Source organism: Streptomyces sp. NBC_00988, assembly GCF_045162645.1.
In the GTDB taxonomy this organism is placed as follows: domain Bacteria; phylum Actinomycetota; class Actinomycetes; order Streptomycetales; family Streptomycetaceae; genus Streptomyces.
Window position 1 is genome coordinate 4,698,367 of record NZ_CP108730.1, and the last position, 57,671, is coordinate 4,756,037.

Here is a 57,671-nt window from a genome sequence, read left to right on the forward strand (position 1 = left end):
ACCGCAGGGTAGAGCGAGGACTCCACGATGTAGTCCTTGGCGGTGCTCAGGGCGGCGATGACCTGGCTGTCCGAGAAGTGCGCGGTGCGCCGCGCGGCCGGCAGCGGTACGCCCTCGGCGCCGACGCTGAACTGCGCGGCGGGGCTGTGCGCGTAGAGGTCCTCGGCGTCGGCCGCCCCCGGCACCGCGCCCTGGGGGGACAGCGGGATGACGGTCATCCGCAGCGGCTCGACGGGCTGCTGGGCCGTGGGGGTCGTGTAGGGGTGCCGTACGCCCATGTAGATCGCGGTGCCGAAGGCGACGGCGATCAGCATGACCAGGATCAGGGCCTGGCGGGAGAGACCGCGGCGCAGGGCCGGGCGGCGGCGGACGGCGGGGGCGTGGTCGGCCAGGCGCTCCTGCGCGGAGAACTCCTGGAGCCGGGCAGCGCGGACGAACGACTCGTCGAAGACGACGGATCGGTACTCGTCCTCACCACCACCGGGAGCGCCCTCGGGCGTGCCCTCAGGTGGGTCTCCTGGACCGCCCATACTTTCAGAGTAGGTCTCTGGAGCCTCAGGTAAACGCCCTGGTACACGACAAGTTCTGACAGGTTCTCACCGGGCCGCCCACAACTCGCTCAGGGCGTGCGCGGTACGGCCGACAGCGGTGGCTGGGAGTTGTCGGCGGATGCGGAGGGTGCCGCCGCCGTGCCCTGTTCCACGCCGGTGGAGGCCGGGGGCGGGACGCGGTCCCTGCCGCCCGAGGACGCGCCGCGGTAGACCGCCGAGAAAGCCAGGGCGACCATGCCGATGCCCATCACGAGGGCGAGCAGCCAGGCGACGGGGCGGTGCCAGCGGACCTGTTTGCCGTAGGTCCCCGGGGCGCCGTAGCGGCCTTCGACGACATCGGGGTCGTCCAGGTCGTCGAGTTCAGGATCATGGCCGAATTCGCGTCCGTAGGCGTCCTCGAACGGATCGTCGTCGCCTCGTCCGCGTCTGCCGTGCTGCGCGCGGCGGGCTTCGGCCTCGGAGGCCTCGGCTCTTGCCTGGGCAGCGGCAAGGAGGCGTTCGACGGCGGTCGGCTCGTGTACTACGGCCGCCCGTATGAAGGCCTCGTCGAAGACCACGGATGCGAACTCTTCGTCCGACATTCCGCGGTCGTGGTCGTCGTCGGGCTCCCAGCCGTCGGGAAACGGCCTGCCCCCCACGTCCTCCGGCACCTCTCCAGAGTAGACCTGGGGGGTCAATTTGGGCAGACGGTCGGGAAATTCATCCGTTGGGTGAGACGCCTCTCCCCCGACGAGGCGTTATGCCGACCGCATATGCCGAACGGCACGGCCTCAGCGGCGGATGTGTCCGTCGCCCGTGACGATGTACTTGGTGCTCGTCAGCTCCGGCAGGCCCATCGGGCCCCGTGCGTGCAGCTTCTGGGTGGAGATCCCGATCTCCGCGCCGAAGCCGAACTGGCTGCCGTCCGTGAAGCGCGTGGAGGCGTTCACGGCGACGGTGGTGGAGTCGACCAGCTGGGTGAAGCGGCGGGCGGCCTGCTGGGAGCTGGTGACGATGGCCTCGGTGTGGCCGGAGCTCCACAGCCGGATGTGCTGGACGGCCTTGTCGAGCGAGTCGACGACTGCGGCGGCGATGTCGTAGGAGAGGTACTCGGTGTCCCAGTCCTCCAGGGTGGCCTCGACGACCGTGGCCTCGGAGTCCTTGGCGTAGGCGAGCACGCGCTCGTCGGCGTGCACGGTGACGCCGGCCTCGGCGAGGGCGTCCAGGGCGCGCGGCAGGAACTCGGGGGCGATGTCCTGGTGGACGAGGAGGGTCTCGGCGGCGTTGCAGACGCTGGGCCGCTGGGCCTTGGAGTTGATCAGGATGTCGATCGCCATGTCGAGGTCGGCGTCGGCGTCGACGTAGACGTGGCAGTTGCCGACGCCGGTCTCGATCACGGGGACGGTCGACTCGCTGACGACGGTCTGGATCAGGGAGGCGCCGCCGCGCGGGATCAGCACGTCGACGAGACCCCGGGCGCGCATCAGTTCGCGGACGCTCTCGCGGTTCTCGCCGGGCACCAACTGCACGGCGTCGGCGGGCAGTCCGGCGCCGCCGACGGCGTCGCGGATGACGCGCACGAGGGCGGTGTTGGACTCGTAGGCGGAGGCCGAGCCGCGCAGGAGGACCGCGTTGCCGGACTTGAGGCAGAGCGCGGCCGCGTCCACGGTCACGTTCGGGCGGGCCTCGTAGATGATGCCGACGACGCCGAGGGGGACGCGGACCTGGCGCAGGTCGATGCCGTTCGGGAGGGTCGAGCCGCGGACGACCTCGCCGACGGGGTCGGGCAGCGCGACGACGTCCCGTACGTCCGAGGCGATGGCCCGTACGCGCTCGGGCGTGAGCGTCAGCCGGTCGATGACCGTCTCGCTGGTGCCGGCCGCGCGGGCCTTGGCGATGTCCTTGGCGTTGGCCTCGACGATCTCGCTCGTCCGGACCTCCAGCGCGTCCGCGATGGCGAGCAGCGCGTCGTCCTTCTCGGCGCGCGGCAGCGGCGCGAGGTCGGCGGCGGCGGACTTGGCGCGGTACGCGGCCTGCGTGACCGGGGACAGGGAGTCGTACGGCGAGAGCGTGGTCATGAGGGAAGGGTAGTGCGCCCTGCGGGGGCGTCCACCGGCTATCCCAAACCGCGAGACAAGCGCGGAAGGCCCCGAAGACGGCTCAAACCAGACGTCAGAACGGATGTACGCCGACGGGGGTCGCGGGCAGCGGGCCGTACCCCTCGGAGATGCGCTGGTGGTAGGTCTCGCGGTCGATGACCTCCAGGCCGACGATCTCCCACGGCGGCAGCTTGGCGGTCTGGCGGTGCTCGCCCCACAGGCGCAGCGCGACGGCGGCGGCGTCGTGCAGGTCGCGGGCCTCTTCCCAGTAGCGGATCTCCGCGTGGTCGTTGGCGTAGCGGCTGGTCAGCAGAAAGGGGTGGTCGTGGGCGAGCTGTTCCAGACCGCGCCGCACCTCCTTCAGCGGGGCCTCGCCGCCGGAGACGCTGAGGGTGACATGCCACAGCCGGGGTAGATCCTTGGGTTCCTCGCCCGCGTACCGGGCGCCGGCCGCGACGCTCGTCAGCGTGCGCTCCTCGCCGGGCGCGCGGGAGGTGGCACCACCGCGGGACGCCGCCGCCCCAGGGCGAACTCGTCTCACGACGGCCTCCTTACGCAAGGGGCGAGCTGCAGTGCTCGCGCGGAATTTGTCCCCGAGACAAAGTTGAGCAGGCCGAAGGCGTCCGCGTGGCGCTTTTACGGAAGGTCCACCTCACGGCTGTCGCCCGGGGCGGGCGTTCCCGCTCTTTTCGACCGCGGGCCCGGGGCGGACGCTTCGGTCGTTCTACGGGTGCAGGATCACCAGGTCGTCCCTGTGCACGACTTCCCTCTCGTACGACGGTCCCAGCTCCCGCGCCAGTTCCCTGGTGGAGCGGCCGATCAGCTGGGGGATCTCCTTGGCGTCGAAGTTGACGAGACCCCGGGCGACCGGGTGCCCTTCGGCGTCCCGGAGTTCGACGGGGTCGCCCGCGCTGAACTCGCCCTCGACGGCGGCGATCCCGGCCGGCAGCAGCGACATCCGGCGCTGGACGACCGCACGCACGGCACCGTCGTCGAGCGTCAACGAGCCCTGCGGGGTGGACGCGTGCTGGAGCCAGAGCAGCCGGTCCGCGGAACGTTTGCCGGTGGCGTGGAAGTACGTGCCCGTGTCGCCGCCGGTGAGCGCGTCGGCCGCGTGGACCGCGCTGGTCAGTACGACGGGGATACCGGCGGCGGCGGCGATCCGCGCGGCCTCGACCTTGGTGACCATGCCGCCGGTGCCGACGCCGGCCTTGCCCGCGCTGCCGATCTCGACGTGCGCGAGGTCGGCGGGTCCCCGGACTTCCGCTATCCGCGAGGTGCCGGGCCGGCTGGGGTCGCCGTCGTAGACGCCGTCGATGTCGGAGAGGAGGACCAGCAGGTCGGCGTGGACGAGGTGGGCGACGAGGGCGGCGAGCCGGTCGTTGTCGCCGAAGCGGATCTCGTCCGTGGCGACGGTGTCGTTCTCGTTGACGATAGGGAGGGCGCCCATGGCGAGGAGCTTGTCGAGGGTGCGGGAGGCGTTGCGGTGGTGGGAACGGCGGCTCATGTCGTCGGAGGTGAGCAGCACCTGTCCGACGCGGATGCCGTAACGGGCGAAGGAGGCGGTGTAGCGCGCCACGAGGAGACCCTGTCCCACGCTGGCGGCGGCCTGCTGACGGGCCAGGTCCTTGGGACGGCGGCGCAGTCCGAGCGGGGCGAGTCCGGCGGCGATGGCACCGGAGGAGACGAGGACGACTTCCTTCTCTCCCCCGCTGCGGCTCTTGGCGAGGACGTCGACGAGTGCGTCGACCCGGTCGGCGTCGAGGCCGCCGGCCGCGGTGGTCAGCGAGGATGAGCCCACCTTGACGACGATCCTGCGGGCCTCGGTCACGGCCTGCCTTGCCCCTGCCACGTGCGGACTTCCCCTCGCCTAGGTTCGGCTGCCCGCGCGGCAATCTACGCGAACCGGATCGCCCTCCGCACATCGGTCCAGGTCCCGGACAGGGACATGAGGTCGCCGATCGAGTTCAGAGTGCGGGTGCGCCGTGGCTGGTCACGCCGGCCCCCACCGGGCCGCACTGGGAACTCGGCCGGCTCACCTCAGCACTCGCCGTACCTTCCGCGTCACCCGGCGGAGGAACGCGCTCGCCGTCCCCTCCCGGTACCCCTCCACCCCGCGGGCCTCGCGGGGTTCGGCCAGGTAGAGGGAATCAGGCAACCCCGCGTCCCCGGAGCGGAAGTGCGGATACGCCAGGTACACCCGGCGCCCCCGCTTCTCCACCACCCCAGCGGGACGTTGCTTCGACCGCACGAACTCCACGACGTCCAGGAGGAGTTCGGGGCATTCCTCGGCCACCAACTGCAGGCGCAGCCGTTCGTCGACCTTGAGGCGTACGGCCACCTCGGGTGTCCAGTGGGCGGTCATCAGCGGCTTGGCGAGCTCGAACTTGTGGCGGCGTACCTGCTCGGTGTCCTTGAGGTACTTCGGGCCGAACTGCGGGAGCAGGGTGACCAGGAACGGGCGGACCATCAGCTTGTCGCGCTCCACGCCCGGCGGGACCATCTCCGCGATGAGGTTCATCAACGCGCGCGCGGAGTCGAAGCGCAGGGTGTAACTCCCGCTCTTCGTCACGTGTTTGCCGTCGTCGCGGCCCACCAGGTAGTAGCAGGTGTGGTCGGCGATGACGGAGACGCCGTCGGCCCGGAGATAGGCCTCCATCGTGAACAGCGCGTCCTCGCCGGTGAACAGCGACTCGTCGAACCGCATGCTGTGCCGCTCCAACAGCGCCCGCCTGAACAGCTTCTGGGCGCTCAGCGTGAACTTGATGTTGGAGTGGAAGACGTCGGTGCGCTCCAGCGTCTGGACCCACGCCGCCTTGGGCGGGACGCGGTTGATGCCCTCGACCTTGCCGAGCACCACGTCCGTGCCGTTGCGGTCGGCCATCGCGACCATGCGCTCCAGCGCCTCCGGGGCGAGCCGGTCGTCGGCGTCGAGGAAGAAGACGTAGCGCCCGCTCGCCTTGCCGAGGCCGACGTTGCGCGGGGAGCTGGGGCCGCCGGAGTTCTCCTGGTGGATCACCGTGACGTGGGTCGCGGCGCGGGCCGCGAACTCCTCCAGGTACTCCCCCGTGCCGTCCGTCGAACCGTCGTCCACGGCGATGACCTCGATACGGGCCGCGTCCAGCGTCTGCGCCTCGACCGAGCGCAGGCACTCGACCAGGTACGGCATCGCCTCGTACGCCCCGACGACCACGGTCACATCAGGCTGCGTCACGGTCACGCGCCCCCCTCTGTCCATTGAATCGCCATCTACAAGACGGCCGACTGAGTGGATCGGTTGTCCTCCGTCAGCAGGGGATACGCAAAAGAGCCCGGTTTTCGAGGATCACTCCTCGAAAACCGGGCCCTTCTTGACCAAATACTGACTCGCGCAGGTCAGCCGACCGTGGGGTCCGCCGACAGATGCGCCTCGGCCGAAGGCGGACTCGCCGCCTCACCGCTCGCCGCCGCCCGCTCCTGGCCGACGTTGCGCGTCTCCGACTTGAGCGCGAGGTTCTCCACCGCGGTGTTGAACTGCTCGATCGACGTGGGCTCGTCCGGGCCGAGCAGGTACTCCTTGAGTTCCTTGCGGTCCTCGGCCATCGGGTCGGCGTCCGGGGTGCGGACCGCAGCGAGCAACTCGCCCAGTTCCGCGGCCTTGTTGGACAGGATCACCGCGGCGCGCACCGCCGTGTTCTGCCGCTTGAACTCCTCCACGCCCAGCTTCGCGGAGTCCGTGACCGCGTACGGCTTGCCGCTCGCGATGAAGTCGGAGACCACGCTGGAGATGTCGGAGACCATCGCGTCGGACACGTTGAAGCAGTCGTAGAGGCGCGGCTCGGCGCCCGAGATGACGCGGTGCTCGAAGGTGCCGACGGAGGTCCAGTACGCGTCGTTCCACTCGGCGCGCAGCCGGGCGATCTCCTCGTACTTGGCCAGGTCGACCACGCCGTCACGGGTCAGCTCGGCCTCGTCGCCCTTGTCGGCGGGGCCGCCGGACAGTTCGCTGATCCGGGCCTCGATGCGGGCCAGGTCGGCCTTGGCCTTGGTCCGGGCGGTCGCGTCGGCCTGGAAGCGCGGGTCGCTCGCGCGCTCGATCGCGGCCTTCTCGACCAGGGCGGTGACCTTGCGGTGCGCGGAGCCGGCCGCGGCGCTGACGGTGCCGGTGAAGGGGTGCGGCTTGTACAGGACGCGCACCGGCGGGTCGGCCTTGAGCAGCTTCTTCACGATGTTCTCGCCGGCCAGGAGGAGGGAGGTGTTGCCGGGGTCGTTGTCCCAGCCCTCCCAGGTGGGGGCGTAGAGCACGGTCGGGATACGGCCCTCGGGCACGCCCTGCCAGGTCTGGATCGGGGCGAGCTGCGGGCGGCCGACCTCGACGATGTCGTCGTCGCGGACACCGACGTCGGCGATGGCGTAGCGGTCGCGGCCCGCGCGGCCGGCAGTCCACACCTCGTCGTAGACCTTGCTGAACGGGTTGACGCTGGCGAGCTTGTCGCTGTCGCCGTGGCCGATGAAGACGTGCTTCATGGTGGGGACGCGCAGCAGGTGGATGTTCTTGCCGACGTTGGCCGCGTAGAGCGCGACGCGCACGCTCGACAGGTCCATGTTCATCAGGTGCACACCGCCGGGCACGCAGATGACGGGGGCCTTGGTCGGGGCGAGGCTCTGCAGTATCACGCGCTCGCGGAGCAGGACCAGCGGCCGGGTGTCCAGCTGCTCCATGGTCTCCAGCCACATGTTGACCTGGTACGCCGAGTCCTTGGAACCGGAGAAGCAGAGCACCGTCTGCGGCTTGTACTCGTGCAGCCAGTCGTCGACGGCTTCGAGGATGACCTCGGCGGTCGGCGGGATCTTCGTACCCCTTATGTACGGCAGGAGCGCACCGACGTAGAGGCTGCCCAGGAACAGGGTGACGCCGATGCCGATGAAGCCCGCGACGGCCGAGTCGAGCTGGGCCGAGATCAGCAGGCCCACGACGGCGAACAGGTCGAGGTGGAGCATCTTCTCGGCGGAGCGCTCCAGCAGGCCGAACTTCGGGGCGTCCGGGATGCGGATGCGCGAGCCGAGGTCGACGTTGCGGGTGGCGACCGGCATCCGGCGGCGGTTGCGGATCAGCGTGACGACGGCGCCGTGCGGGGCCTGGAGGCCGTAGAAGGCGATGAAGCAGGCGATCGCGCCGTAGAAGATGAGGTTGTCGGAGAGGTCCATGCGGGCCAGCAGCAGGATCAGCAGCAGCTGGCGGATCAGGAAGCGGATGGAGAGGCCCGCTCTGACCTTGCTGAGGCGGTTGATCAGGTAGCTGGCCTGGCGGTGCAGATAGTGGTCCGCGACGTACGTCACGACGGCCGCGGCGGCGAAGGCGGGGACGCTCGGGATGAGGGCGGCCAGCATGAGGGCCGGGTATCCCAGGATCATGAGGACGGCGGCGGCCAGCTCAGCCGCGCTGCCCACCCGGGCCACGCGAATAGCGGTGGAAATCACTGATAAACCTGCTCTTGGGGGTTTTGAGTAATTTACCGGGATCTCAGAAGCAGGCTTAATTAAACGCCGTCCTGGACGTCCAGGACCGAGGCGAGGGCGGCCTCGAAGCCGGAGGCCTTGGCCGCGCCGGCCGTCGGGTCCTGCTGGCGGACGTCGATGACATGGCCGGTCAGCTCGGACAGCAGTACGTCGAGCGAGGTGCGGGCCACGGCCTCGGAGGACAGCAGCGTGCCCGTGGGCTCCTGGCCGAAGGCCTTGGTGCGCATCGGGGTGGCGGTGCGCTCCGGGTTGATGCAGTTCACGCGGATGCTGTCGCCGGCCCACTCGTCCGCCAGGGCCTGCGTGAGGTTGACCATCGCGGCCTTGGTCGAGGAGTACAGGCTGTACTCGGCACGGCCGCGCGTGTAGCTGCTGGAGGTGTAGAGCAGCAGCTGGCCCTTGGTCTCGGCCAGGTACTTGTACGCGGAACGGGCGATCTGCACGGGCGCCAGGTAGTTGACCTTCAGCGCTTCCTCGATCGTCGCGTTGTCCGTCTCGGCCAGCTTGCCGATGCGCAGCACGCCCGCGGTGTTGATGACGTAGTCGATGCGCCCGGTCTCGCCGTACGCCTTGGACAGCGCGTCGTCGACCTCCTCGGGGTTCTCGACGTGCGTGCCGGTGGTCGAGCGGCCCAGCGCGTACACCGTGGCGCCGTAGCCCTCGGCGACCTCGGCGATGTCCTTGCCGATGCCGTACGAACCGCCGAAGACGACCAGCGTCTTACCGGTGAGCAGCTCGCGGTAGGCGGCCTCGTCGACCTGCTCTGGGGCGGCCGTGGAGGCGAGCTGGAAGAGCTTGTCGGCGATGAAGACGTCGACGGGCTGGGTGACCTTCATGTTGTACTCGTCGCCCGCGACGACGTGGATCGGCACGTCCGGCAGGTACTTGAGCACGACCGAACAGTCGTCCGTGGCCTGGAAGTTGGGGTCCCCGGCAGCGACCTCGTAGGCGCGGCGGATCGTGGACAGCTTGAACGCCTGGGGCGTCTGGCCGCGGCGCAGCCGGGAGCGGTCGGGGATCTCGGTGATGAACTCGCCGTCGTCGCCGTGCGTGCGGGTCACGATGATGGTGTCGGCGGACGGGATGGCCACGTCCACGGCCTGGAAGCGCTCCAGGGCGATCACACAGTCGTCGATCACGCGCTGCGAGAGCAGGGGGCGCACGGCGTCGTGGAAGAGGACGTTGCGGTCCTCGCCCTCGGCCAGGCCCTCGCCGAGCGCGGCGATGGCACGCTCGGTGGTCTCGTTCCGCGTCGAGCCGCCCTCGATGATCCGGGTGACCTTCTGGAAGCCGGCCTTGGCGACGATCTTCTCGATGTCCGGGACGTAGCCCGGCGCCATCAGGACGATGATGTCGTCGATCGAGTCGGCGTTCTCGAAGGTGGTCAGAGTGTGCTCGATGACTGCCTTGCCGGCGATCTTCAGCAGCTGCTTGGGGATCGAGAGACCCACCCGCTGGCCGGTACCGCCGGCCAGGATCACTGCGGTGGTGCGGGGCTTGGCTATGTGCGACACAGGTGACCTTGACCTACCTCGGGACAACGGGGGAACTCGCAAATGGTCCCACTCACGGTTACCGCAGTGCAAGGCGAGTGACCTCCACCGCATATGTGCGCGACACCTGTCATTCATCTTGCACTGCAGGTAACCATGCGATGACAGCGCTCAGCGGCGACGCAGCTTCTTCAGACAACGGTGACCGAGAACTCGTACGAGTTCCTTCGACGACGTCTGGTGGACCGTCCGCGCCTTCGCCGGCGCACTGTGCCGCACGGGCGCCGAGGCGGCCGCCGCGAGCGCCCCGTAGAGCGCCTGCGCGGCCACTTCGGGAGCGATCCGCGGCACCCCGGACGCCTTCCCCACGGCCTCGGGTACGGCCGACAGCAGCGCCGTGTCCCCTACGACCCGTACGCCCGTGGCGGCGATCGTCCCGGCCATCTCGGCACCGATCGCGCCCGCGGCCTCGACCGCCCACTGGGGCGTGGTGATCTTCACGTCCTGCGGGGTCGGGCTGCACGCATTCTTCATATGCATGACCGCGCCGTTGCGCACGAGCTTGGAATACAGCTCGTCGGGGAGCCCATTGCCGCGGAATTCCACGTTGAGCTTCCGCAGCATTTCGGTCTCGGCAAGGGTAAGAGAACGGTTCGCCGCGTCCGGAACCGGCCGCAGGAGATCCGCGGGCAGTCCGAGCAGCGTCTCGAAGGTGCGCAGCAGCCCGTCCCGGTCGCTGTCGTCGACCACGACGACGGTGACCCGCTCCGGACCGACGACCCGGGCCCAGCGCTCGACGAGCCGGTCGTGCCGGTGCCGGCGCCAGAAGCTGGGGTTGGGCTGCTCGTAGGGCGCCTTGCGGAGCATGTGCTCCAGCCAGTCGCCGTAGCCCATGCGCAGGCCGTTCTGCACGTACTGCTGCCACTGCGAGGGCATGATCCTCGCCAGCGGGCGCAGGGTGATCAGGATGTGCACGCGCTCGCCGCCGAGCTGTTCCACGATCCTGGCCAGCGTCTCGTCGTCCTGGGCGTCGGCGAAGAACTCGCTGCTGATCACCGAGGTGCGGTCGCCGGTGGCCCGCACGGCGTCGAGGAGACGCGTCCAGTGTTTGTCGGTGGGCACGGTGTCGCCCATCATCGCGGGCCGTGCGCAGGCGGCGAGGGCCGCTTCCATCGGGTGCCTGCTGTGTGCGGGGAAGTCGACGCCGTGCGCGGGCATCGTGTCCTTCGCGGCGAAGAGCGCGCCCTGGATGGCGGTGGTCCCGGTCTTGTGCGGGCCGATGTGCAGCAGCCGGGTCCCGACGGGCAGCGCTTCCTTAATACAATCCGTCTCCATGGTTAACGGACGGTAAGAGTTGTTCCTGAGTTTGCCCTGAGAGGAGCCTGGGACACAGATGAGTCCCAGGCTCCCGCCACACAGGGTTCACAAACTTCTATACGACGCTGACGCCCGGGTCGTCCGACTCCACCCGGAGTGAGGCGTACGTGCTCGGTGTCGCCGTGGGCTTCAGCACGGTGTCCACGACTCTCACCTGCGCGTCGATGCCGTCCTTGCGGATGTCGAACAGGTGGTAGCCGCGGTGGGCGTCGATCACCTTCCAGTGCGGGTTGTCCGCCATCAGCGGGTCCCACTGGGCGTGGAAGGCGGCCTGGTCCTGGTCGCCGTTGCTGGAGATGGACGTCCCCACGAACTCGGCGCCGACGACGTCGGAGTCCGGATCGGCGAAGTCCTCTTTCAGATCGCTGATCATCGTGAGATGGCGGTCACCGCTGAGCACCACCGGGTTGCGGACGCTCTTGAAGTCCTCCAGCAGGGCGTTGCGTTCGACCTGGTAGCCGTCCCAGGCGTCGTAGAACCACTGCTTGCCCGCGCCGAGCAGGATGTCGGTCTCGGCCAACATGATCTGCGAGGCGATGACGTTCCAGCGGGCGGGCGAGTGGCGCAGCCCGTGCAGCAGCCATGCCTTCTGCTCGGCGCCCATCATCGTCATCGCCGGATCCTCGGCGCCGGCCTGCGTGGTGGCCTGGTCGCTGCGGAACTGCCGGGTGTCGAGGACGTTGAGCCGCATCAGCCGGCCGAATTCGAGCCGCCGGTACATCTGGATGTGCGGCCCGTTCGGTACGGCGCTCGCGCGCACCGGCATGTGCTCGTAGTACGCCTGGAAGGCCGCGGTCAGCCGCGCGACGAACGCGTCGTGCGACTGCTTGTCGGGGTCCTGCGGGACCTCCCCCGCCCAGTCGTTGTCGACCTCGTGGTCGTCGAAGGTCACGACCCAGGGCGTGTTGGCGTGCATGGCCAGCAGATCCGGGTCGGTCCGGTACTGCGCGTACCGATTGCGATATTGAACGAGGCTGTACGGCTCCCCGGTCCCCTCGTGCCGACGCGGCCCCGCGTTCGAGGGCGCCGACTCGTAGATGTAGTCACCGACGAAGAGCACGAAGTCGGGGTCCTGGGCCAGCATGTCGGCGTACGGCGTGAAGTAGCCGTTCTGCCAGTTCTGGCACGAGGCGAGCGCGACGCGGAGCCGCCCGCCGGAGCTGTTCGCATGGGGCGCGGTGCGGGTGCGGCCTGTGGCGGAGATCTGCCCGCTGACGCGGAAGCGGTACCAGTAGTCACGGCCGGGCCGCAGTCCCCGTACATCCACGTGAACGCTGTGCCCGTACTCGGACCGGGCTGGCGCGATGCCGCGGCGCACGTGCTTTCTGAACCGCGCGTCCTCGGCGATCTCCCATTCCACAGGGACGACCTGATCCGGCATCCCACCCCCGTTGAGCGGGTCCGGGGCGAGCCGCGTCCACAGCACGATGCCGTCGGGCAGCGGGTCCCCGGAGGCGATACCGAGGCTGAACACCCCGTCGGGCAACGGTGTTTCGGCAGCCCGGGCGGAGGTCGGCAGCCAGAGCTGAGCGGAAGCGGCGCCCCCGAGCACCGCCGCACCGGCCGCGAGAAAACGTCGTCGATCGGGTGATACGGCTCCGGTCATCGGTGAACTCCCTTGCGACGTTGGCCTCTTGGGTCACTTGGAAGCCTCACAGTGCGCGGAGTCCCGCCTGTTGAACAGTAAGTATCGCGTCCATGACAAATGAGCGCACAGCAAGAGACCCGTTACTCCGAGAGCAACGGGTCTCGGCCAGGTTGGTCACGGGGGCGGGTGATCTTGACGCCGGACGGAGGAGCGAGGGGGGGCGGGGGGCTGCCCGGGGGGCGTGGTGACCCCGGGGTGCGATGGTGACCCCGGGGGCGGGGAGCCGGTGAGCGACGTGCGGGGTGCGCAACACGGGGAGCGACGCCGGGGGGGGCGATGCGCGGGGCGCGCCGGTCGTCATGCCGAGCCGGACGACCGGCGCGCCTGACGGGCGGTCACCTCGCCGGGGCGGACGGCCGGCGCGCCGGAGAGGCAGCGGTCACGCCGGAGACGCAGCCGTCCCGCCGGGCAAGCGGCCACCGCGCCGGACGGACAACCACCAGCACCGGACGTGCAGTTCGTCCCGTCGGACGGCAAGTCACCGCACCCGGCAGACAGTCACCTCACCAAGCCAGACGACCAGCACACCGGACAGGCAGCCGCCGCACAGGGCAGGCGGCCACCACCCCGAACGGACAACCACCGGCACCGGACGCGTAGTTCATTCCGCCGGACAACAAATCACCGCACCCGGCAGACAGTCACCTCACCAAGCCAGACGACCAGCACACCGGACAGACAGCCGCCACACCGGGCAAGCGGCCACCACGCCGAACGGACAACCACCGGCACCGGACGTGCGGTTCATCCCGCCGGACAACAAATCACCGCACCCGGCAGACAGTCACCTCACCAAGCCAGACGACCAGCACACCGGACAGACAGCCGCCACACCGGGCAAGCGGCCACCACGCCGAACGGACAACCACCGCGCGGAGCAAGCGGCCGGCGCGCCAGCCGAGCAGCCGTCACACCGCGCCGGACAGCCGGCACGACTGACGAACGATCAACTCACCACACCGGACAACCACCGCACCAGAAACAGGCAGCGGCCACGCGAGCGCACAGCCACCGGACCGGGCAAGTGCCCACCCCGCCGGCCAACTGATCACCGCACCCAGCGGACAGTCACCTCGCCAAACCGGAAGGCGGTCGCGCCGGACAGGCGGTCGCCACACCAGACGGACGGCCACCCCACCGAACAAGCAGCCGCCACGGCTCACGACCGGACGCCACACCGGACGGCGGATCACCACGCCCAGCACGTGGCCACCGCACGGGACGGACGATCACCACGCACACGTAGCCATCCCACCGCACGGCCGATCACCGCACCCGGCGGACAGTCACCCCGCCGGCCGCGCAATCATCGCGCCCGGCGAACAGTCACCTCGCCAAGCCGCGCAATCATCCGGCCCGGCGGACACTCAACCCGCCGAACCGCACGATCACCCCGCCCGCCAGACAGGCACCGCACAACTCCGGTCGCCCGGAAGCCGCGCCGCGCCCCCCCCTCAGAACGGCTTGAAGTCGTTGAACTCCTGGGTCACATCGTCCCGCTCGGCCTGGTTGTCGCGGCGGCGCTGTGCCGCCGGGCGCGGGGCCTCGAAGCGGTGGTCCTCGCCGCGGCGGCCGAGCATCTCCGCGCCGGCCATCACCGTCGGCTCCCAGTCGAAGACGACCGCGTTGTCCTCGGGGCCGATCGCGACGCCGTCGCCGGAGCGGGCGCCCGCCTTCATCAGGGACTGCTCCACGCCGAGGCGGTTGAGGCGGTCGGCGAGGTAGCCGACGGCCTCGTCGTTGCTGAAGTCGGTCTGGCGGACCCAGCGTTCGGGCTTCTCGCCGCGCACGCGGAAGAGGCCGTCCTCCTCCTGTACGACGGTGAAGCCGCTGTCGTCGACCGCCTTCGGGCGGATGACGATCCGGGTCGCCTCCTCCTGCGGCTTGGCGGCACGCGACGCGGCGATCAACTCCGCGAGCGCGAAGGAGAGTTCACGCAGTCCCGTGTGCGCCACCGCCGACACCTCGAAGACGCGGTAGCCGCGGGACTCCAGGTCCGGCCGCACCATCTCGGCGAGGTCCTTGCCGTCCGGTACGTCGATCTTGTTGAGGACGACCATGCGCGGACGGCGGTCGAGACCGCCGTACTGCTTCAGCTCCTCCTCGATCGTGTCGAGGTCGGAGATCGGGTCGCGCTCGGACTCCAGCGTCGCCGTGTCCAGGATGTGCACGAGTACGCTGCAGCGCTCCACGTGACGCAGGAACTCCAGGCCGAGGCCCTTGCCCTGGCTCGCGCCGGGGATGAGGCCGGGCACGTCGGCGATCGTGTAGACCGTCTCGCCGGCCGTCACCACGCCGAGGTTCGGGACCAGGGTCGTGAACGGGTAGTCGGCGATCTTCGGCTTGGCCGCGCTCAGCACGGAGATCAGCGAGGACTTGCCGGCGCTCGGGTAACCGACCAGGGCCACGTCGGCGACCGTCTTCAGCTCCAGGACGATGTCCTGGAGGTCACCGGGGACGCCGAGGAGTGCGAAGCCCGGCGCCTTGCGGCGGGCCGAGGACAGCGCCGCGTTGCCGAGGCCGCCCCGGCCTCCCTGCGCGGCGATGTACGACGTGCCGTGGCCGACCAGGTCGGCGAGCACGTTGCCCGCGCCGTCCATCACGACCGTGCCGTCCGGCACCGGCAGGACCAGGTCCGTGCCGTCCTTGCCGGAGCGGTTGCCGCCCTCGCCGGGCTTGCCGTTGGTGGCCTTGCGGTGCGGGGAGTGGTGGTAGTCGAGCAGCGTGGTCACGGACTGGTCGACGATGAGGATGACATCCCCACCCCTTCCGCCGTTGCCGCCGTCCGGGCCGCCGAGCGGCTTGAACTTCTCACGGTGGACGGAGGCACAGCCGTGGCCTCCGTTACCCGCGGCGACATGCAGCTCGACGCGGTCCACGAAGGTGGTCATGGGATGTGCCTCCAGTTACGTACAGGAAAGTCTTGTGGCTACAGCCAGGTGCTGTCAGCCAGGTGTTGCCCTACCAGTAGAAACACGCGAAAGGCGGACCCGCTTCCCGTACGGGAAGTGAGGTCCGCCTCGCGAAAGCTTCCGTTCAGGTGCCTCAGGCGACCGGAACGATGTTCACGACCTTGCGGCCACGGTGGGTACCGAACTCCACCGCACCGGCGTTCAGCGCGAACAGCGTGTCGTCGCCGCCACGGCCGACGCCCGAACCGGGGTGGAAGTGGGTGCCGCGCTGGCGGACCAGGATCTCACCAGCGTTGACGACCTGACCGCCGAAGCGCTTCACGCCGAGCCGCTGGGCATTGGAGTCGCGACCGTTCCGGGTGGACGATGCGCCCTTCTTGTGTGCCATGTCTCCTCAGTCCCTTACTTCGCAGCCGCGGGGATCTCAGTGACCTTGATCGCCGTGTACTGCTGGCGGTGGCCCTGACGACGGCGGTAGCCGGTCTTGTTCTTGTAGCGAAGGATGTCGATCTTGACGCCCTTGTGGTGGTCCACGATCTCGGCCTGGACCTTGATGCCGGCCAGCACCCACGGGTCGCTGGTCACAGCGTCGCCGTCGACAACGAGCAGGGTCGAGAGCTCGACCGTGTCGCCAACCTTGGCAGTGGAAATCTTGTCAACCTCAACGATGTCGCCGACAGCAACCTTGTGCTGGCGACCACCGCTGCGCACGATGGCGTACACGCTGATCTCACTCTCTAGCTCAGGGACGGCACCCCCGCAGTCCAGCCGCCCTGCAGAGCAGACGGCCTCTCCCGGCGGAACACGCCCGGGAGGAAGAGGTTTACGGGGATGTGGCGTGTCACCAGTGGACACGCCGACAGTCAAGGTTACGGGGCCGCAGCCGAACGGGTCAAACCGGGCCCGGTGGGGAGTGCGACTGGTCACATGGACCAGCCGCACCCACCCGGGGTTCAGCCCTCGTCGGTGGAGGCGGTGACGGAGGACGGGTTCGTCTGCTCCGCCGCCGCGGTCTTCTTCGACGTGGTCTTGGCGGCCTTCTTGGCCGTCGTCTTCTTAGCGGCCGTCTTCTTGGCCGCGGTCTTGGTGGCCGCCGTCTTCTTGGCGACCACCTTCTTCGCCGGGGCCTTCTTGGCCGCCTTGCGAGCGGCCGTCTTCTTGGCCGGAGCGTCCGCCTCGACCTCGGCCTCGGCGACCGGCGCTTCCTCCACCACGGCCGACGGTACGACCGTCACGGCCGCCTCCTCGGACGCGGTGGGCGCGGTCGCCTTGCGCACGGCACGACGCCGGGGGCGGGCCGGAGCCGCGCTCTCGACGGGCGCCTCGGGCTGCTCGACGGGCGCGGGCGCCTCGACGACGACCGGCGCGGCGGCCTCGGTGACCATCACGACGGCGGCCTCCTCGGACCCGGCCGGCGAACCGGCGGGCGCGGTCGCCTTACGGGTCGCACGACGGCGCGTACGCCCCTTGGGCGCGGCATCGTCGACGACCGGAGCCTCGACGGCCGGCGCGGACACCGGGGCCTCCTGAACGACGGGAGCCTCGACGACCGGGTCCTCCACGGCGACGGGCTCGGCCTGCGCGACGGCGGCCGGCTCGGCCTCCTCACGCACCTCGCGCGACTGCCGCTCGCCCCTCGGCGCACCGGCCGGAGCCGACGCCCGCCGGCTCGTCCGGCGCCGCGAACGCCCACCGCGGGTGGCCGCGGCCTCCGCCTCGGCGGCGCTGCTGTACAGGTCCTCGTCGGGCCGGAACTCGGGCTCGGCGAACGGAACCGGCGTGGCGACCTCGGCGGCCACCTCGGCCTCGGTCTCGACCTCGTCGTCGGCCACGTCGTGCTCGTGGTCGTGCTCGTGGGTGTCGTGGACGTCCTGTCCGTTCCCGTCACCACCGCGCCCGCGCCGCTTGCGCTTGCCGCCGCCACCGACCGAGGTCGGCTGCTCCATGTGCACAATGACACCGCGGCCGTTGCAGTGGACGCAAGTCTCGGAGAAGGACTCCAGCAGGCCCTGTCCGACGCGCTTGCGGGTCATCTGGACCAGGCCCAGCGAGGTGACCTCGGCGACCTGGTGCTTCGTACGGTCGCGGCCCAGGCATTCGAGCAGGCGCCGCAGGACCAGGTCCCGGTTGGACTCCAGGACCATGTCGATGAAGTCGATGACGACGATGCCGCCCAGGTCGCGCAGCCGCAGCTGGCGCACGATCTCCTCGGCCGCCTCCAGGTTGTTCCTGGTCACGGTCTCTTCGAGGTTGCCGCCCTGACCGGTGAACTTGCCGGTGTTGACGTCGATCACGATCATCGCTTCGGTCTTGTCGATGACCAGCGAACCGCCGCTGGGCAGCCAGACCTTGCGGTCCAGCGCCTTCATCAGCTGCTCGTCGATGCGGTACGTCGCGAAGACGTCGACCTCGGAGGTCCAGCGGGAGAGCCGGTCGGCGAGGTCGGGGGCGACGTGCGCGACGTAGCCGTGGATGGTGTCCCACGCCTCGTCGCCGCTGACGATGACCTTGGTGAAGTCCTCGTTGAAGATGTCGCGCACGACGCGGACGGTCATGTCCGGCTCGCCGTACAGCAGAGTCGGCGCGTTCGAGCCGCCGCCGCTCTTCGCCTTCTTCTGGATGTCCTCCCACTGCGCCTGCAGCCGCTCGACGTCGCGGCTCAGCTCGTCCTCGCTCGCGCCCTCGGCGGCGGTGCGCACGATGACGCCCGCGTCCTCGGGGACGATCTTCTTGAGGATGGTCTTCAGCCGGGCCCGCTCGGTGTCGGGCAGCTTGCGGCTGATGCCGGTCATGGAGCCCTCGGGGACGTACACGAGGTAGCGCCCCGGGAGGGAGACCTGGCTGGTCAGACGCGCGCCCTTGTGCCCGATCGGGTCCTTGGTGACCTGCACGAGGACCGACTGGCCGGACTTCAGGGCGGACTCGATGCGGCGCGGCCCGTTGGCCATGCCGAGCGCCTCGAAGTTGACCTCACCGGCGTACAGGACGGCGTTGCGTCCCTTGCCGATGTCGATGAAGGCGGCCTCCATCGAGGGCAGCACGTTCTGGACCTTGCCCAGGTAGACGTTGCCGACGTACGAGGTCGACTGCTCCTTGTTGACGTAGTGCTCGACGAGCACGCCGTCCTCCAGGACGCCGATCTGCGTGCGCTCACCGCTCTGCCGGACGACCATCACGCGCTCGACGGCCTCGCGGCGGGCCAGGAACTCCGCCTCGGTGATGATCGGGACGCGCCGGCGCCCCTGCTCGCGGCCTTCACGGCGGCGCTGCTTCTTGGCCTCAAGCCGCGTCGAGCCCTTGATGGACTGCACCTCGTCGCTGGGGTGCTCGTCCTTCTTGGCGCGCGGCTCGCGGACCTTGACGACGGTGCGCTCGGGATCGTCGGCCGACGCGGGCGTCTCGCTCTCGCCGCCCGAGTCACCGGCGCGACGACGCCGACGGCGCCTACGACGGCTGCTGCTCGACCCGGAACCGCCCTGGTCGTCGTCCGCCTCCTCGGCGTCCTCCTCGACCTGCTCGGCGGTGTCCTCGGAGTCCTGCGCGGCCTGCTCGGCGGCGTACTCCTCGTTGTCGTCGCCCTCGTCCTCACCGGTGGCGGACTCGCCACGGCGACGACGCCGGCCACCACGCCGACGGCGGCGGCGCGAACCGGTCTCCTCGGCCTCGTCACCGTCGGCGGAGTCCTCGGCCTCGTCGGCCTCCTCCTCCACGACGAGGGCCTCGACGACGGCGGGCGCCTCGGGCTCGGCCTCGAAGGCGGCACCCCGGCGACGACGCCGACGACGCCCGCCGGTCTCCTCCTCGACGACCTCCACCGCGACGGGCTCCGCTACGACGACGATCTCTTCCTCGTCGTCCTCCACGGCCTCGGCGGCCGCGGCAGCGGCGGCCCGCTCCGGGGTCTGGAACATCGGCTCGGTGAAGACGGGCGCCTGGAACACGGCCACGGCGGGCCGCCTCGGACGACGCGGTCCGTCCTCCTCCTCGGCACTGTTCCCGTTCTTGGGCGCGGGCGCGGAGAACCCGCCGGCGGCGGTCCGCACGGCCCGGCGCCGACGTCGCGGCCCGGAGTCCTCGGCGGGAGCCTCGGCAGGGGTGTTCGTCTCCGCGGCGTCCGCGGTGGTCTCGTCGTTCACAGGGGCCTCCTCGCCCACGGGCGTCCCGGCAGGCGCGGACACACGGCGCGTGGCGCGACGACGGCTCCGACGCGGCCCGGCATCCTCATCGGACGCGGCAGCCGCGGAACCTTCGGTCACTTCTTCGGTCACTGCGGTGGCTTCAGCACTCTCGACAACCTCAGCGGTCTCGGTCGCACCGGCAGGCGCGGACACCCGCCGAGTAGCACGACGGCGCGTACGCCCAGCAGGCGCAGCAGCCTCTTCCTCCACGACGGCCTCTACGACGGCGGGCGCCTCGGCGACGACAGGCGCGGCCTCGGGCTCCTCCACCGGCTCGGTCACAGCAGCCGGGGCAACGGTCTCGGGCGCGGTCACCCGGCGCGTGGCACGACGACGGCCGCGCCGCGGAGCGGCATCCTCGTCGGACACGGCAGGCGCCGCGTCTTCCTCTACGGCGGCAGGCGCGGCGGCGGCAACGGCCGGCACCACGATCTCGGCCGCCTCGGGCACCTCATTCGCCTCGGGCGCACCGGCGGGCGCGGACACCCGCCGAGTGGCACGCCGACGCGTACGCCCGGCAGGCGCGGCTTCCTCTGTGGCAGCAGGAGCCTCGGCAGCCACCTCGGTCACAGCGGCCTCAATGGGCGCGCTGACCTGGACGCTCTCGTCCTGCTTCTCGTCGCTCACCTCGGCCGGTATGGCCGGAGCGCTGTTCTCGACCGCGCCCTCGGCGGCGGTCGGCGGTCCCGCTGGGCGAGACGCGGCGCGGCGCCTGCGGCGCGGCGGCAGCGTGTCGCTCGGGGTGTTGAGTTCGGAACCCTCGGTGGGTTCGGTCGGTTCGAGCATGCGGGCGTTTCTCCCGTCAGGCTCCCGGGCGCCGCGCCTGGTCCGGCAGGGATGCCGGTGACGTCCGCGGCTCGCGCGTTGCGCGGTGCCGCCGTCCGGGGCGCGGGCGCCGCACGGGAGCTCTCTGTGTCCTGTCTCGCCGGTTCCGTACGCCCAGATGCGGACGGCCTGGCGAAAGTCTTGTGGTCGGTACGCTGCCCGACCCAGGTGGCTCCCGAGTCCGAGGGCGGCGCTACGACATCGGTCCCTACGCGGAACCTTCCCTACGCCGGCGCCTTCGCGGCGGCAGCTTCGGCGACCGTGGTGTTCCCGGTCACTGCTGCCTCGCGGTCGGGCGCGAGCGGGTCGGTCACCGTGCCGGTCTCTTCATCGAACAGCCCCTGCGCCAGCCTGGTCACCGCTGCGGCGACCGGCGGCGCCAGGTCGGCCACGGCGCGAAGACCGGACAGGACGTCGTCGGGTCGAACGGCAGGCGTCACGTGCCGAACAACCAACCGGAGTATCGCACAGGCCTGGTCGCTAGGCCTATCAGCCTGTGGACCAACCGTCTCAAGATGCGCTACGGCGGAGCGGGCGTCGAACGTCCGCATGCCGTTCTTGGCCATGCGCTGGACCTCGACGCTCTCGGCCGAGTTGAACGCGGCCACCGCGCGCTCGGCGTCCTCGGGCGCCACCCCGTCGAGCCGCAGCTCCCACACGGAAGCCGTGAGCCGGTCGGCGAGCCCGGAGGTCCGGGCCTCGACCGCGTCGACGATGTCGAGCCCGACGGGCATGGACTCGTCGAGCAGCTCGCGCAGCTTGTCGGGGTCGCGCTCGGTGGTGAGCGCGATCTCCAGGTATTCCGCCTCACTGCCCGTGCCGGTGGGTGCGGCATTGGCGTACGACACCTTCGGATGCGGCGTGAACCCCGCCGAGTACGCCATCGGCACCTCGGCGCGGCGCAGCGCACGCTCGAAGGCGCGCTGGAAGTCTCGGTGGCTGGTGAACCGGAGGCGGCCGCGCTTGGTGTAGCGCAGTCGGATGCGCTGCACCGCGGGTGCGGGCGGCGGGCCTTCGGGCTGTCGCTTGCCCAGTGTCCTAGTCCTTCGTGAGAACGGTCGTACTTCTACCAAGAGTACGTGTCTCGTCGCCCATCGGTTCCCGTCGCTCCACCGGCTCCGGCTGCCGTGGCTCGCCGAAAACCATCCGCCGGAAGTCGGCGCGGGCCTGCCGGGCGGACTCGCGCGCGGCGGCCAGCACCTGCCGGGTGACCCGCCCCACAGCACGCGCGGCCTCGGCGGCGGGCCGCAGCACCAGGTCCCGTACGACGTGTCCGACCGGGGTGAGCACGGTCCGGTACACCCAGCTCACGGGCTCGACGAAGATCCACCGGAAGAGGGTCCCGAGGACCCGCCCCACGGCGAGCGAGATGTGCCCGGCGATCCGCCAGGCATGCCCGAGGGCGTCCCACACCTCCCGCCCGATGACGGCGAGCACGCGCCCGACGGGCGTCAGCACCCAGCGCCAGAGGGCGATCGCGGGCAGCACGAGCAGGATCCGGGCCGCCCAGTACAGGACGACACCGATCCCCGTACCGATCGCCCTCACCGACCACAGAAGCCCCCGCCCGCACCAGGCGATCGCGTGCCCGATCGGCGTGAGGATCCAGGCGTACAGCCACCCGGCGGGCACGACGAGCAGATACCGCCCGAGCCAGCCCACGCCGGCGGCCACCCCGCCGCCGACCCACGCCACTCCTGCGGCCACCCCGTTGACCACCCACGCGCACGCGTGCCCGACGGGAGTGAGCACGCGCGCGTACAGCCACGCCAGCCCGCCCCCGATCCGCCGGGCGACCCAGGCGAGGCCGTGCCCGACCGGGGTGAACACATACCGGTACAGCCAGATGAGCGGCACAAGGACAAGAAGGTTGGTGAGCCGGCCGAGCGCCTTGGCGAGCGGCACGACGACGTACCGCCACAGCGCCACCCACGGCCACACGAACACCGCGCGTGCCAGCGGCCGCAGCACGGTCCGGTACAGGAACCGCCCGCCGACCACCAGCCCGTCCCACACCAGCCGTACCGGCACGACCAGCACGAGGACGACGATCCGCACGGGGACGCGGATCGCGACGGCGAGACATCCCTCGGGCGACTGCGGCGACGGCCGCGCGGGCGGCTTCTCGAATTTCCTGGGGGCGTCCATACCGGGCAAGACGCCTCAGCTCCCCGTCCGGGTCCGGATCCAGTACCGCAATTTCCCGTCCCGCTCGTCCTCGAACTTCCCGCCACCGGCCTCGATCACCTTGCGGGACGCGATGTTGGTGGCATCACAGGTCACGAGGACCGGATCCAGGCCGAGTTCACGAGCGTACGGCAGGACGTCACGGAGCATCGCGGTCGCGTGCCCGCGGCGCCGGGCGCCCGGCCGGACTCCGTAGCCGATGTGGCCGCCGTAGTCGAGGAGCCACTGGGTGAGGCGGTGCCGTAGCTGGATGCGGCCGAGGTAGGTGTCGCCGTCGACGTACCAGTACCAGGTGTTCGGCACGAAGCCCTCGGGCCGGCGGCCGTCCTCCGACTCCTCCTCGCGCACCGCCTCGACGTACCGCTCGAACCCGGCCGGCTGCCGCCAGGTGCTGCCGTGCTCCCGCAGTTCGCGCGCGAGCGTGCCGCCGAAGAAGTCGTCCTCGACGAGGTGCTCGTACACGGCGTCCAGGAACGAGACCCGGAACCGGGCGTCGGGCAGGATCAGTTCAGGCATCGGTCAAGGGTAGGGGTCGCCGCGGCAGACACGGGCGTGCAGGAGCCGGGGCGAGGAGGCGAAGCCGCGGCGGGCGTAGGCGGGGATCGCCCGGGGTGAGGAGTGGACGGTGACGCGTTCGAGCCCGAGGTCCTGAGCGCGGGCCAGCACTGCTTCCACCAGCCGTCCGCCGACACCGCCGTCGCGCTCGCCGGGGATCACGTACACGCACTGCAGATCACCGCTGGCCCGCCGCAGGGCCTGCGGACTCGGCACCCGCTGGACCACGGCCAGCCACGCCATCCCGATGAGCACGCCGTCCCGTACGACGACCACGCACCGGTGCGAACTCCCGTTCTCCGCGGCCCAGTTGACGAAGTGCCGTACGAACTCCTCCCGGGTGGTGACGGGTTGATCCCCGTTCTCAAGAATCCAGCGCCACCGGAGCCCCGCGACGACGTCCAGCTCGGCTGGTTCGGCGGGGCGGATCGTGATGTCGTCCACCCGCGCATTGTGCGGCAGTTCAGCGGTCGTCGGCAGGGGGCGCCAGCAGCGCGTCGACGATCTCCCGTAGTGGCGCGGCCAGTTGCTCGGCGGTCGCGTCCCGCAGGGGGCGCAGGCCTACGGCGGACCGTACGACGGCGACGCCGACGCCGAGGGCGACGAGGAGTTCCGCGCGCAGCAGCCGTTCGTCGTCCTCCCCGGCCGGGCCCTCGCCGGACGCTTCGAGGATCTGGCGGCTGAACTCGTCCAGAGCCTTGCGGCGCAGGGCGTCCACGCGTTCGTCTCCGGAACCGCGCAGGAGCATCAGGACGGGGTGTTCGCCGAACTCCGGCCAGGCACCGGCGGACAGTTGGTGACTGAGCGCCTCGGCGAGACCGGCCCGGTCCGAGGGGAATTCCTCATCCCGGCCCAGGAAGCGGGGAGTTGAGGCCAGGGCCGCCTTGAACAGCCCCTCCTTCGAGTCGAAGTACCGCTTGATGAGCGCCAGGTTGACCCCGACGTCGGCGGCGACGTCCCGCAACGTCGTGCGGTCGTACCCGAGTCGGGTGAACCGACTGCTCGCGGCTTCCAGCAGCGCCTGCCGGGTCGCCGCAGCGTCCCGTCGCCGGAGCCCGTCGACCTCATTCACGTCACCCGTCACCACCACCGGCGACCTCCCTCGACCAGCTCAAGTAATCACTCGTTGACATGACTACAGGGCATGGTTACGTTAGGCAAGTAATCACCTGATGACTTAGTGACCGAGCACTCAGCTCGCGGAAGGACCCCGGTGTCCGAGCAAGCCCTCCTCGTCATGGACGTCCAGCGCGTGATCGTGGACCGTTACCCCGACCCGGCCTATCTGCCGCGCCTGCGCAAGGCGGTCGAGGCGGCCCGTGCGAACGGCGTCCGCGTGATCTACGTGACCGTCGGGTTCCGCCCCGGCGCCCCGGAGATCAGCCCCCGCAACAAGCTGTTCGGCAGGCTCGCGGGCTCCCCCGCGTCGGCCGCCGCGACCCAGGCCAACGAGATTCACCCGGACGTGGCCCCCGAACCCGGCGACATCCTCGTCACCAAGCGCCGCGTCAGCGCGTTCGCGGGCAGCGACCTCGACATGGTCCTGCGGGCGAACGACATCGACCACCTGGTCCTGACGGGCATCGCCACCAGCGGCGTCGTCCTGTCCACCCTCCGCCAGGCCGCCGACCTGGACTTCACCCTCACCGTCCTGTCCGACGCCTGCCTCGACAACGACCCGGAGGTCCACCACGTCCTCACGGAGAAGGTGTTCCCGACGCAGGCGGAGGTGACGACGGTGGCGGACTGGATGGCCGCCGCGCGCTGACCCCCTCCGCCAACACCCGTCATTCCGCCCGGAGTTCAGCCCTGCGCCGTGGGCCTGACGACGATCTCGTTGACGTCGACCTCCGCGGGCTGGTTGACGGCGTAGACGATCGCCTCGCCGATCGCCGTCGCGGGGATCGCGATGCCCATCATGTCCTCGGCGACCGCGCGCATGCCCAAGTCGCCGATGCTGTCGGTCAGTTCGGTACGGGTGAAGCCGGGGCTGACCACGGTGACGCGCACGTCGCGGCTCTCCTGCCGCAGCCCTTCGGAGATGGCGCGGACCGCGTACTTGGTGGCGCAGTAGACGGCCGCGGTGGGATCGACGCGGTGCCCGGCGACGGAGGCGACGTTCACGATGTGCCCCGCGCCCTGCTCGCGCATGACGGGCAGCACAGCGGCGATGCCGTGCAGCACACCGCGGATGTTCACGTCGATCATGCGGTTCCACTCGTCGACCTTCAGGGCCTCCAGCATCGCCAGAGGCATCACACCCGCGTTGTTGACGAGCACGTCGACCCGGCCGTACGACTCCTGCGCGGCCCGGACGAAGTCCCGCACGCTCTCCAGGCTGGTCACGTCCAGCTCGCGGTGGTCGGCCGTGCCCCCGTCCGCGCGGATCTCCTTGACGACGGCGGCGAGGCGGTCGGCGCGCCGGGCGCCGAGGAACACCCGGTGTCCCGCCCCGGCCAGCAGCCGGGCCGTGGCCTCGCCGATACCGCTGCTCGCGCCGGTGATCAGGACGACCTTGCCGGGACGGGAGGTGGACTGGGCGGTGGTGGCGGTCATGAGGAGCCCTTCGGAGAAACGTGATCCGCGCGGCAGCCGTCCACCGCGCCCTCCGAGCATCGACGGGATCGGCCCGATGAGGCAGGACGAGGCTTCCGGGGTGCGCCACTCCTAGGAAGCGGGGAGCAGGAGGCAGCGGCGCCGTAGGCTTTTGGAATGGACGGCATGGACGGTACGGACGGCTACGCGCTCGGTGACTTCCTGCGTGCGCGGCGGTCCCGGCTGACGCCGGCGGAGGTGGGTTTTCCCAGTTCCGGGGCGCGCCGGGTGGCCGGGCTGCGGCGCGAGGAGGTCGCCGTGCTGGCCGGGGTCAGCGCCGACTACTACGCCCGGCTGGAGCAGGGCCGGGAACGCAGCCCCTCCGGCCAGGTGGTCGACGCCATCGCCCGCGCCCTGCGCCTCGACACGGACGCCCGCTGGCACGCGTACCGTCTGGCCGGCCTGGTCCCGAGGCCCGTCCCCGCCGAGCCGTCCGACGAGGTGGACCCGGCGCTGCGCAGGCTGATGCACGCGTTCCCGACGGCGGCGGCGTACGTCATCAACCGGCGCCTGGAGGTCCTCGCGTCGAACGCGCTGGCCGACGCGCTTCTCGCACCCCTGGGTGACCGCCGCAGGATGGTCCGCTCGCTGTTCCTGGACCCCGCGGCCCGGGACCTGTTCGCCGACTGGGAGCACGTCGCCCGCTGCTCCGCCGAGGCGCTGCGCCTGGCCACGGGCCACGACCGGGACGACCACGAACTCGGCGCACTGATCGCCGAACTCCTCGGCGGGAGCAAGGAGTTCGGGGCGTTCTGGCAGGACCACAGCGTCAGCCGGCCCGGCCGCCAGTCCAAGACCTTCAACCACCCGGACGTGGGCCGCATCGCGCTCACGTACCAGACGTTCGACGTGCAGAGCGCCCCCGGCCAGTGCCTGCTGGTCGGCACGGCGGAGCCGGACACGGAGGACGCGGCGGCGCTGGCCCGGCTGGGTTCTCCGCACGCGGCCGGGACCTCGAAGGCACCCCTGCCGTAAGCGGGTCAGTGCCCGGCGAGCCAGTCCGTGTAGTGGGTGGCGGTGATACGGGCGCCGTCCGGGGCGGTGAGGACGTCACCGGGGGCGACGGCGAACATGCCCGCGGCGTCGTCGGTGACGACGGAACCCGCGCCGCCCTTGGCGGTCAGGGTGAGCCGGCCGAGTTCGTCGAGGGGGTAGACGTCCGGGCCGCCGATGTTGAGGACGCCGTTCAGCGGGGCGCCCGCGGCGACCTCGGCGACGACACCGGCGACCTCCGCGGCGGCGATCGGCTGGATCGGCGTACGCGGCAGCCGGACGGTGTCGCCGTCGGTGGTCATGGCGAGGGTCGCGTCCATGAACTCCATGAACTGCGTGGCGCGGACGATGGAGTACGGGACCGCCCCGCCCTTGAGAAGGTCCTCCTGCAGGACCTTCGCCCGGTAGTAGTCCAGTCCCGGCACCTGGTCCACACCGACGATGGACAGGATGACGAAGTGCCCGACCCCGCCCTTCTCGCTCGCGGCGAGCAGGTTGTCCATCGACGCCTGGAAGAAGCCGATCGAGGCGTCGTCGAAGGTCGGTGAGTTCGTCAGGTTGACGACGACGTCGGCGCCCGCGACGGCCGCCTCCAGCCCCTCGCAACTGATGATGTCGACGCCGGTGGACTGCGAGTGCGGCACGGCCTGGTGCCCGGCCGCGTTCAGGTTCTTCACGACCTGCGAGCCGATCAGCCCGGTTCCGCCGATGACTGCGATCTTCATGGCCTACGCCTTCCGTAGATGACTGACGTCAGCCGACTGCCGCCAGCTGACCGATGTCCGACATGTACCGCCGACCGATCGCGACGGCACCCCGAGACAAAACCCGGATACTTCTTATCCGAGATAATACTCGGACAACAGACATCCGAGTCAACTGGAGTCTGAGTAAAATGAGTGAGTGAAGATGTCCGGCGGAGTCGAGTGGGCCCTGCACTGCTGCGTTGTCCTGACCTCGGCCCAGGCCCCGGTCCCGGCCGCCCGCCTGGCCGAGTTCCACGACGTGTCCCCGACCTATCTGGCCAAACAGCTCCAGGCGCTCTCCCGCTCCGGCCTGGTCCGCTCGGTGCAGGGAAAGTCCGGCGGCTACGTCCTGACCCGCTCCCCCGCGTCGATCACGGTCCTCGACGTCGTAGAGGCGATCGACGGCCCCGACCCGGCCTTCGTCTGCACGGAGATCCGCCAACGCGGCCCGATGGCCACCCCACCCGAGGCCTGTACGACGCCGTGCCCGATCGCCCGCACGATGGCCGCGGCCGAGGCGGCCCGCCGGGATGCCCTGCGGTCCGTCACGATCGCCGACCTCGCGCGCGATGTGGAATCGGACTCCGGGGAGGGGACGCTGGCGGGCGTCGGCACCTGGCTGGTTTCGCCGCACGACTGAGCCTCACGGCGCGCGCGTCGGCGTACCGCCTACTTCTTCCTGGCCCTGGCGGCCTTGCCGGCCCGGGAGACCTTCGGCCCGCGTGCGGGGTTCGACGGCCGGGGGACCGCGGCGACGTGCGGGGCGGAGAACTCACGGTTGACCGCGGTCTGGTGACGGATGGCGGCCGGCAGGTCCGGCAGGGCCAGCAACCGGTCGCACGCTTCGACCGAGGCCGCGAACTCCCCCACCCAGTAAGCGGTGATCGAGAACTCGAAGAGAAGCCCCCACCGGTACACCCAGGGCTTGGTGAAGAGCAGGTCACCCGGTTCCGGCCTGCCGACGACGTCACCGAGCAGGGCGTACGCGGTGCGGTACCGGCCGGCGAGCCGCAGCCGGGACGCCAACTCGTAGCACGCTTCGAGCCGTTGAGGACGTCCGTCCCAGGCTCGGGAGAACGCGTCCATCGCCCCCGGCCAGTCGTCGTTCTTCTCCGCCCGCAGGATCCCGGCCTCCAGGAGGGCGCAGTAGACCTCCTCGCCCCACCCTCCCATCCGGGCCCGCCGCTCGTAGAGAGCGATCGCCTCCTCGGTGTGCCCCAGGTCGCGTTCGGTGTTGGCAAGGTAGAAGACCGTGCGCGGATTGTCCGGGTCGCGCTCGAACTCGCTCCGCAGCAGACGCGCGTCGCGCTCGAACTTGTCGCCGCGGCACCCGCCGTCCGCCTGGTCCTCGACGACGAGCACGTCCAGGTTCTCCTGGGTGTCGGGCTCGTCGGTGCACGGGTACTCGTGCGTCACACCCTCGTAGCGCCACAGCCAGTCGCCCCGCATCAGGTGCTTGAACCGGTGCTGGGTGCCCGGGGCGTCGTAGCGCAGCATGTACGAGCCCGCCGTCAGCCGGGGCAGCGGGCCGTCCTGCCGCATGACGTGGTCGGCATCGAGGGTGAGAAGGTAGTCGGCCTTGCCGTGCGCGTGCTGGATGTTCCGGGTCCGGTTGTGCCCGAAGTCGACCCAGGGTTCCTCGTGGAGTTCGCCGGGAACGCCGTCCAGGACCTTGCGGATCAGGTCCTGCGTGCCGTCCGTCGAGCCGGTGTCGGAGATCACCCAGTAGTCGACGAGCGGCCGGACGGCCTCCAGACAGCGCTCGATCACGAGCGACTCGTTCTTGACGATCATGCACAGGCAGAGGGTCTGCTGCTTCACGGCCTCACCGTCCCGGACTGCTGACGTCCCGTCGGAGAACACGCGCGTCACAGTGGCACGCGCCCGCTCCGCGACCGTCCATCCACGCGGGAGCCCGCGCCCCGGAGCCCCCGAACAGCGGCGGCCGAGGCCGGACGGGTGATCACAGGTAAAAAACGCACCATCAGAACGCATCGATTAGTCCGATACGACGACAAACAGGCGCGTTCCACAGCTCTACGGCCGCCACCCGAGCCCCCGCGGGTCAAGCTCCCCTCGCACTCGGATTCGGGACTTCACCCGAACCGGTCTCTCAAGGAGCACGCAGATGAGCCCTGAGTTCCCGACGTCCTCGCTGCTCGGGCCGCTGGCCCGGGACAGGTTCCGGAAGGCGGGCCTGGTGGCCTCGCTCGCCCTGGTCCTGGCGTCCGGCGTGGCCGGCCCGGCCGCCGCGGCGGCACGGAGCACCACCGGCCACGCCGAGGCAGCCGCCGGCCGCGGCGGCGGCGGCGGCGACCACTGCAAACCGGCCCACCATCACAAGTCCCGGGTGACCGAAGGCGGCGGCAAGGGCGACTGCAAGGGACCGACGGGTCCCACGGGTCCGACCGGCCCGAAGGGCCCGAAGGGCGACAAGGGAGCCACCGGCGCGACCGGACCCAAGGGGCCCACCGGAGCCACGGGCGCGACCGGCGCGCAGGGCCAACCCGGCCAGCAGGGAGCCACCGGACCGACCGGCCCCACCGGGCCACAGGGCGACCAGGGCGCGACGGGTGCCACCGGGGCCCAGGGCGCCACGGGCCCGACCGGACCGATGGGCCCCACCGGAGCCACCGGCGCCACCGGGCCGTGCGCCGACATCGACGGGTTCCAGGACCAGGAGGTGTACGAGGTCCGCGGCGCGGTGAGCGGGACCATCACCTACGCGGGCATCCGTGACGTCCGCCCCGCCAAGGACCACACCATGAGGTGGACCGACCTCAGCACCCTGACGGGCTATCCCAACGGCGGCACCAACGGCTTCGCCTGCGGTGTGTCCGTCAACGAGCACAGTCAGGGCAACCAGGACCTGGCAGGCATCAAGTACGACGTCATCACCACCACGGGTCTGGTCTTCGAGACCATCTGCGTCGAGAGCCACTCGGCGAACACCGCGGCCGCCCTGACCTGCCCCGGCCCGTGGACCGCGCTGAACTCACCCGAACCGGGCAACAGCAACAACTGACCGTCCGGCACCCGCCCGGCCCGGTCACCTGCGACAACGTGACCGGGCCCGGCGCCGGCAACACCCGGTGCGGAAGTTCCGCCGCCTCGCCGGGGCGCCGACCGATGAGTTCCGGAGCCCGGCGCGGTCTACCCCCGTACCAGGGACAGCCACGCCCACAAGCTCTGCGAGGGACCATGACCGCCGACGCACTGCCGCCCGTCGTTGACACCACGACCTGGGAGAACCAGCTCGCCTCCCTCCGCGCCCGCGAAAAGGCCGCGACCCGCGAACTCGACGCCATCGCCGCCGATCGGCGCCGCCTGCCGATGGTCGAGATGCCCGACTACACCCTCGACGGCGCGGACGGCCCCGTCCGCCTGGCCGAAGTCTTCGACGGCAAGCGGCAGTTGATCGTCTACAACCACATGTGGTTCGCCGGGAAGGAATGGCAGTGCCCGGGCTGCACCGGGTTCACCTCGCAGTACACGCGCCTGGAGTTCCTCGACAACTACGACGCCCGGTTCGTCATCGTCACCCAGGGCCCGATCGACGAGGCGCTCGCCTACAAGGAGCGGGTCGGCAACCGGATGCCGTGGTACTCGACCGCGAACAGCTCGTTCGGCGCGGATGCCGGCGCACCGCCCGACGGCGGATTCGCGGTCAACGTGTTCCTGCGCGACGGCGACACCGTCTACCGCACCTGGCACACCAACGGCCGGGGCACCGAGCAACTCAGCCACAGCTTCGCCCTGATCGACCTCCTGCCGTACGGCCGCCAGGAGGAATGGCAGGACTCCCCCGAGGGCTGGCCCCAGTCACCCACCTACAGCAGGTGGGCGGGGTCCAAGGAGATCGCCGCGGCCTACGGCCCCTCGGACCCCGTCAGTTGACCGACACCCTCAGTGGGTGTGCCCGCTCCCCGCAGGCTGCTTCACCGTCAGCGGGAGCAGCTTCTTGCCCGTGGGGCCGATCTGGATGGACGTGTCCATCTGCGGGCACACCCCGCAGTCGAAGCACGGCGTCCACCGGCAGTCCTCGACCTCTGTCTCGTCGAGGGAGTCCTGCCAGTCCTCCCAGAGCCAGTCCTTGTCCAGGCCCGAGTCCAGGTGGTCCCAGGGGAGGACCTCCTCGTACGTCTTCTCGCGGGTCGTGTACCAGTCGACGTCGACGCCGAAGGCGGGCAGCGTCTTCTCGGCGCAGCGCATCCAGCGGTCGTAGGAGAAGTGCTCGCGCCAGCCGTCGAAGCGGCCGCCGTCCTCGTAGACGGCGCGGATGACCGCGCCGATGCGGCGGTCGCCGCGCGACAGGAGGCCCTCGACGATGCCCGGCTTGCCGTCGTGGTAGCGGAAGCCGATCGAGCGGCCGTACTTATTGTCGGCGCGGATCTTGTCGCGGAGCTTCGTGAGGCGGGCGTCCGTCTCCTGCGCCGAGAGCTGCGGGGCCCACTGGAACGGCGTGTGGGGCTTGGGGACAAAGCCGCCGATCGAGACCGTGCAGCGGATGTCGTTCTGGCCGGAGACCTTGCGGCCCTCGGCGATCACCTTCATCGCCATGTCGGCGATCTGCAGGACGTCCTCGTCGGTCTCCGTCGGGAGGCCGCACATGAAGTACAGCTTCACCTGGCGCCAGCCGTTGCCGTACGCCGTCGAGACCGTGCGGATCAGGTCCTCCTCCGAGACCATCTTGTTGATGACCTTGCGGAGGCGTTCCGAGCCGCCCTCCGGCGCGAAGGTGAGGCCCGAGCGCCGGCCGTTCCTCGTCAGTTCGTTGGCCAGGTCCACGTTGAACGCGTCCACGCGGGTCGACGGGAGGGACAGGCCGACCTTGTCCTCCGTGTAGCGGTCCGCCAGGCCCTTCGCGATCTCGCCGATCTCCGAGTGGTCCGCCGAGGAGAGCGACAGCAGGCCGACCTCCTCGAAGCCCGTCGCCTTGAGGCCCTTCTCGACCATCTCGCCGATGCCCGTGATCGACCGCTCGCGCACCGGGCGTGTGATCATGCCCGCCTGGCAGAAACGGCAGCCGCGCGTACAGCCCCGGAAGATCTCGACCGACATGCGCTCATGGACCGTCTCGGCGAGCGGCACCAACGGCTGCTTCGGGTACGGCCATTCGTCGAGGTCCATGACGGTGTGCTTGCTCACCCGCCACGGGACACCCGACTTGTTCGGGACCACCCGCGCGATGCGGTGGTCCGGCAGGTACTCGACGTCGTAGAACGCCGGGATGTAGACCGAGCCCGTCTTCGCCAGGCGGAAGAGGACCTCCTCGCGGCCGCCGGGGCGGCCCTCCGCCTTCCAGGCTCGGATGATCTTCGTCATGTCGAGTACGGCCTGTTCGCCGTCGCCGATGATCACCGCGTCGATGAAGTCCGCGATCGGCTCGGGGTTGAAGGCCGCGTGACCGCCCGCCAGGACGATCGGGTCGTCGAGCGTCCGGTTCTTCGACTCCAGCGGGATGCCCGCCAGGTCCAGGGCCGTGAGCATGTTCGTGTAGCCGAGCTCGGTGGAGAAGCTGAGCCCGAACACGTCGAACGCGCCCACCGGGCGGTGGCTGTCGACCGTGAACTGCGGGACCTTGTGCTCCCGCATCAGCGCCTCCAGGTCCGGCCACACGCTGTACGTGCGCTCGGCGAGGACGCCCTCCTGCTCGTTCAGGACCTCGTAGAGGATCATGACGCCCTGGTTGGGCAGGCCGACCTCGTACGCGTCCGGGTACATCAACGCCCAGCGGACATCGCACGACTCCCACGGCTTGACCGTGGAGTTGAGCTCGCCGCCGACGTACTGGATCGGCTTCTGCACATGCGGGAGCAGGGCTTCGAGCTGCGGAAACACGGACTCTGCGGCCGCAGCGACTTCGGCAGGCATCTCGCGAACCTTCGTGAGCGGGACTGAACGGACGGGTGACCATCCAGACTAACGCGATCCCGGACCTCACCCGTACGCACCAGCCGTCACACCTGGACGGACCCCTCGGCCACGATCCCCTTCCACACCTCCGGCAACGCCGCCTCCACCCCGGCCGCCCGCTGCTCCTCCCGCCCGTACAGCACTCCGTACGTGAACGAGCTCTCCCCCGCCGCGTGCGCCACCGCGGACAGCTCCCGCAGGGTCACGCGGACCATCACGCTGTCCTGGTGCTCACCGAGCAGGGTGGTCAGCGACTTCATGGACTTGGCGAGCGCGCGGGCCGGGCTACCGAGGGCCGGCGTCGCCGCCTCCGCCGCGTACCGGGTGCGCTTGGCCTTCTTGCGGGCCTCGTGCAGCGCGAGGTCGCGGTCCGGTCCGGGCGGCGCCTCGATCGCCTCCTCGACGAGCGCGGAGACCTTTCCGAAGTCCTTGCGTACGGCCTTGCCGATCACCTTCTCCGGCTTGCCGACCGCGTCGGGCAGCAGGGGCGGTTCGGCGACCAGCGCGTCCAGGGTGTCGAGGAGCGCGAGATACCGCTTGGAGTCCAGGACACCGATCAGCCGACGCCGTGAACCACCGCGCCGGGCGTTGGCCCAGGTGCGCAGGCGGGTGCGGATCGGGCCGGAGATCAGCGTGCGGGGCAGTTCGCCGAGGACCGTCGTCAGGCGCTCGGTCATGACCTCCCGGTCCCGGTCCACCCCCAACTCGCCTGCCAGCCACCGCAGTTCCTCGCCGATCGGGTCGGTGATCGTACGGTCGAGGACCTTGCCGTACGAGCGGAACGTGCTGCGCAGCCGGCGGGTGGCGACCCGCATCCGGTGGACGGAGTCGTACGCGTCCTGCCGTACGGCCGGGTCGAGTTCGAGGATGGCGTCGCGCTGGGCGCGGACGTAGGCGAGGACGTGGTCGCCGGCGGTGACCGGATCCGCGGGCTCCTCGGGCACGGGCGGTGCCTTGCGCTTCTTCTTGCCCGACCCCGACGGGCGCGTCTCCGCCAGCGCCCGCGCCAGCTTGGAGGCGGACGACGACTGCCGTACCCCCGCCTTGCGCAACCGTTTCTCCACCTTGTCGAGGAACGCCGGGTCGCCGTCATCGGCGAGTTCGACCTCGATCTCGGTCCACTGGGCGGTGCCGCCGCCGTCGGTGAGGCGTTCCGCGTGTACGGCGTCCACGCTGACCTCGGCGAGGAGCTTGCCCTCGGCGTCCACGAGGTGGCGTACGTCGCGGTCGGAGCGCAGGCGGACGGCGGGCAGCAGCTCGGCCTCGCGCACACGGGAGCGGACCAGTCCGGCGAGGGTGCGCGGCACGGTGTCGGAGAGCGGTTCCCGGATCTCGTCGCGGACACCGGGCGCGACCGGCACCTTCAGGTGCCAGCCCGCGTCGGAACCGCCGGTGCGGCGGCGCAGGGTCAGTGAGGCGGCGGCGAGGCGCTCGTCGGCCGTGTCGTAGTAGACGGCGTCCAGACTCACGACGCCCTTGTCGATCACGGACACCACCCCGGCGACGCCGGTCAGGTCGGGCAAACCGCTCTCGTCGGACTCGTACTTACGCTCGATCTCGCGCTTTGTGTCCGCCATGCACCGAATCTAGTTGCTGACGAGCCGGGATGGCAGGGGGCGTCCCAAATGAACCCTCGGGAAACTCGGGTAAATGGGGCGGTAACGACCGGGCAAAGATGGTGACTATGCGGACATCGGGCGCTGCACCCGGATCGACTGCAGCAACCCCACCGCGAGCCACACCGCGAACATCGACGTACCTCCGTACGACACGAACGGCAGTGGCAGGCCGGTGACCGGCATGATGCCGAGGGTCATGCCGACGTTCTCGAAGGCCTGGAAGGCGAACCAGGCGACGATCCCGGCGGCGACGATCGTGCCGTAGAGCTCGGTCGAGTCGCGGGCGATGCGGCAGGCGCGCCACAGGACCACGCCGAGGAGGACGAGGATCAGGCCCGCGCCGACGAAGCCCAACTCCTCGCCCGCGACGGTGAAGACGAAGTCCGTCTGCTGTTCCGGGACGAACTGGCCCGTCGTCTGGGAGCCGTGGAAGAGGCCCTCGCCGGTGAGGCCGCCGGAGCCGATCGCAATGCGGGCCTGGTTGGTGTTGTAGCCGACGCCTGCCGGGTCGAGGCTCGGGTTGGCGAAGGCGGCGAAGCGGGCGATCTGGTACTCGTCCAGGAAGTGCAGCTGCCACACGGCGATCGCGCCCAGGGTGCCCGCGCCGAGCAGGCCGAAGATCCAGCGGTTGGAGGCGCCGGAGGCCAGCAGCACGCCGAGCACGATGATGACCATGACCATGACGGAGCCGAGGTCGGGCATCAGCATGACGATCATCATCGGGACCGAGGCGAGGCCCAGGGCCTGGAGGACCGTGCGGTGGTCGGGGTGGGGCTTGTCGCCCGCGTCGACCCGGGCGGCGAGGATCATCGCCATGCCCAGGATGATCGTGATCTTCACGAACTCCGAGGGCTGGAGCGAGAAGCCGCCGCCGAGCACGATCCAGGAGTGCGCGCCGTTGACCGTGGAACCCAGCGGGGTGAGCACCAGCAGGATGCCGAACACCGAGGCGCCGTAGAGGAACGGGACGACGACGCGCAGGGTGCGGTGGCCGACCCAGATCACGGCGATCATCAGGCCGATGCCGATGCCGGTGTTCATCAGGTGCCGGATCAGGAAGTAGTACTGGTCGCCCTGGTTGATCTCGGTGCGGTTGCGGGTCGCCGAGAAGACGAGGAGCGAGCCGATCAGGGACAGGCCGACCGCCGACAGCAGTATCGGCCAGTCCAGCCGGCGGGCCAGCGAGTCACGGGCGAACACCCGCGTCCAGCCGGCCCGGTCGGGCCCGTATCCGGAGACGGAGAAGCTGTTGCCGGTCACGTGAGCATCCTCCGGTTTCCCCTTCTGCGCGGACGCCTGCGGGTGTTGCTGTTGGTGGTGGACGGTGAGGGCGCGATGGCCGGCTGCTGGGTGTCGTCCGCGGGCGTGACGCCGCCCTCGGTCGCCTTCTCCTGCTGCTTCTCCAGCTCCTTGGCCGGGTCGGCGGTGATCTTCGGGGAGGCGATCGTGCCGTCGGCGCGGACCTTCGGCAGGCTCGTCTGCGGCGTGGGCAGCATCGCCTTCTTCTTGTCGATGGAGCCGTCGGCCTGGACGCCGTACATCGCGTTGTAGATGTTGCGCACGGCCTCACCGGAGGCACCGGAACCCGTACCGGCCTGCGCGATCGTCATGACGACCGTGTAGTCCTTGGTGTACGTGGCGAACCAGGAGGTGGTCTGCTTGCCGTAGACCTCCGCCGTACCCGTCTTGGCGTGCAGTTCGATCTTGTCCTGCGGCCAGCCCTGGAACTTCCAGGCGGCGGTACCGCTGGTGACCACGCCCGCGAGGGCCTTGTCGATGCCCTTGTGGGTGGCCGCGCTGATCGGCAGCTTCGCCTTCACCTGCGGCTTGATCTCCTGGACCGTCTTGCCGTCGGCGCTGACGATCGCCTTGCCGATGGTCGGGACGTACTCGGTGCCGCCGTTGGCGAGCGCGCCGTAGACCATGGCCTCCTGGATCGGCGTGACGAGGGTGTCGCCCTGGCCGATGGAGTAGTTGATCGAGTCGCCCTCGCGCATCTTGTTGCCTTCGAGGCAGTTCTCGTACGCGATCTGCTGGACGTACGTGCCGCCCTTCTTGCCGGTCTTGCACCAGTAGGCCTTGTTGGCCTCCCAGGTCTCCTGCTTCCACTTGCGGTCCGGGATCCGGCCGGTGACCTCGTTCGGGAGGTCGACGCCGGTGACCTTGCCGAGGCCGAACTGGTGGGCCGCCTTGTAGAAGTAGTCCTTGGGCTCACCCTTCTTCGGGTTGATGCCGCCGTCCTTCTTCCACTGGGCGTCGGCGAGACCGTAGAAGACGGTGTCGCAGGAGACCTCCAGCGCGCGGCCCAGCGAGATGGGGCCGAAGTTCTCGCCCTCGAAGTTCTTGAAGACCTGGCCGCCCACCGAGTACGAACTCGTGCAGGGGTAGCCGCCGTCCCACGTGTAGCCGGCCTCGACCGCGGCGGCCGTGGAGACCACCTTGAACGTCGAACCGGGCGCCGACTGACCCTGTATGGCGCGGTTCAGCAGCGGGTAGTCGGAGTTCTTGCCGGTGAGCTGCTTGTAGTCCTTGGCGGAGATGCCGCCGACCCAGACGTTCGGGTCGTACGTCGGCGCGGACGCCATGGCGACGATCCGGCCGGTCTTGGCCTCCATCACGACCACGGCACCGGAGTCGGCCTTGTAGTTCTCGCCGGTGATCTTGTCGAACTGCGTGCGGGCGGTCTTCATCGCCTTGTCGAGCTGGTACTCGGCGACGCGCTGCACGCGGGCGTCGATGCTGGTGACGAGGTTCGAACCGGGCTCCGGCGCGTCGGACTTGGCCTTGCCGATGACGCGGCCGAGGTTGTCGACCTCGTAGCGGGTGACGCCGGCCTTGCCGCGCAGCTCCTTGTCGTACTCGCGCTCAAGGCCCGAGCGGCCGACCTGGTCGGAGCGCAGATACGGCGAGTCGCTGTCCTTGGCCTGGGTGATCTCGTCGTCGGTGACCGGCGAGAGGTAGCCGAGGACCTGGGCCGCGTTGGCGTCGCCGGGGGCCGCGTAGCGCCGTACGGCCTCGGGCTCGGCGGTGATGCCGGGGAAGTCCTCGGCGCGCTCGCGGATCTGCAGGGCCTGCTTGGCGGTGGCCTCGTCGGTGATCGGGATGGGCTGGTAGGGCGAGCCGTTCCAGCAGGGCTGCGGGGTCTTCGCGTCGCACAGCCGGACCTTCTGGATGACGTCCGCGGGCTTCAGGCCCAGCACGCCGGCCAGCTTGGTGAGGACGGCCTTGCCGTCGTCCGCCTGCTTCAGCAGGTCGGTGCGGGAGGCGGAGACCACGAGCCGGGTCTCGTTGTCGGCGAGGGGCACACCGCGCGCGTCCAGTATCGAACCGCGCACCGCGGGCTCGACGACCTGCTGGACGTGGTTGCCGGACGCTTCCTTCTGGTACGCGGCGCCCTCACGGATCTGCAGGTACCAGAGGCGCCCGCCGAGGGTGCCGAGGAGGGAGAGGACGAGAATCTGGATGACGACGAGCCTGATCTGAACCCGTGGAGTCCGACCGGTCTCCGGGATGTTGGTCACTTGTGCTGCCTCCCCCTCTCAGTGCGTGTACACGATGCGTGTATGAGTCCTATACGACGGACCTGTGAGTCCGTGCGCCAACTCCCCGGTGGTCAAAGCCTCTTGACCCCCTTGATACGTCCCGCACGGGCCACGCGCGCGCGTGCGGTCTTCATCCGCAGGCCGCCGCGCTGGCCGCCGATCTTCAGGCCGGTGCCCGAGGAGAGCCAACCCGAGGAGATGTCGGCCGACTTGGCGGCGTTGGTCTCCGCGAGCGGGTCGTTGTCGGCGCGCCGGGCCAGCGCCATGATCCCGGGGACGACGAACGGGGCGAGCAGCAGGTCGTACAGGGAGGCCGTGAACAGCAGGCTGCCCAGGCCGACATGGCGGGCGGCGGTGTCGCCGACGAGGGCGCCGACACCGGCGTAGAGCAGGGTGGCGCCGATGGCGGCGGCGACCACGACGGCCATCGGGCCGGTCGCCGACTTCAGGCGGCCGTTCTCCGGTTTCGCCAGGCCCGCGAGGTAGCCGATGACGCACAGGACGAGGGCGTACCGGCCGGCCGCGTGGTCGGCGGGCGGGGCCAGGTCGGCGAGGAGGCCCGCGCCGAAGCCGATGAGGGCGCCCGCGACATGGCCGTAGACCATGGCCAGGCCGAGGACCGTGAGGAGCAGCAGGTCGGGGACGGCGCCCGGGAGGTGGAGGCGGGCGAGGACGCTCACCTGGATCACGAGGGCGACGACGACCAGCGGCACGGAGAGCAGGATCCGGTTGACACGCATGGGGAAGGGCTCCTACTGCTGTTGCTGGCCGTCGACCGGCGCGTTCGCGGACGGGGTGACCGTGACGGTCACCGTCGGGATCGGGGTCGGCTTGGGCTTCGCCGGCAGGACCGTGTCACGCGGGTCCTTCTTCGGGGCCTCCACGACCACGCCGACGATGTCGAGCTTGGTGAAGTTGACGTACGGCGTGACGTACAGCGTGCGGGTCAGGCCGCCGCCGGAGGGGTCGACGCGGGAGACGACACCGACCGGGACACCGGGCACGAACGGCTTGTCGGCCTGCGAGCCGAAGGTGACCAGACGGTCCCCCTTCTGCACCTCGGCCTTGCCGTTGAGGAGTTCGACGCGCAGCGGACCGTCGCCCTCGCCGGAGGCGAAGCCGAGTTCGTCGTTGCCCTCCATGCGGGTGCCGACGGTGAAGTCGGGGTCGTTGGCGAGGAGGACGGTGGAGGCGTCGGGCCCGACAGTCGTGACGCGGCCGACCAGCCCATTCCCGTTCAGGACGGTCATGTCGCGCTTGATGCCGTCGTTGGCGCCGACGTCGATGGTGATCGTCCAGGAGAAGCTCTGCGCGGCTCCTATCGCGATGACCTGGGCGCCCTTGATGCCGTACTGGCCCTCGCCGGCCACCTTCAGCATCTTGTCGAGCTGGGTCAGGCGGCTGCGGTTGCGGTCGTCGCTGCCGAGCTTCGCCTTGAGGGCCGCGTTCTCCTTCTCCAGGACGGCGAGCCGGTCGTGCCGCTCACCGGAGTCGCGGACCGCGGAGACCGCGTCACCGACCGGGTCGACGGCGGACGACACGCCGTTCTCGATCGGGCCGAACACGGCGGCCGCGGCCCCGCGGGCTCCGTCGACGGGCGAGTCCTGCCCTCCCCGGATGTCCACCGTGATCAACGCGAACGCTACGGCGATCAGCAGCACCAGGAGCAGCCGGCTCTCTCGTGTGTCCCTCACGTGCGGCGGCCGTGCCTTCCTCATAGAAATGTGCAGAGGTTCAGGTATGCAGGTGTGTGTACGGAGGCCCCGTCAGATGTGAATGGAGGCCTATGACGGAGCCTATGCCTCCGTATCAACGATCCGCCGCACGAGAGGAGATCATCCCGTACGGCGGAATCGAAGCGTTACGTCATCTGCGCGGCTGGGCGTCCAGAACCTGCTGGAGCGCCTCGAACTCCTCGACGCACTTGCCGGAGCCGAGCGCCACGCTGTCCAGCGGGTCCTCGGCGATGTGGATCGGCATGCCGGTCTCCCGGCGCAGCCGCTCGTCGAGCCCCTTCAGCAGGGCTCCGCCGCCGGTCAGAACGATTCCTCGGTCCATGATGTCGCCGGACAGCTCCGGCGGGCACTTGTCGAGGGTCGTCTTCACCGCGTCGACGATCGCGTTGACGGGCTCTTCGATCGCCTTGCGGACTTCGCCGGCGGAGATGACAACGGTCTTGGGCAGGCCGGAGACCAGGTCCCGGCCGCGGATTTCGGTGTGCTGGTCGTCGTCGAGGTCGTACGCGGAACCGATCGTGATCTTGATCTGCTCAGCCGTCCGCTCACCCAGAAGGAGCGAGTACTCCTTCTTGATGTGCTGGATGATCGCGTTGTCCAACTCGTCGCCCGCGACGCGGATGGACTGGGCGGTGACGATGCCACCGAGCGAGATGACCGCGACCTCCGTGGTGCCGCCGCCGATGTCCACCACCATGTTGCCCGTGGCCTCGTGGACCGGCAGGCCGGAACCGATGGCCGCGGCCATGGGCTCCTCGATGATGTGCACCTGGCGGGCGCCGGCCTGGGACGACGCCTCGATGACGGCACGGCGCTCGACGCCCGTGATGCCCGAGGGCACACAGACGACGACACGGGGGCGGGCCAGATAGCGCCGCTTGTGGATCTTCAGGATGAAGTAGCGGAGCATGCGCTCGGTGATCTCGAAGTCGGCGATGACACCGTCCTTCAGCGGACGCACGGCAACGATGTTGCCGGGCGTGCGCCCGATCATCTTCTTGGCTTCGGAGCCGACCGCGAGAATGCCACCGGTGTTGGTGTTGATGGCGACGACGGACGGCTCGTTGAGTACGATCCCGCGACCCCTGACGTACACCAGCGTGTTGGCGGTCCCGAGGTCGACAGCCATGTCACGGCCGATGAACGACATTGAGTTCCCCATCAGGATTCGTCTGGCCTTCCTGGGAGCTTTTGAGGGCTTTTCAGGTCGGCGAAGTGGGTGCAGTGACGTGAAGGCTTCCATCGTAGACGCGCCATCACGAACCCTGCGCGAGGGTCTTCGCCATTGTCAGCATGTGAGGCACCGCCTCGCTTGTGGAGACGGCCCAACGGGGGCACTCGTTCCCCCGATCGGCACGCATATGCCAAGAGACGGCCGGAAAATCGCGGCCGTCCCTGGTCAGGCATGTGGGTTACTGATGGAGATTCAGCCGCGCCCGGGGAAGAAGATCTTCACCTCGCGTTCGGCGGACTCCTCGGAGTCCGAGGCGTGGATCAGGTTCTCCCGCACGATGACTCCGAAGTCGCCGCGGATCGATCCCGGCGCGGCGGCGATCGGGTCGGTCGGACCGGCCAGCTGGCGTACGCCCTCGATGACCCGCTCGCCCTCGACGATCAGGGCGACGACGGGACCGGAGGCCATGAACTCAACCAGCGGCTCGTAGAACGGCTTGCCCTTGTGCTCGCCGTAGTGCTGCTCCAGGGTGTCCTGGTCCAGGGTGCGCAGCTCCAGCGCGGTGATCTGCCAGCCGGCTTTGCGCTCGATCCGGCTGATGATCTCGCCGGTCAGGCCACGACGTACGGCGTCGGGCTTGAGCAGGACGAGGGTGCGCTGGGTCACGACGGGGCTCCTTCGATCATGATGATGCGGGTCGACTCACGGTCGTCTCACGACAAGGCCGAGGCTACAGGGCGTGTCCATGCGCCCATTACGCAACGTCAGGTGTAGTGGAGCCGGCCTGCGCGGCCTGCGCCGCGAACCTCGCCTTCGCCTCGTCGATCTTCCGGCCGTAGTGGACCGAGGCCCACCACAGGGCCGCGAAGATCGCCCCGAGGAAGAACATCGACGGCACCACGAAGCCCGACGCGATCAGCGCGATCTGCAGCGCCCAGCCGAGCGCGATGCCGCCCGGCCGGGTCACCACACCGCACAGCGCGACGGACAGGAACATCGCGATCCCGCTGACCGTCCACACGGTGGAGGTGGTCAGGTCCGGGTCCTTCATGGCCACGAGCCCGGCGAAGCCGATCACGAAGAACTCGCCGATCAGCGTGGAAGAACAGAGCGTACGCACGGAAAGTCAGCCCCTCCCCAGGAGCAGTCGGGCCTCACCCACGGTGATGACGGAACCGGTGACGAGCACACCGCCGCCCGCGAACTCGCCGTCCTCCTCGGCCAGCGTGATCGCGGCCTCCAGGGCGTCGGGCAGCCGCGGTTCGACCTGCACGCGCTCGTCGCCGAACACCTCGACGGCGATCCCGGCCAGCTCGTCCACGTCCATCGCGCGGTGACTGGAGTTCTGCGTGACGACGACCTCGGCGAACATCGGCTCGAAGGCTTCGAGCAGCCCGCGCACGTTCTTGTCGCCGCTGGCGCCCACGACCCCGATCAGCTTGCTGAAGTCGAAGGCCTCGGCCACGGCTTCGGCGGTCGCACGGGCGCCCGCGGGGTTGTGCGCCGCGTCGAGCACAACGGTCGGCGACCGCCGCACAACCTCCAACCGCCCCGGCGAGGTGACGGACGCGAACGCCTTCCGCACCGTGTCGATGGCAAGCGGATCGGGCCGCTGCGCCCCGACCCCGAAGAACGCTTCCACGGCGGCGAGCGCCACGGCGGCGTTGTGCGCCTGGTACGGGCCGTGCAGCGGGAGGTAGATCTCCTCGTACTCGCCACCGAGGCCGCGCAGATTGACGAGCTGTCCGCCGACCGCGACATGCCGGGACACGACCCCGAACTCCAGCCCCTCCCGGGCCACGGTCGCGTCCACCTCGACGGCCTTCTTCAGCAGCACCTGCGCCGCGTCCACCGGCTGCTGCGCCAGGATCACGGTCGCGTCCTGCTTGACGATGCCGGCCTTCTCCGTGGCGATCTCGCCTGTCGTCTCGCCGAGGCGGTCGGTGTGGTCGAGATCGATGGGGGTCACTACGGCGACGGCGGCGTCGATGACGTTGGTGGCGTCCCAGGTCCCGCCCATCCCGACCTCTACGACGGCCACGTCGACCGGCGCGTCCGCGAACGCGGCGTACGCCATGCCCGTCAGCACCTCGAAGAACGACAGGCGGAACTCCTGCTGCGCGTCCACCATCTCGACGTACGGCTTGATGTCCTCGTACGTCTCGATGAAGCGCTCGGCGGAGATCGGGGCGCCGTCGAGGCTGATGCGCTCGGTGATCGACTGGACGTGCGGGGAGGTGTAGCGGCCGGTGCGCAGTTCGAAGGCGCCGAGCAGCGCCTCGATCATGCGGGCCGTGGACGTCTTTCCGTTCGTGCCGGTGATGTGGATCGAGGGGTACGAGCGCTGGGGGTCGCCCAGGACGTCCATCAGCGCGGCGATACGGCTGACCGACGGCTCCAGCTTGGTCTCGCCCCAGCGGGTCGCGAGCTCGGCCTCCACGTCGCGCAGGGCCTTGTCCAGGGCGGGGTCTTCCGGGCGGCCGGGGACGTCTGCCTGGGGGGCGCCGGTGCCCTGGGTGCGGAGGGTGCGGCTGCCGGCCTCGATGACCGCGAGGTCGGGGTCGCGGTCGGTCTCGGCGTCGATGATCTCGTCGAAGGGGTCGCTGTCGGTCACAGGGCCAGTTTAGGGGTGCGCCCGAGGAAGGCGGTGGCTGGTCCTGACTGGCGGGCGCGGGGAGGAGTGTGGCTGGTCGCGCAGTTCCCCGCGCCCCTGGGTTGGCTACTGCTGAGGCAAGCCGTCCAGCTGGGCCTTGATGCGGGCGATGTCCTCGTCGGCCTTGGAGAGGCGGCCGCGGATCTTGTCGACCACGTTGTCCGGGGCCTTGGCCAGGAACGCCTCGTTGCCGAGCTTGGCCGTTGCCTGGGCCTTCTCCTTCTCGGCGGCGGCGAGGTCCTTCGCGAGGCGCTTCCGTTCCGCCGCGATGTCGATCGTGCCGGAGAGGTCGAGGGCGACCGTGGCGCCGCCGACCGGGAGGGTGGCCGTCGCCGCGAAGGCGTCGCCCTCCGGCTGGAGGCGGAGGAGCTGGCGGATGGCGGCCTCGTGGGGCGCCAGGGCCGTGCCGTCCAGCGTGAGGCGGGCCGGGACGCGCTGGCCGGGCTGGAGGCCCTGGTCGGCGCGGAAACGGCGGACCTCGGTGATGACCTGCTGGAGGGTCTCGATCTCCTTCTCGGCCGGTGTGTCACGGAAGCCCGAGTCCTTCGGCCAGTCCGCGATGACGACCGACTCGCCGCCCGTGAGGGTCGTCCAGAGCGTCTCCGTGACGAAGGGGACGATCGGGTGCAGCAACTTCAGGGTGACGTCGAGGACTTCGCCCAGGACGCGCTTGGAGACCTCGGCCGGTTCGCCGCCCGCCATGAACGTCGTCTTGGACAACTCGACGTACCAGTCGAAGACTTCGTCCCACGCGAAGTGGAACAGCGCGTCGGAGAGCTTCGCGAACTGGTAGTCCTCGTAGAGCGCGTCGACTTCGGCGACCGTGGAGTTGAGGCGGGACAGGATCCAGCGGTCGGTCGCCGACATCTCCGACGCGTCGGGCAGGTCGCCCTCGATCGTCGCGCCGTTCATGAGGGCGAAACGGGTCGCGTTCCAGAGCTTGTTGGCGAAGTTGCGGGAGCCCTGGACCCAGTCCTCGCCGATCGGGACGTCGACGCCCGGGTTGGCGCCGCGCGCGAGGGTGAAACGGAGCGCGTCGGAGCCGTACTTGTCCATCCAGTCGAGCGGATTGACCGCGTTCCCGAAGGACTTGGACATCTTCTTGCCGAACTGGTCGCGGACCATGCCGTGCAGGGCGATGGTGTGGAACGGCGGGGTGCCGTCCATCGCGTAGAGGCCGAACATCATCATCCGGGCGACCCAGAAGAAGAGGATGTCGTAGCCGGTGACCAGGACGGAGTTCGGGTAGAACTTCGCGAGCGACTCGGTCTGTTCGGGCCAGCCGAGGGTCGAGAAGGGCCACAGGCCGGAGGAGAACCAGGTGTCGAGGACGTCGGTGTCCTGGTGCCAGCCCTCACCCGTGGGGGCCTCGTCGTCGGGGCCGACGCAGACGACCTCGCCGTTCGGGCCGTACCAGACCGGGATGCGGTGGCCCCACCACAACTGCCGTGAGATGCACCAGTCGTGGAGGTTGTCGACCCAGTCGAAGTAGCGCTTCTCCATCTCCTGCGGGTGGATCTTGACCCGGCCGTCGCGGACCGCGTCGCCGGCCGCCTTCGCGAGCGGGGCGACCTTGACCCACCACTGCATGGACAGCCGCGGCTCGATGGTCGTCTTGCAGCGCGAGCAGTGGCCGACCGAGTGGACGTACGGCCGCTTCTCGGCGACGATCCGGCCCTCGGCGCGCAGGGCGGCGACGATCGCGGAGCGGGCTTCGAGGCGGTCCTGGCCCTGGAAGGGGCCGGGGACGGTGATGACGGCGTGCTCGTCCATGACCGTGATGGCCGGCAGGTCGTGCCGCTGGCCGATCTCGAAGTCGTTCGGGTCGTGGGCCGGGGTGACCTTGACGGCACCCGTGCCGAACTCGGGGTCGACGTGCTCGTCCGCGACGACCGGGATGGAACGGTCGGTCAGCGGCAGCCTGATGAGCTTGCCGACAAGGTGCTTGTAGCGCTCGTCCGACGGGTGAACGGCGACAGCCGTGTCACCGAGCATGGTCTCGGCGCGCGTCGTGGCGACGACGATGGTCTCGTCCCCGTCGCCGTACTTCATGGAGACGAGCTCGCCGTCGTCGTCCTGGTACTCGACCTCGATGTCGGAGATCGCGGTGAGACAGCGCGGGCACCAGTTGATGATGCGCTCGGCGCGGTAGATCAACTCGTCGTCGTAGAGCCGCTTGAAGATGGTCTGGACGGACTGGGAGAGACCCTCGTCCATGGTGAAGCGCTCGCGGGACCAGGCGACGCCGTCGCCGAGGCGGCGCATCTGGCCGGAGATCTGGCCGCCGGACTCGCCCTTCCACTGCCAGACGCGCTCGACGAAGGCCTCGCGGCCCAGGTCGTGGCGGGACTTGCCCTCCTTGCCCAGCTCGCGCTCGACGACGTTCTGCGTGGCGATGCCGGCGTGGTCCATGCCGGGCTGCCACAGCGTCTCGTAGCCCTGCATGCGCTTGCGGCGCGTGAGGGCGTCGATGAGCGTGTGCTCGAAGGCGTGCCCGAGGTGCAGGCTGCCCGTGACGTTCGGCGGCGGGATGACGATCGTGTACGGCGGCTTCTCGCTCTTCGCGTCCGCTTCGAAGTAGCCCCGCTCCACCCAGCGCTCGTACAGCGGCCCCTCTACATCGGCCGGCGCGTACTGGGTCGGCAGTTCGGAGTCGGGCGCTGATGGCTGCTGCTGAGCGTTCTCGGTCACGGGCCCAGTTTAGGGGTGTCGCGGGGGTGTCCCGAAACGCGTTTGTTCTGTAACGGTGCGCCCCCCGATGCTCTGCGCTTCCTGTGACTGGGCCAGGATGTCGGGATCACATAAGCATCTGGAGGGGAACCCAGAAATGAGCTACAACCAGCCGGGCCCGTACGGCGGGCAGCCTCAGCAGCCCGGTCCGTACGGTCAGCCGGGTCCTTACGGCCAGCCTCCCCAGCAGGCGCCGCAGGGCGCCCCCCAGCCCGGCTACGGCTACCCCCAGCAGGCTCCCCCCGCCCAGCCCGGCTACGGCTACCCGGCGCAGCCCCAGCCCCCGCAGGGCGTCCCGCCACAGGGCCCCTACGGCCAGCCGCAGCCGCAGTACGGGCAGCAGGCGCCGTACGGCCAACCTCCTTACGGGCAGCCGCCGTACGGCGTTCCGCAGCCGCCGGCGCCCGGCGGGAAGAAGAAGACCGGGCTCATCATCGGCGCGGTGGCGGTCGTGGCCGCCATCGGTGTGGGCGTGTACTTCGTGCTCGGCTACACCGGGTCGTCCGGTCTCGCGGACGACGGTCCGCACAAGCTGACGACGCCGGCGAAGGTGCTCAGTGACTACAACCGGGCGACCAAGGACGGCGACACCAGCGACAGCGGCTCGTCGACCGTGAAGGACCTGGAGAAGAGCGGCGTCAAGAACGGCACCGCCGTCTTCGGCGCCTACACGACGGCCGACCTGAGCGGCTACAACCCGAGCGACCCCTCCACCGCGCCCAGCGCGTCGGAGCTGCTCACGGCCAAGGGCGTCCAACTCGTCGGCGCCTACGGCAAGATCGCCGATCCGGAGAAGGCCCTGGACGCGTTCTTCGCGGACATCCAGAAGGACGTCAAGGAGAGCAACTCCTCCAGCAGCAGCTCGACGGGCGGCAGCGAACTGGTCGGGGAGCCCGAGTCGGTCGACGTCAACGGCGCGGTCATGAAGTGCCAGGCGGCCAAGGGGACCAACCAGCTCACCAAGAAGCAGCAGACCGACTGGTTCTGCGCCTGGGCCGACTACAGCACCATCGCGATGGTCTCCCCCGGCGACAACACGGCCGACGTGTCCAAGGACACCGCCGTCTCCATGACGACCAAGCTGCGCAAGGAAGTTCGGGTGAAGATCTAGCCCCGGAGGCCTCAACTACGAAGGGCGCCCGGTCAGTTGACTGACCGGGCGCCCTTCGTGTCGTACAGGAAGCAGCCGTAGCGGCTACGCCGTCTTCTGCTCGCCCGGGCCGCGGCCCCGCGCGTCGCGCGGGATCAGGGTCGGGTTGACGTTCGACAGGACGACGTCCGCCGTGATGACGACCCGGGCCACGTCCTTGCGGGACGGGACCTCGTACATGACGCCCTGGAGGACTTCCTCCATGATGGCGCGCAGGCCGCGGGCGCCGGTCTGGCGGAGGATGGCCTGGTCGGCGATGGCTTCGAGGGCCTCGCGCTCGAAGTCCAGCTCCACACCGTCGAGTTCGAAGAGGCGCTCGTACTGCTTGACGAGTGCGTTGCGCGGCTCGATGAGGATCTGGAGCAGGGCCTCGCGGTCCAGGTTGTGGACCGAGGTGATGACGGGCAGGCGGCCGATGAACTCGGGGATCATGCCGAACTTCACCAGGTCCTCGGGCATGACGTCCTCGAACTGGTCCTTGGCCTGCAGCTCCCGCTTCGAGCGGATCGTCGCGCCGAAGCCGATGCCCTTCGCGCCGGCCCTGGACTCGATGAGCTTCTCCAGACCCGAGAAGGCGCCGCCCACGATGAACAGCACGTTCGTCGTGTCGATCTGGATGAACTCCTGGTGGGGGTGTTTACGGCCGCCCTGCGGCGGGACCGAGGCCGTCGTGCCCTCCAGGATCTTCAGCAGGGCCTGCTGGACGCCCTCGCCGCTCACATCACGCGTGATCGACGGGTTCTCGCTCTTGCGGGCGACCTTGTCGATCTCGTCGATGTAGATGATGCCCGTCTCGGCCTTCTTGACGTCGTAGTCAGCGGCCTGGATGAGCTTCAGCAGGATGTTCTCGACGTCCTCGCCGACATAGCCCGCCTCCGTGAGCGCGGTCGCGTCGGCGATCGCGAACGGCACGTTCAGCATGCGGGCCAGGGTCTGGGCGAGGAGGGTCTTGCCCGAGCCCGTGGGGCCGAGCAGGAGGATGTTGGACTTCGCCAACTCGATGGCGTCCTCGCGGCTCTGGCCGCCGCCGTTCTCACCGGCCTGGACGCGCTTGTAGTGGTTGTACACCGCGACCGAGAGAGCCTTCTTCGCCGACTCCTGGCCGACGACGTAGCCCTCAAGGAACTCGTAGATCTCGCGGGGCTTGGGGAGTTCCTCCCAGCGGACCTCGCTCGTCTCCGCGAGTTCTTCCTCGATGATCTCGTTGCAGAGGTCGATGCACTCGTCGCAGATGTACACACCGGGCCCTGCGATGAGCTTCTTGACCTGCTTCTGGCTCTTGCCGCAGAACGAGCACTTGAGCAGATCGCCGCCGTCACCGATGCGTGCCACGGTGTGCTTCCCCTTCGCCTGGGAGTCGCCTGGGTCCAGCGGCTCCTGGTGCTGCCTTATGTCCGACGGTACCTTGCCGGGCCCCCCGTTCGGGCCCCCCTTGGCACGGTTCACTTCCACGTGGACCGTGCCGAGGAGTGGTGGACGATACAGGTCCGGGTCAGCGGACGTCGGCGTTGTTCATCTTCCGGGTGGAGATGATCTGGTCGATCAGGCCGTACGACAGGGCGTCCTCGGCCGTGAGGATCTTGTCGCGCTCGATGTCCTCGCGGATCTTGTCGATCGGCGTCTTCGAGTGCTTGGCCAGCAGGTCCTCCAGCTGCGCACGCATCCGGAGGATCTCGTTCGCCGCGATTTCGAGGTCGGAGACCTGGCCCCGACCCGTCTCGCTGTACGGCTGGTGGATCAGCACGCGCGCGTTCGGCAGCGCCATGCGCTTGCCCGGCGTACCGGCGGCCAGCAGGACGGCGGCGGCGGACGCGGCCTGGCCCATGCAGACCGTCTGGACGTCCGGCTTCACGAACTGCATCGTGTCGTAGATCGCAGTCAGGGCCGTGAAGGAGCCGCCCGGGCTGTTGATGTAGATCGAGATGTCGCGGTCCGGGTCCATCGACTCCAGGCACAGCAGCTGCGCCATGACGTCGTTGGCCGACGCGTCGTCGATCTGGACACCGAGGAAGATCACGCGCTCCTCGAAGAGCTTCGCGTACGGGTCGTACTCACGCACGCCCTGCGAGGTGCGCTCCACGAAGCGCGGGATCACGTAACGGGACTCGGCGGCGGGACCCGTGTATTCGGCGCGTGCGTGCTCGTACAGGCCGTTGCCGGGGAAGTCGTTCACTGTCTCTCTCCTAGGGGCTGTGACGGTCGGCTGGGGGCTGTGCTGGGGCATCAGGCCCCGGTGCCGCCGCCGCCCGGCATACCGGCGGCCGTGGGAATCACGTCGTCGATGAGGCCGTAGTCCTTGGCCTCGTTCGCGTCGAACCAACGGTCGCGGTCCGAGTCGCGGGTGACCTGCTCGATGGTCTGGCCCGTGTGCTGGGACGTGAGCTCGGCCATGCGCCGCTTGGTGTGCAGCAGCCGCTCCGCGTGGATCTTGATGTCGGAGGCCGAACCGGCCAGGCCGGCGGAGGGCTGGTGGATCAGGATCTCGGCGTTCGGCAGCGCGAAGCGCTTGCCCGGGGTACCCGCGCTGAGAAGGAACTGGCCCATGGAGGCGGCGAGGCCCATGGCGATGGTCACCACGTCGTTCTTGATGAACTGCATGGTGTCGTAGATCGCCATGCCGGCCGTGATCGAGCCGCCGGGGCTGTTGATGTAGAGGTAGATGTCCTTGTCGGGGTCGGCGGCAAGGAGGAGGAGCTGCGCGGTGATCTTGTTGGCGATGTCGTCGTCGACCGCCTGGCCGAGAAAGATGATCCGCTCACCGAGCAGCCGGTTGTAGACCTGGTCGCCGAGGCCACCGATAGAGGGCTCGCCGGCGGCTGTAGGCATCAGATTCGTCACGTATCCACCTGCTCGTCTTTACGACGGCGCCGGGCCGTCTCACCGTGTACTGCCGGGGGCAATGGGGACTCCCCTGCCCTCGTATTCATGGACCCTAACGCGCGGGTCCCTTCGGAGAATCCCGCAAAGGGAACTGTTCGCTGTCAGCGCATGCGCGGCGCCGGCCCGAGCGGAATCCCCCGCGGTGGGGTGGGTGCGGTCTGTGGCGGGGCCGCGGGTTCGTGGGGGCTGAGCGCGCCCGCGCGGCGGAACCGCACATCGACACATCCCCGCGCCTCTTTGGGGCGCGCTCCAGTGGGCGGTACGACAAAGGGCCCCGGGGCTTGATGCAAACCCCAGGGCCCCTCGTACGGCTGTTTACGCCTCGGTGGGCTCCTCGGCGGCGGCCTCGACGGCCTCGGCCGTCTCGGCGGCCGTCTCGTCGTCCTCGTCGTCCAGGTCGACGATCTCGCCGTTGGTGTCCTTGACCGTGGCGGCCTCCACGACGACCGCCAGGGCCTTGCCGCGGGCGACCTCGCCGACCAGGAGCGGGACCTGGCCGCCCTCTACGACGGCCTGGGCGAACTGGTCGGGGGACATGTTGGAGGAGGCCGCGCGGCGCATGAGGTGCTCGGTGAGCTCCTCCTGGTTGACGTTCAGCTTCTCCTTGTTGACGAGCTCGTCGAGGACGAACTGCGTCTTGATGCCCTTGACCGCGGCTTCCTTGGTCTCGGTGTCGAACTCCTCGGCCGTCTTGCCCTGGATCTCCAGGTACTTGTCGAGGTCGAGGCCCATCTGGCCGAGCTGGTGGTGCTCCAGGTTGTGCTTGCGGGTGTTGATCTCGTCCTCAAGAAGCTTCTCGGGGACGGGCACCTCGACGAGCTCCAGCAGCTTCTCCAGGACGCGCTCCTGGGCCTGCGTGGCCTGGTCGTACTGCTTCATGTTCTCCAGGCGCTTGCGGCTGTCCGCGCGCAGCTCCTCCAGAGTGTCGAACTCGGAGGCGAGCTGTGCGAACTCGTCGTCCAGCGCGGGCAGTTCGCGGGCGGCGACCTGGGTGACCTTGACGGTGACCTGGGCCTCCTGGCCGGCCGCGGAGCCGCCCTTGAGCTCGGAGGCGAAGGTGGCCTCGCCACCGGCCTCCAGGCCGGTCACGGCCTCGTCGATGCCTTCGAGCAGCTCGCCGGAACCGATGGTGTAGGAGACGCCCTCGGCGACACCGTCCTCCAGGACCTCGCCGTCGACCTTGGCCTCCAGGTCGAGGGTGACGACGTCACCGTCGACGGCGGCGCGCTCGACCGGGGAGGTCGCCGCGAAGCGCTCGCGGAGCTGCTCGACCGACTCGTCGATGTCCGCTTCGCTGACCTCAACGGCGTCGACCTCGACCTCGATGCCCGAGTAGTCCGGGATCTCGATGGTCGGGCGGATGTCGACCTCGGCGGTGAAGTTCAGCGTCTCGCCGTCCTTCAGCTCCGTGATGTCGACCTCGGGCTGGCCGAGCGGGTTGAGCTCCGCCTCGTTGACCGCCTCGGTGTAGAACTTCGGGAGCGCGTCGTTGACCGCCTCCTCCAGGACCGCACCGCGGCCGAACCGCTGGTCGATGACGCGCGCCGGGATCTTGCCCTTCCGGAAGCCCTTCACCGTGACCTGCTGGTTGATCTTCTTGTACGCCGCGTCGAGGCTGTCCTTGAGCTCCTCGAAGGGCACCTCGATGCTGAGCCGAACCCGGGTCGGGTTCAGGGTCTCCACGGCGCTCTTCACGGTTCGGTCTCCTTGGGGGCTGACTTCTTGGGTTGCGGACCCAGACAGGTCCGGCGGTTTCTGGTCGCCCGGAGGACTTCAGAGTGTGAGAGACACACGGGCGCGCAGCTTGCATAGTAGCCGCAGCGACGAGACCCCCCAAAAGGCGATCCCGCGAGGTACTGGTGTGATACCGGACCCGGAGGTCCGGCAGGTGGTCGGGGTGGCGGGATTTGAACCCACGGCCTTCCGCTCCCAAAGCGGACGCGCTACCAAGCTGCGCCACACCCCGTCTGGTGCGACACGTAGGGTACATGCCCGCAGGCCGTCGGGCCGCCGCATTTCACGAGCGCCGGCGTGCCGGAGCAGGCATGGGGAATGCGGTGTGCGCCGAGGGCACCCGACCCGCTACGATGCCTTCTGTGCCGCGGTCGTCTGACCTGCGGCGCGTCGTGTGCGGGCGTAGCTCAATGGTAGAGCACTAGTCTTCCAAACTAGCTACGCGGGTTCGATTCCCGTCGCCCGCTCCACATGGCTCAGGGCCAGGCCGGAGGATCACTCCTCGACCTGGCCCTGAGTCGTTCCCGGGGTCCCAATCCCCGGTCACGGCTCAGAAGCTGATCGAGTTGATCGTCTCCGCCAGTGAGTTTATGAACCGGTTGATGGACGGAGCCATCCCGGTCGAGGCGAGGAAGAAGCCGAAGAGGATCGCGACTATGGCTGGGCCGGCCTTGATCGATCCCCCTCGGATCAACACCACCAGGATGATCGCCAACAGCAGCACCACAGACAGTGAAATGGCCACAACTGATCACACCCTCGGTCGGTCCGCTCTCCCGGCCCGGGGACGCAACCCGCGCACCCCGCCAGAACCATCGTGCCACCAACGCGGCCCACGTATGCGGCGGGTGACGCATCGTTGGTCGCAAAGGTTCGGCAGAGATGTGTTCGCGGTCCGTTCGCATTATTGGCATGCGCACATGAACAGGCCTTCTCCGTGTGTCCTTTTGCGCCTTTTGATCTGGATGAATCGTGACATCGTGAACAGATTCCGGACGCGCGTCCGATGGTTTCACCGATTCCCACAGGCAACGCTAGGGTGCCTCAGATGTTCCACGTTGACACGCCCCCGGGCCAGAACGAACAGAGCAAACAGAACGAAAAGAACGAACAGACCAAATCGCGCGACGCGTTCTTCGACAACGCGAAGTACCTGGCGATCCTGTTGGTCGCCATCGGGCACTCTTGGGAGCCCCTGAAGGGCGACAGCAGAGTGCTCCAGGGCCTGTACATGGTCGTGTACACCTTCCACATGCCGGCGTTCATCGTCATCTCCGGCTATTTCTCCCGCAGTTTCGACATGAGCCCCGCTCGGCTGAAGCGGCTTCTCACCGGTGTCGCGCTGCCGTACGTCGTCTTCGAGATCGCGTACTCGCTCTTCAGCCGCTACGCCAACGACGACCCGCACCAGCAGATCACCCTGCTCGACCCGCTGTATCTCACCTGGTTCCTCTGCTCGTTGTTCATCTGGCGGCTGACCACCCCGATCTGGAAACTGGTCCGGCACCCGCTGCCGGTCGCCCTCGGCATCGCCATGCTCGCCTCCTGCACCCCGGCCATGACCGACGACTTCGATCTGCAGCGGACGGCGCAGTTCCTGCCGTACTTCGTGCTCGGTCTGGTCCTGAAGCCCGAGCACTTCCGGCTGGTGCGGCGGCCCGAGATGCGGAAGTTGGCGGTGCCTGTATTCGTGGGCGCGCTGGTCTTCGGCTACTGGGCGGTGCCGCGGATGAACGCGAGCTGGCTCTACCACCACGACTCCGCGCAGGAGTTCGGCGCGCCCTGGTGGGTCGGGCCCGTGATGATGCTCGCGATGTTCGGCTGCTCGCTGCTGCTGACCGCCGCCTTCTACTCCTGGGTGCCGAGCCGGACGACCTGGTTCACGGCGCTCGGCGCGGGCACCCTGTACGGCTATCTGCTGCACGGCTTCCTGATCAAGGGCGCCGGTTACGCGGGCCTGTACGACCACGCCTGGCTGCACCGGCCGTACGGCGTCGCCCTGGTGACCGCCCTCGCGGTCACCGGAGTCACCCTGTTGTGCACCCCGCCCGTACGCCGGGTGTTCCGCTCTGTGATCGAGCCCCGCATGGAGTGGGCGTTCAAGCGGGAAGCGGCCGAAGTCGCCCGTCAGCGGCAGAGAGCACTGGTGGGCTGAGCACCCGAGCAGCTCAGGCGCCCTTGAGGTGCCTCATCAGCCGCTCGAAGTCCGTCCATCCCGTGAGGTCCGACGGGTCGCCCGGGAAGGGGTAGTACAGCGCCGGGCGCCTCTTCGGGCCCAACTCGCGCGGCGGCCGCGGCAGCGGGGTGCGCCTGGCCCGGTCGCCGGGGAGTTCACGCACCTCTTCGGCACCGAGGACGAAGGCGTACGGGACGCCGGGCCCCTCGAAGCGCGGCGGTACGGACAGGTCGCGGCGGGCCCGGCGCACCTGGACCAGCATCGACTGCAGATCGTGCCGGGTGGCGAGGACCTCCGCCGCCCGGGTCACGTCGGCGTCCGTCGGCACCGTTTCGCCCGGGCCGTAACCGAACGCCAGCGTGACGTCCTCCTCCACACCGCCCTCGGTACGGCTGATCCGGACCGTCGCGAGGCCCGGGCGCTCCGGACTGCCGACGACCACCAGCCAGGTCGGCTCGGGCGCCCGCTCGTACGCCACGTCCGTCAACTGGCGCAGCGACCAGGGCAGGTTGGCGGGCTCCTCGGTGCCCCAGCCGGCCGGCGGCTCACCGGTGAGCTCACGCCATACGGCTTCCAGGGCGCCGCCGAGCACGAGCCGCTCGTCCGCCGGGTGGACGGCCCGGAAGGACACGGCCAGCTGGCGTTCGCCGTCGTCGGCGACCTCGGGGGTGAACGACTCGGCCACGGGGGTGCGGGGGTCCTCCGGCGTCGCGTCCGGGGGCCCGGCCGTCACGAACAGGCCGTTGTCCCAGCGCAGTACGGCTCCGGACAGTCCGTCGTAGTAGCCGTCCTTCTTGTCCTGCACCACCCAGCGCGAGGGCCAGCCCGGCAGGTTGCCGCGGACCGCCGGGGACAGGCGCGTGCCGGCGGGGGTGACGATCTGCAGGCCAAGTCCGGCGTTGGCGACGGCCTTGAAGGCGTTCGAGAGCCAGGCGGTCATCGCGACCACCGGGCGGTCCTGGATCACCACGGCGACCTTGTCGGTGAGCACGTCCACGGCGGGCTGCGCCGCCGCCGGGGCCGGCACCGCGCGCACCCCGTCGGTGTCGACCACCGCCAGCGACCGCGCCGCCTGGGGCGGCCAGGCGGTGCCGCCGACCAGGGTGGCGACGCGGGCCGCGAAGGCACCGGCGAGTTCCTCGGCCTCCTTGACGCCGGTGGTGGCACGGGCCTCGGTCCACCAGTACGGCACCTCGGGCTCGGTCGCCCCGAGCAGCCGCCGCGCCTCTCCCCTGACCCGCACCAGCAGGGGTGCCTCGACGGAGACGAGGGGACGGCCCCGCTCGTCGCAGAGCTGCACCACCGCGCCGTCCCCCTCGACGCCCGCCAGCAGGTCCGGGCCACCGGCCAGCAGCCCCGCGAGGACGCTCAGCGGGTCGGGCATCGTCCTGGTGAGAGCGACGACATCCTTCGTCATGGGTACCTCGTCCCGTTGCCTGTTCCCACCTGGTCCTGCCTGTTTCCCGCGTGGACGGTCTGGATCAGCCGGTTCGGCTCGCCCCTGCGGACCAGGACGCCGCGCCCGGACGGCTGCCGGCCGGCGTACACACCGGGGAAGAGCTGGCCCTCGCTGCGGTCGCCCGCCATTACCAGCGCCGAGGCGCCGGACTCGCGCAGGCTCTGCAGCAGCGGCTCGTACAGGCCTCGGGAGGCGCCCGCGACCCGGCGGGTGAGGACGAAGTGGAGGCCGATGTCCTGGGCCGAGGGGATGTACGGCAGGAAGGGGGCGAGCGGCTGCTGGCCGGCGGTGGTGAGGACGTCGTAGTCGTCGACGAGGATCACGATCCGCGGGCCCGAGCCCCAGCTGCCGGGTTCCAGGTCCGCGCCGTCCGCGCTCTCGTCGGGCAGCCGCTTCTCCAGTTCGGTGGCGATGCCCGCGGACAGGCCCGCGCACAGCTTGGCGTTGTAGGCGTAGCCGCCCCGGTACTCCTCCGGGACGGCGCCGCGCAGTCCGCGGCGCGGGTCCATGACGCCGAAGACCAGTTCGTCCTCGCTGTAGCGCTCGATCAGGCCCTCCGCGACGGCCCTGAGCAGGTTGGTCTTGCCGCACTCGCTGTCGCCCATGATCAGCAGGTGCTGGTCGTGCTCGAACAGGTCGAGCAGGACGGGCGCCAGCTGGGTCTGGTCGAGGCCGATCGGGACCCGGCGCGGTTCGGCCGCCGGGCCGGGCAGCAGGTGCGGCTCCAGGATCTGCGGCAGCACTCTGACCGGCTGGGCCGTCTCGCCGGACCAGGTCGCGCGGATCGTACGGGCCGTGCGCTCCAGGACCGTGCCGAGGTCGGCCGTGTCGGCGACACCGTCCGTGCGGGGCAGGGCGACCTGGGCGAAGAGCTTGCCGTCGGTGAGGACGCGTCCCTTCTCGTCGGGCGAGAGGGTCTGCGCGAGCTTGCGCTCGATGCTGGACTCGCCGGCGTCGTTCAGCCTGAGCTCCACCCGCGTGCCGAACTGGGACTGGGCGGCGATGCGCACGTCGTTCCAGCGCAGCATGCCGGCGACGACATGGATGCCGTAGCCGCTGCCGCGCTTGAGGATGTCGCCGACCCCTTCGTCGAGTTCCTCGAAGTCGTCGCGCAGGGCACCGAAGCCGTCGACGAGCAGCACGATCTCCGTGGAGGCCAGCTCGGGGACGCGGCCTGCGGCGCGCAGGGTGCGCAGCTGCTCCAGGGAGTCGATGTGGTGGCGGCGGAACAGCTCCTCCCGCTGGTCCAGCATGCCGCGCACGGA

At 69.8% G+C, this 57,671-nt stretch carries 47 protein-coding genes and 2 tRNA genes (2 of these 49 only partly in view); 8 read left to right on the forward strand and 41 right to left on the reverse strand.

From position 1 onward, the window contains the following. From OG496_RS21390 to OG496_RS21480, 19 genes are all read right to left on the reverse strand, one after another. Positions 1-530, reverse strand: the start of a protein-coding gene (locus OG496_RS21390) for a hypothetical protein (RefSeq protein WP_366490880.1). Its footprint begins 559 nt before the window's first position; only the first 530 of its 1,089 coding nucleotides appear in the window; the start codon lies at positions 528-530; its stop codon lies beyond the left edge, outside the window. An 89-nt stretch (positions 531-619) separates the two neighbouring features. Then, positions 620-1,228 (reverse strand): hypothetical protein, encoded by a 609-nt coding sequence (locus OG496_RS21395; protein WP_399391526.1) that lies wholly within the window; start codon positions 1,226-1,228, stop codon positions 620-622. A 93-nt stretch (positions 1,229-1,321) separates the two neighbouring features. Beyond that, positions 1,322-2,608 (reverse strand): glutamate-5-semialdehyde dehydrogenase, encoded by a 1,287-nt coding sequence (locus OG496_RS21400; RefSeq protein WP_318016292.1) that lies wholly within the window; start codon positions 2,606-2,608, stop codon positions 1,322-1,324. A gap of 94 nt (positions 2,609-2,702) precedes the next feature. Then, a complete protein-coding gene (locus OG496_RS21405; protein WP_405972016.1) occupies positions 2,703-3,170 on the reverse strand; it encodes a hypothetical protein in 468 nt (155 codons plus the stop codon). 183 nt (positions 3,171-3,353) lie between these two features. Further along, positions 3,354-4,460 (reverse strand): glutamate 5-kinase, encoded by a 1,107-nt coding sequence (gene proB / locus OG496_RS21410; RefSeq protein ID WP_366491372.1) that lies wholly within the window; start codon positions 4,458-4,460, stop codon positions 3,354-3,356. A 204-nt stretch (positions 4,461-4,664) separates the two neighbouring features. After that, positions 4,665-5,849, reverse strand: a complete 1,185-nt coding sequence (locus tag OG496_RS21415; RefSeq protein WP_405972017.1) for a glycosyltransferase family 2 protein — start codon at positions 5,847-5,849, stop codon at positions 4,665-4,667. Between the two features lie 155 nt (positions 5,850-6,004). Then, entirely contained in the window at positions 6,005-8,089 is a 2,085-nt protein-coding gene (locus tag OG496_RS21420) for a hypothetical protein (RefSeq protein ID WP_405972018.1), read from the reverse strand. A gap of 59 nt (positions 8,090-8,148) precedes the next feature. After that, entirely contained in the window at positions 8,149-9,642 is a 1,494-nt protein-coding gene (locus OG496_RS21425; protein ID WP_405972019.1) for an SDR family NAD(P)-dependent oxidoreductase, read from the reverse strand. Between the two features lie 150 nt (positions 9,643-9,792). Next, on the reverse strand, positions 9,793-10,956 hold the full coding sequence (locus OG496_RS21430; protein ID WP_405972020.1) for a hypothetical protein: 1,164 nt from the start codon (positions 10,954-10,956) through the stop codon (positions 9,793-9,795). Between the two features lie 97 nt (positions 10,957-11,053). After that, positions 11,054-12,604: an alkaline phosphatase D family protein gene (locus OG496_RS21435; RefSeq protein WP_405972021.1), complete on the reverse strand. Its 1,551-nt coding sequence runs from the start codon at positions 12,602-12,604 to the stop codon at positions 11,054-11,056. Between the two features lie 1,496 nt (positions 12,605-14,100). Further along, positions 14,101-15,537, reverse strand: a complete 1,437-nt coding sequence (gene obgE / locus OG496_RS21440; protein ID WP_405972022.1) for a GTPase ObgE — start codon at positions 15,535-15,537, stop codon at positions 14,101-14,103. Positions 15,538-15,691: 154 nt separating this feature from the next. Continuing rightward, positions 15,692-15,946, reverse strand: a complete 255-nt coding sequence (rpmA, locus tag OG496_RS21445) for a 50S ribosomal protein L27 (protein ID WP_019063244.1) — start codon at positions 15,944-15,946, stop codon at positions 15,692-15,694. Positions 15,947-15,960: 14 nt separating this feature from the next. Next, positions 15,961-16,281, reverse strand: a complete 321-nt coding sequence (gene rplU, locus OG496_RS21450) for a 50S ribosomal protein L21 (protein WP_006374708.1) — start codon at positions 16,279-16,281, stop codon at positions 15,961-15,963. Positions 16,282-16,511: 230 nt separating this feature from the next. Further along, positions 16,512-20,522: an Rne/Rng family ribonuclease gene (locus OG496_RS21455; RefSeq protein ID WP_405972023.1), complete on the reverse strand. Its 4,011-nt coding sequence runs from the start codon at positions 20,520-20,522 to the stop codon at positions 16,512-16,514. 263 nt (positions 20,523-20,785) lie between these two features. After that, entirely contained in the window at positions 20,786-21,553 is a 768-nt protein-coding gene (locus OG496_RS21460; RefSeq protein ID WP_405972024.1) for a TIGR03936 family radical SAM-associated protein, read from the reverse strand. A gap of 46 nt (positions 21,554-21,599) precedes the next feature. Further along, complete coding sequence (locus tag OG496_RS21465) at positions 21,600-22,709, reverse strand: hypothetical protein (protein ID WP_405976669.1); 1,110 nt, start codon at positions 22,707-22,709, stop codon at positions 21,600-21,602. 15 nt (positions 22,710-22,724) lie between these two features. Then, the gene (locus OG496_RS21470) at positions 22,725-23,264 is read right to left on the reverse strand and encodes a GNAT family N-acetyltransferase (RefSeq protein ID WP_405972025.1); all 540 of its coding nucleotides are present in this window, start codon (positions 23,262-23,264) and stop codon (positions 22,725-22,727) included. 3 nt (positions 23,265-23,267) lie between these two features. Then, entirely contained in the window at positions 23,268-23,747 is a 480-nt protein-coding gene (locus tag OG496_RS21475; protein ID WP_405972026.1) for a GNAT family N-acetyltransferase, read from the reverse strand. A gap of 19 nt (positions 23,748-23,766) precedes the next feature. After that, entirely contained in the window at positions 23,767-24,375 is a 609-nt protein-coding gene (locus OG496_RS21480; RefSeq protein ID WP_405972027.1) for a TetR/AcrR family transcriptional regulator, read from the reverse strand. Between the two features lie 141 nt (positions 24,376-24,516). On the opposite strand from OG496_RS21480, the gene OG496_RS21485 reads away from it, so the two are divergent. Further along, complete coding sequence (locus OG496_RS21485; RefSeq protein WP_405972028.1) at positions 24,517-25,071, forward strand: cysteine hydrolase family protein; 555 nt, start codon at positions 24,517-24,519, stop codon at positions 25,069-25,071. 35 nt (positions 25,072-25,106) lie between these two features. Here OG496_RS21485 and OG496_RS21490 read toward each other — a convergent pair whose 3' ends face one another. Beyond that, a complete protein-coding gene (locus OG496_RS21490; RefSeq protein WP_405972029.1) occupies positions 25,107-25,859 on the reverse strand; it encodes an SDR family oxidoreductase in 753 nt (250 codons plus the stop codon). A gap of 165 nt (positions 25,860-26,024) precedes the next feature. Here OG496_RS21490 and OG496_RS21495 point away from each other — a divergent pair, with 165 nt between their 5' ends. Then, entirely contained in the window at positions 26,025-26,873 is an 849-nt protein-coding gene (locus tag OG496_RS21495) for a helix-turn-helix domain-containing protein (protein WP_405976670.1), read from the forward strand. A gap of 5 nt (positions 26,874-26,878) precedes the next feature. Here OG496_RS21495 and OG496_RS21500 read toward each other — a convergent pair whose 3' ends face one another. After that, a complete protein-coding gene (locus OG496_RS21500) occupies positions 26,879-27,616 on the reverse strand; it encodes an SDR family oxidoreductase (protein ID WP_405972030.1) in 738 nt (245 codons plus the stop codon). A 184-nt stretch (positions 27,617-27,800) separates the two neighbouring features. Between OG496_RS21500 and OG496_RS21505 the strand changes: the two genes are divergently transcribed. After that, positions 27,801-28,277: an RrF2 family transcriptional regulator gene (locus OG496_RS21505; RefSeq protein WP_405976671.1), complete on the forward strand. Its 477-nt coding sequence runs from the start codon at positions 27,801-27,803 to the stop codon at positions 28,275-28,277. 29 nt (positions 28,278-28,306) lie between these two features. Here OG496_RS21505 and OG496_RS21510 read toward each other — a convergent pair whose 3' ends face one another. Next, on the reverse strand, positions 28,307-29,458 hold the full coding sequence (locus OG496_RS21510; protein ID WP_405972031.1) for a glycosyltransferase: 1,152 nt from the start codon (positions 29,456-29,458) through the stop codon (positions 28,307-28,309). 307 nt (positions 29,459-29,765) lie between these two features. Here OG496_RS21510 and OG496_RS21515 point away from each other — a divergent pair, with 307 nt between their 5' ends. Then, the gene (locus OG496_RS21515; protein WP_405972032.1) at positions 29,766-30,662 is read left to right on the forward strand and encodes a hypothetical protein; all 897 of its coding nucleotides are present in this window, start codon (positions 29,766-29,768) and stop codon (positions 30,660-30,662) included. Between the two features lie 176 nt (positions 30,663-30,838). Next, positions 30,839-31,534, forward strand: coding sequence for a DUF899 domain-containing protein (locus OG496_RS21520; RefSeq protein WP_405972033.1), 696 nt, complete (start codon positions 30,839-30,841; stop codon positions 31,532-31,534). Positions 31,535-31,543: 9 nt separating this feature from the next. Here OG496_RS21520 and OG496_RS21525 read toward each other — a convergent pair whose 3' ends face one another. From OG496_RS21525 to OG496_RS21575, 11 genes are all read right to left on the reverse strand, one after another. Further along, a complete protein-coding gene (locus OG496_RS21525; RefSeq protein WP_405972034.1) occupies positions 31,544-33,511 on the reverse strand; it encodes a TIGR03960 family B12-binding radical SAM protein in 1,968 nt (655 codons plus the stop codon). A gap of 86 nt (positions 33,512-33,597) precedes the next feature. After that, a complete protein-coding gene (locus OG496_RS21530; protein WP_405972035.1) occupies positions 33,598-35,130 on the reverse strand; it encodes a CHAD domain-containing protein in 1,533 nt (510 codons plus the stop codon). A 105-nt stretch (positions 35,131-35,235) separates the two neighbouring features. After that, complete coding sequence (rodA, locus tag OG496_RS21535; protein ID WP_366490858.1) at positions 35,236-36,432, reverse strand: rod shape-determining protein RodA; 1,197 nt, start codon at positions 36,430-36,432, stop codon at positions 35,236-35,238. Further along, entirely contained in the window at positions 36,429-38,693 is a 2,265-nt protein-coding gene (gene mrdA / locus OG496_RS21540) for a penicillin-binding protein 2 (protein ID WP_399391559.1), read from the reverse strand. Before mrdA ends, rodA begins: the two co-directional genes overlap by 4 nt. Positions 38,694-38,785: 92 nt before the next feature. Beyond that, on the reverse strand, positions 38,786-39,454 hold the full coding sequence (mreD, locus tag OG496_RS21545; protein WP_405972036.1) for a rod shape-determining protein MreD: 669 nt from the start codon (positions 39,452-39,454) through the stop codon (positions 38,786-38,788). Between the two features lie 12 nt (positions 39,455-39,466). Next, complete coding sequence (mreC, locus tag OG496_RS21550) at positions 39,467-40,408, reverse strand: rod shape-determining protein MreC (RefSeq protein WP_405972037.1); 942 nt, start codon at positions 40,406-40,408, stop codon at positions 39,467-39,469. Between the two features lie 172 nt (positions 40,409-40,580). Further along, complete coding sequence (locus OG496_RS21555; protein ID WP_019065566.1) at positions 40,581-41,600, reverse strand: rod shape-determining protein; 1,020 nt, start codon at positions 41,598-41,600, stop codon at positions 40,581-40,583. 276 nt (positions 41,601-41,876) lie between these two features. Further along, positions 41,877-42,290, reverse strand: a complete 414-nt coding sequence (ndk, locus tag OG496_RS21560) for a nucleoside-diphosphate kinase (RefSeq protein ID WP_393755551.1) — start codon at positions 42,288-42,290, stop codon at positions 41,877-41,879. 88 nt (positions 42,291-42,378) lie between these two features. Further along, a complete protein-coding gene (locus tag OG496_RS21565; protein ID WP_405972038.1) occupies positions 42,379-42,744 on the reverse strand; it encodes a DUF4233 domain-containing protein in 366 nt (121 codons plus the stop codon). A gap of 6 nt (positions 42,745-42,750) precedes the next feature. Next, positions 42,751-44,238, reverse strand: coding sequence for a bifunctional folylpolyglutamate synthase/dihydrofolate synthase (locus OG496_RS21570; RefSeq protein WP_405972039.1), 1,488 nt, complete (start codon positions 44,236-44,238; stop codon positions 42,751-42,753). A gap of 105 nt (positions 44,239-44,343) precedes the next feature. Then, positions 44,344-46,968 (reverse strand): valine--tRNA ligase, encoded by a 2,625-nt coding sequence (locus tag OG496_RS21575; protein ID WP_405972040.1) that lies wholly within the window; start codon positions 46,966-46,968, stop codon positions 44,344-44,346. 136 nt (positions 46,969-47,104) lie between these two features. On the opposite strand from OG496_RS21575, the gene OG496_RS21580 reads away from it, so the two are divergent. Beyond that, positions 47,105-48,118, forward strand: coding sequence for a hypothetical protein (locus tag OG496_RS21580; protein WP_405972041.1), 1,014 nt, complete (start codon positions 47,105-47,107; stop codon positions 48,116-48,118). Between the two features lie 84 nt (positions 48,119-48,202). Here the strand turns inward: OG496_RS21580 and clpX are convergent, their stop codons facing one another. The 5 genes from clpX to OG496_RS21605 form a co-directional block, all read right to left on the reverse strand. Next, a complete protein-coding gene (clpX, locus tag OG496_RS21585; protein WP_033285988.1) occupies positions 48,203-49,489 on the reverse strand; it encodes an ATP-dependent Clp protease ATP-binding subunit ClpX in 1,287 nt (428 codons plus the stop codon). 160 nt (positions 49,490-49,649) lie between these two features. Beyond that, positions 49,650-50,330, reverse strand: coding sequence for an ATP-dependent Clp protease proteolytic subunit (locus OG496_RS21590; protein ID WP_365300432.1), 681 nt, complete (start codon positions 50,328-50,330; stop codon positions 49,650-49,652). 50 nt (positions 50,331-50,380) lie between these two features. Beyond that, positions 50,381-50,983, reverse strand: a complete 603-nt coding sequence (locus tag OG496_RS21595) for an ATP-dependent Clp protease proteolytic subunit (protein WP_365300841.1) — start codon at positions 50,981-50,983, stop codon at positions 50,381-50,383. A gap of 369 nt (positions 50,984-51,352) precedes the next feature. Then, positions 51,353-52,732 (reverse strand): trigger factor, encoded by a 1,380-nt coding sequence (tig, locus tag OG496_RS21600; RefSeq protein ID WP_405972042.1) that lies wholly within the window; start codon positions 52,730-52,732, stop codon positions 51,353-51,355. A 194-nt stretch (positions 52,733-52,926) separates the two neighbouring features. Continuing rightward, positions 52,927-53,003 (reverse strand) — tRNA-Pro (locus OG496_RS21605). Between the two features lie 164 nt (positions 53,004-53,167). Between OG496_RS21605 and OG496_RS21610 the strand changes: the two genes are divergently transcribed. Continuing rightward, positions 53,168-53,241: transfer RNA gene (locus OG496_RS21610), tRNA-Gly, on the forward strand. 80 nt (positions 53,242-53,321) lie between these two features. Here OG496_RS21610 and OG496_RS21615 read toward each other — a convergent pair. Next, a complete protein-coding gene (locus OG496_RS21615) occupies positions 53,322-53,516 on the reverse strand; it encodes a hypothetical protein (RefSeq protein ID WP_026151384.1) in 195 nt (64 codons plus the stop codon). Between the two features lie 303 nt (positions 53,517-53,819). Between OG496_RS21615 and OG496_RS21620 the strand changes: the two genes are divergently transcribed. Beyond that, on the forward strand, positions 53,820-54,926 hold the full coding sequence (locus tag OG496_RS21620) for an acyltransferase family protein (protein WP_405972043.1): 1,107 nt from the start codon (positions 53,820-53,822) through the stop codon (positions 54,924-54,926). A gap of 13 nt (positions 54,927-54,939) precedes the next feature. On the opposite strand, the gene OG496_RS21625 is transcribed toward OG496_RS21620, so the two are convergent. Continuing rightward, positions 54,940-56,364 (reverse strand): DUF6177 family protein, encoded by a 1,425-nt coding sequence (locus OG496_RS21625; protein WP_405972044.1) that lies wholly within the window; start codon positions 56,362-56,364, stop codon positions 54,940-54,942. Continuing rightward, on the reverse strand, positions 56,361-57,671 hold the 3' end of the coding sequence (eccCa, locus tag OG496_RS21630; protein WP_405972045.1) for a type VII secretion protein EccCa. It continues 2,706 nt past the right edge of the window; 1,311 of the gene's 4,017 nt are visible here — the last part of the coding sequence; its start codon lies beyond the right edge, outside the window — the gene reads right to left on this strand; its stop codon occupies positions 56,361-56,363. Before eccCa ends, OG496_RS21625 begins: the two co-directional genes overlap by 4 nt.

What these genes read in the sequence shown, in the direction of transcription:
- OG496_RS21400 (WP_318016292.1), bottom strand. Translation starts at nt 2,608, where the DNA reads ATGACCACGCTCTCGCCGTACGACTCCCTGTCCCCGGTCACGCAGGCC.
- OG496_RS21430 (WP_405972020.1), bottom strand. Translation starts at nt 10,956, where the DNA reads ATGGAGACGGATTGTATTAAGGAAGCGCTGCCCGTCGGGACCCGGCTG.
- OG496_RS21435 (WP_405972021.1), bottom strand. Translation starts at nt 12,604, where the DNA reads ATGACCGGAGCCGTATCACCCGATCGACGACGTTTTCTCGCGGCCGGT.
- obgE (WP_405972022.1), bottom strand. Translation starts at nt 15,537, where the DNA reads ATGACCACCTTCGTGGACCGCGTCGAGCTGCATGTCGCCGCGGGTAAC.
- rpmA (WP_019063244.1), bottom strand. Translation starts at nt 15,946, where the DNA reads ATGGCACACAAGAAGGGCGCATCGTCCACCCGGAACGGTCGCGACTCC.
- OG496_RS21455 (WP_405972023.1), bottom strand. Translation starts at nt 20,522, where the DNA reads ATGCTCGAACCGACCGAACCCACCGAGGGTTCCGAACTCAACACCCCG.
- OG496_RS21465 (WP_405976669.1), bottom strand. Translation starts at nt 22,709, where the DNA reads ATGGACGCCCCCAGGAAATTCGAGAAGCCGCCCGCGCGGCCGTCGCCG.
- OG496_RS21470 (WP_405972025.1), bottom strand. Translation starts at nt 23,264, where the DNA reads ATGCCTGAACTGATCCTGCCCGACGCCCGGTTCCGGGTCTCGTTCCTG.
- OG496_RS21490 (WP_405972029.1), bottom strand. Translation starts at nt 25,859, where the DNA reads ATGACCGCCACCACCGCCCAGTCCACCTCCCGTCCCGGCAAGGTCGTC.
- OG496_RS21495 (WP_405976670.1), top strand. Translation starts at nt 26,025, where the DNA reads ATGGACGGTACGGACGGCTACGCGCTCGGTGACTTCCTGCGTGCGCGG.
- OG496_RS21500 (WP_405972030.1), bottom strand. Translation starts at nt 27,616, where the DNA reads ATGAAGATCGCAGTCATCGGCGGAACCGGGCTGATCGGCTCGCAGGTC.
- OG496_RS21505 (WP_405976671.1), top strand. Translation starts at nt 27,801, where the DNA reads ATGTCCGGCGGAGTCGAGTGGGCCCTGCACTGCTGCGTTGTCCTGACC.
- OG496_RS21515 (WP_405972032.1), top strand. Translation starts at nt 29,766, where the DNA reads ATGAGCCCTGAGTTCCCGACGTCCTCGCTGCTCGGGCCGCTGGCCCGG.
- OG496_RS21520 (WP_405972033.1), top strand. Translation starts at nt 30,839, where the DNA reads ATGACCGCCGACGCACTGCCGCCCGTCGTTGACACCACGACCTGGGAG.
- OG496_RS21525 (WP_405972034.1), bottom strand. Translation starts at nt 33,511, where the DNA reads ATGCCTGCCGAAGTCGCTGCGGCCGCAGAGTCCGTGTTTCCGCAGCTC.
- OG496_RS21530 (WP_405972035.1), bottom strand. Translation starts at nt 35,130, where the DNA reads ATGGCGGACACAAAGCGCGAGATCGAGCGTAAGTACGAGTCCGACGAG.
- mreD (WP_405972036.1), bottom strand. Translation starts at nt 39,454, where the DNA reads ATGCGTGTCAACCGGATCCTGCTCTCCGTGCCGCTGGTCGTCGTCGCC.
- OG496_RS21555 (WP_019065566.1), bottom strand. Translation starts at nt 41,600, where the DNA reads ATGTCGTTCATCGGCCGTGACATGGCTGTCGACCTCGGGACCGCCAAC.
- OG496_RS21580 (WP_405972041.1), top strand. Translation starts at nt 47,105, where the DNA reads ATGAGCTACAACCAGCCGGGCCCGTACGGCGGGCAGCCTCAGCAGCCC.
- OG496_RS21595 (WP_365300841.1), bottom strand. Translation starts at nt 50,983, where the DNA reads ATGCCTACAGCCGCCGGCGAGCCCTCTATCGGTGGCCTCGGCGACCAG.
- OG496_RS21620 (WP_405972043.1), top strand. Translation starts at nt 53,820, where the DNA reads ATGTTCCACGTTGACACGCCCCCGGGCCAGAACGAACAGAGCAAACAG.
- OG496_RS21625 (WP_405972044.1), bottom strand. Translation starts at nt 56,364, where the DNA reads ATGACGAAGGATGTCGTCGCTCTCACCAGGACGATGCCCGACCCGCTG.